Here is a 40,638-nt window from a genome sequence, read left to right as displayed (position 1 = left end):
ACATCACCAAGCCCCCCTACAAACTACCCGCCGGCGCCGCTGTCAGCGGACTCATGTCCAACAGCACCAAAGGCGGTGGTGGTTACAACGAATACATCATGGACGATACCAAAGGCCAGGAGCTCATCCGTGAGCATGGTCAATACGACAAAGACAGCACCATCGAGCACGACCTACGCGAGCATGTGTTGAATGATCGCAGTCGGGATGTTACCAACAACGAGACCATCCACATCGGGAAGGATCGCGCCAAGACCGTCGGCAACGATGAAACAACCAGCATCGGCCACGACCGCAGCGAGACCGTTGCCAATAATGAAACCATCAACATCGGGCATGATCGGGTTGAAACCGTAGCCAACAACGAAACCACGACCATTGGTTCCAACCGTAGCGAAAACGTCGGTAACAACGAAGTTGTCACCGTCGCGCTGACACGCACCCATAACGTCGGCATCAATGATATGCTCAATGTAGGTGGAGCAAACGAGGTAACTGTGGGTGGCGCACAGGCCATTACCGTAGGTGGTGCACAGGCTATTACGGTGGGTGGTGCGCAGGCCATTACCGTCGGCCTGGCGCAAGCCGTGTCCGTGGGCATGAATCAGGCCACTAACATCGGCAAAAACCTAACGATCGATGCCGGAGACTCGATCACCATCAGGACGGGAAAGGCCAGCATTACCATGCAGCAGGACGGGACCATCACCATCCGGGGCAAGGACATCACCGTCAGGGGCTCCGGCGGCATCGACGTAAAAGCGAGCAAGAACGTGGTCATCAAGGGCAAGAAGATCCTGGAGAACTGAACCCATGGCAACCAACCTCAACCAAGATCGAGCGAAGACCACCGGGGCGGAGCCTGCCGAGACCACCGAACGCTACGACGGCGTTATCATCGGCCTCCTGCTCGGATTCCACGAGGAGGGAGCGCCACTCATCGCCTTCCCCGGCAATCCGCAGGAGACGGCCCTCAGGGCCCGCGCTACGACCAGACTTGAGGGCACGGACGTGGGCCGCGAAGTCGCCCTCTTATTCGAAGGCGGCGACCCGCGCCTGCCCTTGGTCATCGGCGTGGTGCAGCACCCGGAGCGAACGACCGAAACTCCGGTGCCCCTCACCGCCGATCTCGACGGAGAACGCATAGAACTCTCCGCGCAGAAAGAGATCGTCCTCAAATGCGGTAAATCCAGCATCACCCTCACCCGTGCGGGCAAAATCCTGATCCGAGGCGCCTACCTATCCAGCCGATCCTCCGGCGTCAATCGGATCAAGGGTGGGTCGGTGCAGACTGGTTGAGTTTCTGATGTATGAGGCAAGCTGATGGCCAATAATGTTTTTGCCAATGGGCGGGAGATCGCCTGCAAAGCGGCGGAGGGGAAATCCGTCTGCGCCTTTCCCGATGTCTGCATGACGCCGCCGGAGACCCCGGCGACGCCGGCCGGGATGCCGGTGCCTTATCCGAATACCGGCTATGCCAAGGACACCACCAAGGGGAGCAAGACCGTCAAGATCTCCGGCAAACCAGTGATGCTCAGAGATCAATCGTACTTCAAGACATCGACCGGGAACGAGGCGGGATCCGCGGCGAAGAAGGGCGTCGTCTCTGGGATAAACCGAGGCAAGGTCTATTTTGTCTCCTGGTCGATGAATGTGAAGATCGAGGGCAAGAATGTGGTTCGGCATCTGGATCTGACCACCCATAACCATGGATCGGTGCCGGGCAATACCGCCACTTGGCCCTACATCGATACCGCGGCCGAGAAGCGTGCGTGCAAACGCGATAAAGAAAGGATCGATAAAAAATGTAAGCCGACCAAGGAAGAAAAAGGAAATAAAAAGAAGAAGGTCCCGAACAAGGCACCTGGGGCCTGGAAGGACAGCTACTGTAAAGGCCTGGAATTGTCGCCGTCAGCACAGCAGGATCCAGCCGAGATCGAACGAAAGCTGAAGGAGCTTTTTGATGTTGAGAAGCAGGTGATGCAGTTGAAAGAGACCCTACAAGGCGCCAAGGACATACTCGTCGAGGAAGTCAAGGCGTGGGGCCTGAAAAAGGGCGGCAAGGTGATCGCAAAGTCAGCGGTAAAGGGTTGGTTAGGACCGATCGGCTGGGTCTGGACGGCATACGATGTCGTAGCGGCCGGACTCGAGGTCAAGGACATGTGGGAAATCGTCGATGAGATGCAGGAGGACATCGAAAACCTGAAACGGCTGCCTAAGGAAATCGAAGCCATAAAGAGACGAGCAAAGGAAGAAGGGTTTACGCCGGAATTGCTTGCCGATGCCCAGGCGGCGCTTGCCAGATTCAACCCCTGCCTGCAAGCCCGCAAATGTATGCTGGTACCTTCTCCGAAGAAACTGCCAAACCAGGATGGCGGCTGTTGTCCGGGCCAAACGCCGCACCACCTTATTCCAAAATCCCAGTTCAAGGACGCCGCGGATTGCCCCGGCTACGACCCGGACAAGGCGCCCTGCGTCTGTGTCGAGGGTACCAGCCATAGCCTGGGTGGGACGCATCAAGAGCTGCATGACTTTATCGAGAAAAAAATAGAGGATGCAGCCGATGCAGATGGAGAGATGAGCTATAGGGAGGCAAAGGAAATTGCCCTCATGTCCCATAAGGAAATCTTTGGACAGTGCAGCAGGAAGTGTATCGCCGCTCAACTGGATCACTACCATAAGAAGGCATGCGGTCGGCAAGACGAGGATTTCAAAGTACGGGCCGCAAGTGCCAAGTCCAATAAAGTCTATCGAAACGTCCCTCAAGAGGGGGCAGAAATATAACCAATTTATAGGAGAAACCATATGAAAATTGGTATCTATGAAGAAATGCGTGAGCGCCTCCGGGGGTTCTCGATTATCGACTGCACGATCCGCAGCCGGGACTGTATCTATATCCTGTTCCAGAACCACCCGGATGAGGACGACGAAGATGCCGAGCTGATCTTTCGGGCCGGGTTTTATTACCCCAAGACGGAACGGGTGTGGGGATACAAGGAATATTTTAGTTTTTACCGGGCCAAGTCGTGTGTCTTGCCGCTACCCAATGGCCCGGTCGTCGTCGTGGACTTCAAAGGCCGCGTGTTATCCCAGATAGGCGATACAGATAGAGGGAGCGGTTTTGCGCTTGAAGAGCCGATTCCTCTCATCCGCCAAGTCTCCGTGCTGCGGGTGCGGGAGATCGCGGGCCAGGCCTACATGGCAGGCACTCTGCGGACCGTCTTTCGCCGCGAAGGCCCCGGCAACTGGACCTGTCTCTCCGGCAACGACCTGGCGGTCCGGGATGAAGAAGGTTGGCTAAAGTGGGATTTCGGTTTTGACGACATCGACGGGTTTGCCGACGACGACATTTATGCCTGCGGCGGGGAAGGTGAACTGTATCACTATGACGGTCGGCGTTGGGCGGTGATCGACTGTCCCACCAACCAGTTTCTTTACTCACTCTGCTGTGCCGGGAACGGCAAGGTGTATGTGGGCGGGAAAGATGGGATGCTGATCGAGGGTCGGGGTGATCTGTGGCAAGTGGTCGGCGAGGATACCGAAGGCTTCAGTTGGGACGGGGATCCTGAGCACGCTGGAATGGGGGCCCGGATCAGATGCATGGCCTGGTACCGGGACCGACTCTATATGGCTACCAACCAAGGGGTGTATGAGTACTACGACAGCCAGGTACGGCGCACCCCCGGCTTGTCGGGACTGGTCCCGATTCCCGGCGAAGAAGGCCCGGAGCCGAAGATCAACGAACGGGTTCAAGAATTACTACGCGCAGGCGGTGCCGGCGAGGAGGCAATTGGTTTGGTCTCGATGCCGGTGGAACCTGTGGGAGAAGGCATCCTGGCTCCGGCGGCACTGCATTCCCTGAGTACCGACGGGGAATTGCTGTTGCTTGGCGGTGGTGACAAGGTCGCGGTGTTCGATGGCGTGAAGTGGAAGATCCTTTATTCACCCTATGGGATCGATTCAGGCGGATCGCTATAAGCGGCCCGTGTCCAACACCCTTACCGGGCATGCCTGCCGTCCAAAGATGCGGTTCGCTCCGCTCACCACCTCCTAGGGGCTAAATGGGATAGCGGCCATGAGCATTGGTGTCTATGAGGGAATGCGTGAGCGCCTGCGGGGGTTCTCGATTGTCGATTGCTCAATCCGCAGCAAAGACTGTATCTACATCCTGTTCCAGAACCATCCAGATGAGGACGACGAGGATGCCGAGCTACTCTTTCGGGCCGGGTTCTATTATCCCCAGACCGAACGGGTCTGGGGGTACGACGCATTTATCGGTCCTTACCGGGTCAAATCCTGTGTCCTGCCGCCACCCAACGGCCCGGCCATTGTGGTGGACTTCAAGGGTCAGGTGCTCTCCCAGACGGGTGATACCAACCGAGGGAGTGGCTTTGATTTCGAAGCGCCGATCCCCCTCATCCGCCAAGTCTCCGTGCTGCGGATGCGGGAGATCGCGGGCCAGGCCTACATGGCAGGCACCCTGCGGACCGTCTTTCGCCGTGAAGGTCCCGACAACTGGACCTGTTTATCCGGAAACGACCTGGCGGTCCGGGACGAAGAGGATCAGCAGAACTGGGATTTCGGTTTCGAGGATATCGACGGGTTTGCCGCCGACGATCTCTATGCCTGTGGCGGGGAAGGGGATCTGTGTCACTATGACGGCCGGCGTTGGGAGGTGATCGACTGTCCCACCAACCAGTATCTTTATGCGATCTGCTGTGCCGGGAACGGCAAGGTGTATGTGGGCGGGGACGATGGGATGCTGATCGAGGGACGGGGCGACCTGTGGCAAGTGGTCGGCGAGGATACCGAAGGCTTCAGTTGGGACGGGGATCCCGAGACCGCCGGCATGGGTGCCAATATCGTATGCATGGCCTGGTACCAGAACCGGCTCTACATGGGCACCAACAAAGGGGTATACGAGTATTCCGGGGGCGAAGTACAGCGAACCCCCGGCTTGTCAGGATTCGTCCCGAATTTCGGCGCAGAAGACCCGGAGCCAAAGATCAACGAACGGGTGCAAGAACTCCTGCGCACAGGTGGTGCTGACGAAGAAGCAGTCGATTTGGTCTCGATGCCGGTGGAGCCTGTGGGAGAAGGCATCCTGGCTCCGGGAGGACTGCATTCCTTGAGTACCGATGGCGAATTGTTGGTAGTCGGCGGGGCCGATGAGGTCGTGGTATTCGATGGCGTGAGCTGGAAAATCCTGTATTCACCTTATGGATTCGATGAGGGCGGATCGCTATAGAAGCCGATTTCAATTAGGATCCTTGAGGACCGGAGCTTTACAAATGAGTCAAGTTTGTGCGCGGCATAAAAAATCGAGTAGTAACCCTTTAGTCCCCTTCGCATTTAACGCCAGGGCACCATGACGTAAAGCGTATTTTGGTTTGCTTTGCGTCGTGGCGATCTTGCGCCTTCGCGTTAAACGACAAGCACATGGATTCACACCAAGGTTAGGTTTGTGCCTCCCTGGTTTCCAAACCAAAATTCACGCCTTGTTGGTCTGAGGCGGAGCCTCGCTGGATAGTGCCCTAACACCCCATGGATCTAATCAACGCCACCGGTATGCAGGCGGGCTATACCCTCGGCGTAGAGCCGAGCGGTGGTGAACATCTGGTAGTAGCCGTCAAGGGCACCTTCAGCATCCCCGCTGCCGGCCGGGAGCCGCAGCCGGCGGAAGCACAGCTCCCGCTGGTGGAAGCGGATACCTTCACCGGCGAGCCGGGACTATCGGCCCCTGTCTATGAGTCCGACTATCCCCTGCGCAAGCCCCGCTGCGATGTCCTGCTGCTCGGCAGTGCCTATGCCCCGGAGGGCAGGCCCACCGAGCGGGTTCAGGTGGGGTTCAAGCTCGGTCCCATCAGCAAGACCTTCCGGGTCGTCGGCGACCGACTCTGGCAGGTGGGCATCGGCATCCGGCCAGGCAGTTATATTCGACCCTTCGAGCGAATGCCCATCAGCTACGACCGGGCCTTCGGCGGCATCGACAACTTTCACCCGGACTCCAGCAGACACGCCGCCTACCTGCCCAATCCCATCGGGCGCGGCTATCACGCCGAGCTCAAGCGAGGACTGGTGGACGGCACTCCGATGCCGAACACCGAAGCGATTAAAACACCGGTCAAAAAGCCGGACGGCAATTACCGACCCATGGCGTTCGGACCCCTCGGCCGCGGCTGGCCGCCGCGCCTGCAACTCGCCGGCACCTATGACCAGGATTGGCTCGACAAGGTCTTTCCTTTCCTGCCGGCGGATTTCCGGGACGACTACTATCAAGCCGCGCCTGCCGATCAACAGCTACCCTACCCTACCGGCGGTGAGGAGGTGTTTCTGCTGAATCTGACGCCTGAAGGTCGCGCCAGCTTCCGACTGCCGCGGATTGACATGCCCATCGTCTTCTTCCCCAAGCAAGGAGAACGGACGGAGACCAAGGGTGTAATCGACACCATTGTGCTGGAGCCCAACCAGGGGCGCTTCACCCTCACCTGGCGTGCCAGTATCCCGCTGCGGAAGAACCTCTTCGAAATCGTTCAGGTGTTGGCCGGACACATGCCCCGCGGCTGGTGGCGGGCACGGGCGCTGGGCAAGGACTACTATCGCACCCTGGGTGAATTGGTCCGCGAACGGCGGCGCCAGGCCCAGGCAGAAGAGGTGGAGGCATGACCGGACAACCCCTTGCCGTCGTCGGCACCGGCCTGGTCACCGGCGTGGGCCTGTACGCACCGGCCGCCTGTGCCGCCATTCGTTGCGCCATCGACGGCTTTCAGGAGACGCGCTTCAGGGACGCCGGCGGTGACTGGATCATCGGCTGCGAGGTGCCGCTGGAGCAGCCGTGGCGGGGTACGACCAAGCTAGTCAAGATGCTTGCCATGGCAGTGCAGGAATGCGCGGCGACAGTTCCCCAGCTCGAGCTGGAAGCGGTACCCATCCTGCTGTGCTTCGCGGAGGCGGACCGGCCGGGCCGATTGGACCAACTGACGGACCAGGTAGCGCACCAGGTCAGCACGGAGCTCGGCATCCGGTTTCATGAAAAATCCCTGGTCATCGAGTACGGCCGGGTCGGCACGGTGGTCGCCCTGCGCCAGGCGCGGCGGCTGATCTACGAAGCGCGCATCCCACGAGTCTTAGTCGCGGGCGTCGACAGCCTTCTTATAGGATCGACGCTCCAGGCCTGCGAGAAACGGGATTTGCTGCTGACCAGCCAGAATTCGGACGGCTTTATCCCCGGCGAGGCGGCGTCTGCCCTCTTGCTTCAAGCCCCCCGACCCGCAGGCGCCCCCCAGTTAATCTGCCGGGGACTCGGGTTCGGGGTCGAACCGGCCACCGAGGACTCGGAGAAACCACTGCGGGCGGATGGCCTGGTCAAGGCGATCCAAGACGCCCTCACAGACGCAGGGTGTGAGCTGGGCGACCTGGATTTTCGCATCACCGATATTTCCGGCAGCCAATACCGCTTCAAAGAGGCTTCACTTGCCCTCTCGCGTACCTTGCGCAAGCGTAAGGAGGAGTTCGATCTCTGGCACCCGGCGGATTGTATCGGTGAGGTGGGGGCCGCCATCGGGGGCGTCATGATCGCGGTGATCGACGCGGCCTGCCGCAAGGGATACAGCAAAGGGCACCGGATCCTGTTCCATCTGGGCAATGATGACGGGAAACGGACCGCGATGGTGTTCGGCTTTTCTGGTACGGGAACCTGATGTCGCGGAATGCACTTCGAACTCCTCAGCAATATCCAAAGGACCGAGACTTTTGCTACAGGGTCCGGTATACGAGAATTGCAACGGCTGCGTAGGACATATGGCCCTGGCCGGTGGAGAAAACGCAAAGGCATTGCTGAAATCCGACTACCCGATGGAACCATCCGTGTTGCTGAATTGCACTGGTATGAGGCGTCGGGAATCGGCAAGAAAGATTTCAAAATCAAACGCTATCTGGACTAAACACTATGGCCGACCATCTATTCGCGATCTGCATCCGAAACGATAACTACCAAGTCTCCCTGGAAAAGCGGAAGCTCTACGAAGTGCTACAGGATTCGGATGCAGAGATACATGACCAAATCCGCATAATCGACGAATCCGGGGAAGATTACATCTATCCGCGGGATTACTTTGTGGTTGTCGACCTGCCGGATGCAGTCGAGCTGAAGGTGCTTGATGCCGCGTGATGATTCATCTCTGCGGGTATGCCTTCAGCTGCTGACCTGTTGGTGAATCAGGCTATCGGGTATGTGTCGAGCCTTTCAGCTTTAACAGCGGCAGATTCGGAGATTCCGGTCGCGGACCGAGCGTATTGCGGGCACAGTCCACAATCAGGTCCAGCTCATCGAGCACGAGTTGACCGATCAGTGGCTCGCACAAGGGCGGTCCGATCACACAGTCCGTCACCATGGAGCGGCCCAGCAGAGAAATCTCCAGACCTCGAGCTGTCGGTAACTCCTCACGGTGGTCGTTCGCATAGGTCACAATGACGCGTCCGCCCCGGCTGAGACCGAACTTCCCAACCTCGTCCTCCGGCAGTAGTACCATCAACGCGCCGGTGTCGACCAGACAGTCGAGGTGGCTGGTGGGAACATCCTCGATACGACCTGAACCACGTTCTGCCAGCGCCACATCGACAAAATTCCTCATCGTTACCCTTACTCTGACCTCACCCATCGCCTGGCACCTTTGTGCGTATTTAACGGAAACATCAAATAACCAAAGGCCTTGCCTTGGTCGCGTTGAAGTATACCCGTCACTCTGATTATTTCTCCAAACCGCTTGTAGCGTGCCGGGCTCACGCCTACACTGACAGCATCATCAATCGGTGCGACGAGAGCTTTCTACTCATGGCAACCATTACCTTCGATACCCTGAAGTTCGCGCGCCGGCTCAAAGCGGCCGGGGTAGCGGAGAAGCACGCCGAAGCGGAGGCGGAGGCCTTGGCCGAGGTATTTTCGGAGGCCCTGGATACCCGGTTGGCCACCAAAGCGGATATGGCCCGGCTGGAAGGCGAGCTGAAGCTGATGGAAGGCGAGCTGAGGCTGATAAAATGGATGCTGGGTTTGGTCATCGGTGGCATTTCGGTGCTGATTCTAAAGACCTTTTTCTGACAGCTCAGTATGCCCATCATCGCATCGATTGTCTCCCAGCACGCCGAAGAAGCGGCCTTTCTCTGGCTGTTGCGGGATGCCGCCGTCTCCGCGCCCCATTATTCCCTGGCCGATCTGGCGGAGCTCGACAGCCGCGTCGAGGCCCACATCGAGGGTCTGCGGGTTGCCGGAGACGCGGGCTGGTCCTGTTGTGTCGAGGGGCTGCAACAGGAAGAAAGCGGTGAGGTATTCGCCGCGGCGGTGATCGCCCTGGAAGGGGAGGACCCGTGGCGTATCGAGCAGGTCTGTGCCGCCGTGGAGGCCACTCCAGAGACCGCGCGCGGTTTCATTTCCGCCCTCGGCTGGACCGCACCGGACAAGCTGGGCGGTAAGGTCGCGGGGCTGTTGGAATCGGATTCTCCGTTGTGGCGACGCATCGGTATCGCCGCCTGCGCGGTCCATCGGGTCGATTGCGGGAAACACCTGTCCCAGGCGCTCGATGACCCGGACCCGACACTGCGGGCACGTGCCCTGCGCGCCGCGGGGGAGACGGCCAGACGGGATCTGCTGCCCGACCTGCGCGGGCAGATGCGTTCGGAGGACCCGACCTGCGGATTTTGGGCTGCCTGGTCGGCGATGCTGCTCGGCGACCGTGGAGAGAGAGTGTCGGCGTTGCAATCCATCGCCGTGTCGGACCCGCCGCTCGGCCCACGCGCGATCCAGGTGGTACTGCGCGTCCTTCCCCCGGCCGATGCCGGCGATTGGCTGAAGGTATTGGCGCAATACCCCGAGTGCCGGAGAGAACTCGTCGTCGGCTGTGGGGTCAGCGGCAATCCCGCCTATATCCCCTGGCTCATTACTCGGATGGAGAAGACACCGGATCTGGCGCGTGTTGCCGGCGAGTCTTTAAGTCTGATCACGGGGGTGGACATCGCCGACGAGGATTTGGAACAGGATGTGCCTGACGACTTCGAGGCCGGTCCGACCGAGCACCCGGAGGACGAGGATGTAGCCCTGGACCCGGATGAGGACCTGCCGTGGCCGAATCCGGGGCCGATCAAGGCCTGGTGGGACGCGAACAGCGCGCGCTTCCATGCCGGGACGCGCTATCTTTCGGGCGAACCCATTAGCGAGGCCCATTGTCGCCGTGTACTGGAGACCGGGAACCAACGGCAACGCAAGGCCGCGGCGCTGGAGCTTGCCCTGTTACGACCCGATGCCCCCCTCTTCGAGATCCGTGCCCCCGGTTTCCGCCAGCAACAGGGGCCGGTACAGGAAGCGATGAAGCACCCTGGAGCGCCAGAGGCGTGATCGGCGCCCGCGCAGAGACGTGACCGCACAGCCCCTCGCCGTCGTCGGAACCGGCCTGGGTCACCGGCGTGGGCTCGAGCACACCGACCGCCTGTGCCGCCATTCGCTGCGCCATTGATGGCTTTTAGGCGACGGCTTCCAGGCGACGCGCTTCACGGACGCCGGCGGTGAATGGATCATCGGCTGCGAGATACCGCTGAGCAGCCGTGGCAGGGGTCCGGCCAAGCTCGCCAATGCCGGAAGCAACCGGTTATATGACCGGCCACTGGCGGACGTGTTACCTTACTCGCCCATGTTCGGCAAGATCCTCCTAACCGCCGCGGTGATCCTGGGTGCCTACTATGTCATCCGCGCCCGGATGCAGTACGACCGCAAACCGACCACCGCTCCGCCTCTGCGTCCGCTCACCCAGGTGGTATCGCCGGGAATCCTGAAGGTCATTGCCTACGGGCTGGTGGCCGTCATGGTAGCGGGTAGTCTGCTCTGGCTGTACCTGGACTATCAATCGGGACGGGAGGTCGTGACGGTACGGGTTATCAACGCGAATACCGGCAATGTGACAACCTACCAGGCGCGGCGGGCCCATGTGCAGGACCGTCGCTTCACCACCCTGGACGGCCGTCCCGTGACCCTGGCCGACGTGGATCGCATGGAGCTGAGCGCGGGGCGCTAGGGCCTGTTGACATTTAACTTTAGAAGCTGTTTGGTTAAAACGGATCCTAGCGTCGGGCTGCGTCACGCCGCGTTTGACGCCGTGCCTGTCCAGGCGCGGTCCTGGATTATTTGGCGTTGGCTGTGGGATCCGGCGTGTTGGGTTACGGCGCGTTCGGCTCCGTCGCCGTGCTTCGGGATCGAACCGCGCGCCTAACCCAACCTACACCCGATGCAAGGTCCGCGCGGACAGGCCGCGCGGGGAGTCATGTGGGTGTAGGTTGCGTTAAGACGCCGGCATGACCCAAGCAGACGATCAGCGAGCCTTTGGGCGTCGAACGCAACACGTCAAACCCTGTCCCGACGCAGGAGGGATCTTTTCCCTCCGGATAACGCCGAATCATTCAGGATCGCACCCGCAACACGTCCAGTCCTTCGGACAGCGCCAAATCATTCAGGATTGCTTTTAACCAGACAGCTTCTTAAATCGGTAGGCTGGGTCAAGGAACGAGACCTAAGCAAACCAGGCTGGCCTGCAAATGCTGGGTTTCGTTCCTCAACCCAGCCTACTCCGGACTCTGGCCTACGGCTCTTTTTCAGACAGCCTCTTAATGGCATCGCGCACGCATTTTGATTCGCGGGATTCGTGGTTTTCAGCGGTTCCCTGCTGAATGTTTTAGCCATTTCCGAATGGGGGCAAATGCCATTAACCTCAAGGATTATGAGGCCGGTTCGTTCGGCTCCTACCTCGTTATTCCGTTAGGGGTTGTCGGAATCCAGCGCCGGGGATGGCAAAAACAATGGGGGTTGAACAATGGTAGCCCGTAGATGCGGTTCACTGCCTGCTCCCTGTCTACCGTGCCTATCCCATCCCTGGGGAACAGGTAGCCGGCATAGGTAGGCATTTCCGGGGTGGGAGGCAGGCGCTCACCGCATCCTACGCGCCTTTGCGATTCAAAGGTTCAAACTGCGGGCCGATTGCCGGAACCGCTTAAAGGGGTCCGAAGTTGAAGGCCAGGGACAAGCGCAGGGCGTCGCTGCGGTTGGTTTCCACCCGATGGCTCAGGCTCGGAGGAAAGAAGAGGAATAGCCCGGCCTCGGGTGTTACGTGGATCGAGAGGCGCCCGTCCCGGAGGATGAGGTCTCCCGAGTGCTCGGGGGCGCTGAGGTAGTAGACCCCTGACAGCAGCTCATCGAGCTCTTCATGGGTGTGCTCGGAGGTGGATTGACCGGGTCCTTGGGCGTTGAACCAGAATCCATAGCGTAAGGGTTGGTCGTCCCAATCCAGGATCTTTCGCGCCCAACGTTCTGCCTGCTCGAGGATGATCCGCAGCTCAGGGATGCGGTCGCGATCCAGATACAGGTTCTCGAAGCGGCCACCGAAGAAATGGGTACGGCGGGAGAAGTCAGCCTCAGTCAGATCGGTAAAGGCAGCCAGGATCCGCCGGTTGATCCGCTCGGCATCGGCCAGGGAGCCGCCGTGAACCATGGCGGCGGTCCAGAGCCCAGGCCCCTTCTTGGCGGTGGTCATCTTCAACGCGACTATGGCAAAGCCTTTGACGGCGTAGGCACAAACTACGAATCATGCGAATCAATTTATGGGGATACCCAAGGGTTCGTCCATGTTTTCCCGCTGCCGCGCCGCCCCAGTCCTCCAGGAATCTCAGACCGCCTCTTTATTTCATTTCATCTCGGAGAGCAGTTTGTCGGTGCTGACGATTCTTGCTCCGTATATCGTCTTGAGGTAGTCGAGCGCCGCTTGGTTTCTCTCTTGATGGGGTTGTTCGGACAGCGGCGCAAATACGCAGGTCGCGTCTGAAACCACCACGACTTTAAGGCCCCGCACATAGGCGTCGTATGATGTGTGCCTGACACAGCAATCGGTGTGTTGCCCCACAATGACTAATCGATCAATCCCGTAAACCTTGCAAATTGAGTCGAGATCGGTCTCCGTAAACGTCGAATAGTATCGCTTGTTGACGATTTCATCGCCCTCCTGCGGTGCGATCGCATCGATCACTGCTGCACCGTGGGTACCGGCAACCGCATGCTCGCCAAAAACTTCGAATTCGAGATCGCCGGGCTTGTGTGCATCGTTGCCATATATGACCACCCAATCGTCATTTGCACGCGCGGCGTCGATGAGTCTCTTCAGCGGCTCTACGATTTCGTCCGCTGCCGGATTTGCAAGCACGCCATCCTGGAAATCGTTCAGCATGTCAATGATCACTAGTCCCGTTTTCATAGTTTCTCTCCATCTGCGAACCATATCATTGAATGCGATCAACACCAGCACGCCAAAACGCTAACATAAATTTTTGCCGCAAATGAACGCGAATAAACGCAAATCGGTCGAAGTTGGTTCGCCATCATCAATGGTTCTTGATCCATTTGCGTGCATTTGCGTTTATTTGCGGCTAAATCTTCCGTTAATGGCTTGAGCCGAATACTGCTGGTTCAATGTTACCGGTAACCGGAGAGCTTCTGTACTTAGGAATCCGGTGCCTGGGCAGATATCTCCATGCCGATGGCTCCCGAATCGGGCCAGGGTTGGACAGGCACCACTGAGATGCTGTTCTTGGGCGAGCCCTCGATGACGCGGTCGCTGTAGGTGAGGTAGATAAGCACATTGCGTCGCGAGTCGAAGAAGCGCACCACCTGCATGGATTTGAAGATGAGGGAGGTCCGTTTCTTGAATACTTCCTCGCCGTCGGCCTTGCCGGTGCGGACCTCGTCGGTCAGCCTTATGGGGCCGATCTGGCGGCAGGCGATGGAGGCGTCGGAGGTGTCCTCCGCGACCCCGATGGCACCCTTGATACCGCCGGTCTTGGCCCGGCTCAGATAGCAGGCGACGCCGGGGACGCCTTGGTCCTCGAAGACCTCCACCGCGATCTTGTCATTGGGTCCAAGCCATTTGAACTTGGTGCTGACGGTTCCGATCTCCTCCGCTGTCGCGGTGGCGAAAAGGCCGCACAGGACTATGACGAACAGGGTGTTACGCATGGCTATTTGCTCCGATTGGGATTGGATTTTGGATCAACCTGGAAACAGGCGCTCACACTCCTGGTGACTCCGGGTCAAGCAGTCCTCGATAGACACACCGAAAAACCAGTTGCCGGTCACGGCCAAACGGCCGTTGTCCAGTAGGGCATCCACCTTCCGCACCAGATCCGGGTGGCCGGCACGCAGTGCCGGCAGCCGGTTCGAGACCCGGCACAGCCCGGCAATCCGTTCCGGGGCGACCCCGAGCACCCGGCAGATGCAATCCATCTGGGCGTCCGCATCCAGCACCCGGGGCCGAAAGTGGAAAGCGAAGCCACGGTAACGCTGGTCGGGCAGATAGTCACGGGAGACCATGGAGTAGAAGGCATCGTCGACAGCGATCAGGCCCGCCAAGGCCGGCAGGTGCTTAAGCGCTGCGGCGGGTACGGATACCACCAGCGTCTCGATCGCCGCGATACCGATACCCCCGACCAGGCCCCGCAGCTCCTCCAGCTCCTCCGGTAGCAAGACCGCGGCGGCATCCGGCGGTACCGCCAAGCTCAAGTAGCGGCTCTTGAACAGGTCCCCCGCCGCCGTCAGGACCTGGTAGCCGTCGCCTTCGCGCACTACCCTGGATGCCCGCTGCCCGGTGCGGACCTCCAGTGCCTCCTGGCAGGCGATGGCCTGCGGAATGTCTGACAGCCCGCCGGGGAAGGTGAAGCTGCGCATGATCTCCTTCCGTCTGGGCTTACGGCGGAACAGCAGGTCGGCGGGAAAGTCATCCACCTCTTGGCAGACGACGGCCCGGAAGGCAGGCCCGAACAGATCCCGATAGTTGTGGCGGCCGAGCCCTGCGCCGAAAAACTCGGCAACACCCTTGCCTGCCTTGGTACCTGTGAACAGCCGGGGAAGCGAGCGGATCAGGTCCCAGGGGTGCAGCGAGGAGACGATGGACCTACGCTCATTGTCGTGCCAGAGCTGGTAGCTCAGCTTCCTTTTGGCCGTCAGGCGCTCTAAGAGTTCCAGATCCCTCAGGGTGTCGAGCAAATGGCCATAACTGTTGAAGCAGGTGTGACTGCCGGCCTCAATCCAAAAGTCACCACAGCCGGGGAAGGTCCGGCTGTTCATACAGCCGCCCACCCGGTCCTCCCCTTCCAGAACCAGGGTCGAGACCCCGCGCCTCACCGCTCGGTGGGCCATGCCAAGCCCACTGATACCGGCACCGATGACGATATGTTCGAAATCCTGATGCATGACTTGGGATGCCCCCCGCTCAGTCCTTGTGCGCCTCGCCGCGGACGGAGACGGGTATTGTGCTCAGTGTTCCTATTAATTAAGGTGGGTATCGAGACGCGCGTCTGCCCTGGTGTGCTGGAAATCTCGAAAAGGTTGATTATTGTGCGGCCCGTTTCCTTCCAAGTCTACCTGAGGGTTGTCGCAATCGGCTCGACGAACCGGTCTCCATGATTTCGCATCATGGCCTTGGGGTCGGTAGTAAGCTTATAGGCTCGGAAGGCCTGTTGCTCACTCATCGTTCGATAGACACCCCTGGAATGATCCCCATCACCCCAAGCATTTGTCTCGACGATTCGGAGCTTGAGGAACGCTTCATCCGTTCCCCTGGTCCCGGTGGTCAGAAGGTCAACAAGGTCGCAACCGCGGTCCAGTTGCGGTTCGACGTCGGGTGTTCTCCGTCCGTGCCGGTACCCGTCAAGCGGCGACTGATTCGCCTCGCCGGCCGACGGGTGAGCAACGCGGGTATTCTCACGCTCGAGGCCCACCGTTTTCGCAACCGTGAACGCAACCGGGAGGACGCCTTGGAGCGTCTGATCGAGCTGATACGCAAGGCCAGTCACCAATCAAAACCGCGTAAGAGAACCAAACCGACGCGGATGTCGAATGAACGTAGGCTGGAGCTCAAACGCCGACGTGCCCAAACCAAACACCGGCGGGGAGCCCCACGATGGGACGATTGATATACCTGTCACCCATGGATTTCCGGCTACGGATGAAAAGAAAACGACGAATCACTCGAATCCTGTTCAGGAAGCTTTATACCCGCTTGCCTTGGTCTGCAGCAGGTCTCATCTGATCGGGCCGGACCCGCGGTGCAAAATACAGGTCCGCGTCGTCGAGATCGACAGGCCGGCCCTGTGCATCCTCCAGGGGCTGCTCATAGTCCTTCCAGCCCCGCAGCCCGGTCCGGAGCGAGACCACGTCCTTGTATCCCAGCAGCTGCATGGAATGGGCAGCGAGAACGCTCCGGTACCCGGAGCGGCAAACCACTACGATTTCAAGCTCCCGCGCCTGTACCAACTCCGGTACCGTCTCCTCGTACTCCCACTCGCAGGCGGATTCCAGTATGCCGCGGGGGACATTGAGGGAACCGGAGATATGCATGGCGTCGAACTCATAGGGCTCGCGCACATCCAGGATCAGCAGATCCGGGTTTTCCTGCAGGCGCTCCTCCAGGTCCCAGGGCATAATCTCCCGGACATCGGTAAGGCACCCCTGGATCAGCTCGATGAAGTTTTTCATAGCGGTCGTCTATTTTACCTCCGTTGAACCGATTGAAACATGAAGCTAAGCGTCAGGCACGCCGCCGTCCACAGATGACAGCTCCCGCGGTCGAAATGACAGGGACCGGTTTACCATAAAATTTCGATGAAACGAGGTGCTAGGGTCCTGGTATGGGTAGCTCAGGTGATGAATCGACCGATCGCAATCCCGGTCCGATACGGCTGGTGGTAGCCATCTCGTCCCGAGCGCTGTTCGATCTCGGGGCATCCCACCGGGTGTTCGAGACCGAGGGCGTGGAGGCCTACTGCCGGTACCAGATCGAGCACGAGGAGGACGTGCTGGAGCCAGGGGTTGCCTTTCCTATGGCGAAGAAGCTCCTGGCGCTCAACGAGCGCCTCGGCGAGCGCGGTCAGGTGGAGCTGATCCTGCTTTCCCGCAACAGCTCGGATACCGGCCTGCGGGTCTTCAACTCCATCCGCCATTACGGGCTTGACATCACCCGCGCCGCCTTCACCGGGGGGTGTAGCCCCTACAGCTATGTCTCCGCCTTCGGGACCCATCTGTTTCTCTCCGCCGACCCGAACGACGTGCGCATGGCCCTGGATGCCGGTTGTGCTGCAGCCACCATCCTGCCGCTCGGACGCTTCTCGGGGGATGCGGAAGCGCAGCAGCTACGCATTGCCTTCGACGGGGATGCGGTGCTCTTTTCGGACGAGGCGGAGCAGGTCTACCGTCGGCACGGGTTGGAGGTCTTCAACGCCAGCGAGCGCGCCGCCGCCCACAAGCCGCTCCGGGAGGGGCCCTTCAAGGATTTTCTGGCTGCCCTGCATGAGATCCAGAGTCTGTTCCCGGCGGACGATTCCCCCCTGCGCACGGCACTGATTACCGCTCGCGGGGCGCCCTCCCACGAGCGGATCATCCGGACGCTGCGGGCCTGGGGGATCCGGATCGATGAGTCTCTGTTTCTCGGCGGCCTCGACAAGGGGCTCTTTCTCAAGGCGTTCAACGCCGATTTCTTCTTCGACGATCAACGCGCCCATTGCGATGCCGCCGGCGCCCTGGTGGCGACGGGCCATGTGCCCCACGGCGTCGCCAATGAGTCTCAAGGCGGTGGTGACGACACACCTGCTTGCATAGATGAAAAACAAAATAATCTGTGAAAACCTGCGTAACTTTCGATTTTTGGTAGTGCTTAATATGTAGTGATCGTGTAATTATCCCAGCGCAGCAGGAAAAGGCTCAGCGGGAAGTTCATCACCACCTGTTAGGCACTACCCGATTTTTTTAGTAACCAACTTGGTGCCCGGGGCGGGACTCGAACCCGCATGACCGAAGTCGAGGGATTTTAAGTCCCTTGCGTCTACCAATTTCGCCACCCGGGCGAGTGTGTCAGCGCCGAAAGCTCTGGGCGACTAGCCAGGCCACATCCCGCAACGGAAGCCATCGATAACGATGGCCCCTACTTTGGTCACATTGCAGGGTAACTTATTGATTTATAAGGATCTGCAAAAATAACGAAACTCGGAAAAATCAATAAGTTAGGCTGAAATGTGAAAAGCAGAGCGACTCTGGCACCGCCGTGGGACGGTCATGGGGAAGGGTGTGGAGGCTGAGGTCGGAATCGAACCGGCGTCCACGGCTTTGCAGGCCGCTGCATAACCACTCTGCCACTCAGCCTAAGGTAGAAAAGTATATCGGTGCTCAATCGCTTTGTCATCTTCGGCTAACCCGTGCCGGCCTAGACAGGAGTCAACGGGACCTACTCAGGATCCGTCCACACCGCCCCCCGCCCACCGTCCAGCCACAGGCGCCGGTACAGATAAAGCTGTCCGGCCGGATCACGCATGATGAGGCGACCTTGGTGCTCGGTGAACTCGAATGGCCGGGCATGCCCATCCAGGGGGTTGTACAGGGCCAGGCGATTGCCCCGGATCCGCATCAGGCCATCCACCCGCTGCAACTCCGGGGAGTAGATCCGAAACCGCTCCCCCTGGACGATCACCAGCTCCCCATCGCGGCCTTCCCAAACACCTTCCAACCGCGACGGCTTCCAGGCCGTCGGCCAATCACCGCTGTTTCCGCCCGGTAGGGGCATCTGCCGGGTAAAGCGCCGCATCAGCTCGCGCATCACCGCGGCGCGCGACCGGTCCGGAACAGGACCGCCCCAAGGCGCACCGAAGGTTGGGCCCCACCCCAGGGCACCGAACGGGCCCTGCAAAGACCAGGGGTCCGCGAAAATGCCGCCCAGATCCCGCTGCGCGGGGGCGGAATCGAACAGACCCATGGCCTCCATCATCTTAGCCATAGCGTCGGCCATGACCTCACGCGCACCCGGCCGCGCCGCTCCCGAGCCGGGCACTATCAGCAGCAGCAGAAGTAGGCACCACAGCCTGCGCACGGGGGACCCGGAAATCATAGTCCGTGCAAATCCGCCTTCATGGACATTTCTCTAGTGTAGTGCACCATTCTGTTTGGAACTTAAGCAGCGATTGCGCGCGTCGGGCGTCAAATCGATCGCGGCGCCATTCGCATTCTCTGCCTCTTGTCTGCATCGGCTCTCTACAACCGACCAGGGGCGGCTTTGTTAGTTCTACTATTTACAGCGCACTACACTAGCTCCTTAATCGAACCTCCTTAGGTTCAACTTTTGACCACTGCGGCGCGATAGCGGTTGGCATCATGCTGTTCCCACAAGATAATCCGGTTTCATTGTAGCCGACAACGACAACAAAATCCGGTTTTACTCCAAGACGACAAGGGTAGCTTCAGGTGGATAAAACACCCTCGAAGACGTTCCGGTTGGTTGATTCTCTTATACGATTGGATTTCCTACTCCTAGCTGCATCAGCCATCGCTGTGCCATCACGATGAACCATAATCTCTTTGCCCTGTTTCAAACACGCTTTCCGCACGATCTCGACCGGCATTTCCTGGAGACACCGGAGGGCCGAACGCTCAGCTATCGAGGGCTTGAACACCAGTCTGCCTGCCTGCAGCGGGTGCTGAAGGAACAGGGCGTCGCACCGGGGGATCGGGTGGTCGTGCAGATCGAGAAATCTCCCCTTGCGCTCGCACTCTATCTCGCCTGTCTGCGCTGCGGTGCGGTTTATGTCCCACTCAATACTGCCTATACCCCGCGCGAGCTGGCGTATTTTCTCGCCGACGCGGCGCCGCAGGTGTTGGTTGTCCGCCCCGAGGCGGTGGACGAGCTCGCGTCCGCCGTCGCCGCGGCTGGGGTAGCCCAGGTCCTCACGCTGGATGCCGACGGCAATGGTTCCTTAGCCACGCTGGCGGATACCGGTTCGCCCGATCACTCGGTCGCCGTATGCAATCGGCACCATCTCGCCGCGATTCTCTACACCTCCGGAACCACGGGGCGCTCGAAGGGCGCGATGTTGACCCATGACAATCTGGCATCCAATGCATTGGCCCTGCACCGGACATGGGGTTTCGTGCCTCAAGACGTGCTTATCCATGCCCTGCCGATTTTCCACGTACACGGTCTGTTCGTAGCCACTCACTGCGTGCTGTTGAACGGTTCAGGGATGTTTTTCCTACCGAGTTTCGACGCGGACACCATCATCGATATGTTTCCACGGGCCACCGTATTGATGGGCGTTCCGACCTTCTACACGAGGTTGCTGCAGCATCCGCAGCTGACCGCTGCCCGGTGTGCCCACATGCGGTTATTCATTGCCGGATCGGCGCCCCTGTTACCCGATACCTTCAAGGCATTCGAACAGCGCACGGGGCAACGGATCCTCGAACGCTACGGGATGACCGAGGCCGGCATGATTACCTCCAATCCGCTCGAGGGCGAGCGCGTCCCCGGTACCGTCGGTTTTCCTTTGCCCGGGGTGGAGGTACGGGTGTGTGACCGGGACGGCAACCGGGTAATCGATGCGGTGGGCATACTCGAGGTGCGCGGACCGAACCTATTCAAAGGATATTGGCGGATGCCCGACAAGATGGCTACTGAGTTTCGCGCTGATGGCTTTTTCATTACCGGTGATTTGGCCACGATCGATACTCACGGACGTGTCGCGATCATCGGGCGGGCCAAGGATCTCATTATCTCAGGGGGCTACAATGTCTACCCCAAAGAAGTGGAAAACGCGATCGATGGTATTGCCGGCGTCGATGAATCTGCGGTTATCGGCCTGCAACACGCGGATCTCGGTGAAGCCGTCGCCGCGGTCGTCACCCTGCAGCCGGGTGCCGACTTAGATGAAGCCGGACTCATCAGTCGGTTGCAAGGCAAGCTCGCCCGCTTCAAGCAACCAAAAAAAGTGATTTTTGTGGACACCTTGCCACGCAATGCCATGGGCAAGGTGCAAAAGAATGAGCTGCGTGCGCGTTTCGCGCACATCCGTTTCGAGACCTAGCCGCACCACCCCTTTTGATCCCCTCTCCCCAGCCCTCTCCCGGAGGGAAGGCATCGCAAAATCCCTCTCCCGCCGGGAGAGGGGATCAAATAAAGAAATGGGGCGTGGTTAATGAACCGCTCTACGCTAACCATTTAAAAATTTACCACTACTCACTCAGGGGCATCCTCACGCCCTGCCCTGCTCGCTCAAGGCTTTGCTCAAACGCCTTTGGACTGCTACATTCTATCTAGGTTTTGCCCCGGCTCCTGCCGGCCACAGGCGGTTGGATTGCCTATCCTTGGAGGGAAGCCCCCATGCGTTACAAACTTCTGGGCAGGTCGGGCCTGCGCGTTTCCGAGCTCTGTCTCGGCACCATGACCTTTGGTGAAGACTGGAGTTTTGGTGTGTCGAAGGAGGAGAGCAAACGGGTCTTCGATGCCTTTGTCGATGCTGGCGGCAATTTCGTCGACACGGCCAACCTTTACACCAACGGCACGAGCGAGCGGTTCCTCGGCGAGTTCATGGGGGAGCACAGGCAGACGTTCGTCCTGGCCACCAAATACGCCTTCAACGGTCGCCCGGACGACCCCAACGGCGGGGGCAATCACCGCAAGAGCATGCACCAGGCACTCGAGGCGAGTCTGAAACGACTCGGTACCGACTACATCGACCTCTACTGGGTACATGCGTGGGATTTCATGACCCCGGTCGACGAGGTCATGCGGGCACTCGACGATCTGGTGCGTGCAGGCAAGGTGCTGTACGTCGGTATCTCGAATGCACCGGCCTGGATCGTCTCACAGGCGAACACACTGGCCGACCTGCATGGCTGGAATCCCTTCGTCGGCCTCCAGATCGAGTACAGCCTGATCGAGCGCACACCAGAGCGGGAGCTGCTGCCGATGGCCAAGGCGCTCGATATCGCAGTGACCGCATGGTCGCCACTCGGTGGCGGCATGCTGACCGGCAAGTACAAGCGAAACACCGAGAAACCCAGGGATGCACGCTATGCCCAAGGGGCATGGAGCGAGGACCTCTTCGTTACCGACCGGAACTTCACTATTGTCGAAGCAGTGGAAAAAGTGGCGGACGAGATCGATCGCACACCCGCTCAGGTCGCCATCAACTGGATCCGCCAACAGAAAGGCAAGGGTGTCATCATTCCCATCATCGGGGCCCGGAAGCTCTCTCAGCTCCATGACAACCTGGCCGCACTCGATTTTGCGTTGAGCGACAAGCAGCTTGCCCGCCTCGATGCGGCCAGCGCCGTCCAACTTGGCTTTCCGTATGACTTCCTAAATCACGACGACGTTCGGTCGGCCCTCTACGGAAACAGACACGCCTCGATCGACAACCATCGGGGATAGTCATTGTTCAGCCCCTACCTACCGCGTCACTTCGGTAAGTGTTGCCGGAATCCCAAGTGCCATGGATAGGTCCTGGTTCCGTGAACTAAATGAACCGTTTATAGAATAATCCCTTTATAAAACAACAGGATAATGGAAAAATTCATTCATTTTTGGACTCACCCAGCAGGTGAAATAGCCAATCTTTGAAAATCCATTTAAAATCATAGAGTTAACCGAAATCCTGGATTTTATCTCACGGATTCACGTAGGTGCCATGGATGGCAAAACAGCGGAGGTTTGAACAATCATCAGGAATAGCCCCGGCGATCTCGAAATATCCCCTGCCCTGGGATCTTTCAACATAGCCAGCTTGGATTTTTCGGTAGTGGTTAAGGTTTAAATGGAAACATCGCCAATAGCAGTGTGTTGGGCACGCCACGAGCTGTACCCCCTCTCCCTCCGGAAGGGTGTCGCAAAAGCCCCTCTCCCGCCGGGAGAGGGGTTGGGGAGAGGGGATCAAAGGGCGAAGATCGGTGCCTTTTGCGACACCCTGTCCGGGAGAGGGCCGGGGAGAGGGGATCAAAAAAGAAACGGGGAGTGGTTAATGAACCGCTCTACGCTAATAACTTAAAAATCTACCACCACCGATTTTTCAAGGTGGCCAAGGGGAAACACCGTGAAAGAGTATCACAAAATCCAGACAGTCTATAAAAGAGACCCTGCAACCAAACACAAAACCCTGATTGAAGGCGATTTTTCATTGCCCGAATTCGAGTTTCTCCAGCACAACAAATGGATCTTCACAGAAAAAGTGGATGGGACAAACGTGCGGGTAATATTCGATGGAGAAACCATTACATTCGGCGGTAAAACAGATCGAGCGCAAATTCCTGCGGTTCTCATGAATCGCTTGAATGAAAAATTCTTACCGCAAACAGATAATTTCAAAGAAATCTTCAATGGTAATAGCGTTTGCCTGTATGGTGAAGGCTATGGGGCAAAAGTCCAACCAGGTGGTGGTAAGTATCGTCAAGACCCGGATTTTGTCCTGTTTGATGTCAAAATAGACGAATGGTGGCTGCAACGGCGCGATGTCGAGGACATTGCGGAAAAATTAGGGACTGATACGGTTCCCATAATCGGAAAGGGAACCCTACATGAAATGGTCGAGATGGCAAAAGCCGGATTCAAATCTCAGTGGGGTGATTTTATGGCTGAAGGAGTTGTCGCCAGACCTGCAATCGAGATTAAAAGCAGGAATGGGGAAAGGATCATGACAAAAATAAAATACAAGGATTTCAATTAGGCGCACGCAGAATAACAAATCATTTTATGGATTCCGGGCTGCCTTGGAGTGCACCGGCAAAGCGGCGCGACCGAATCGAACCTCAACGACGGGGGATACCAGCGGCGCTTGCCAAGAACCTGGGCACCGGACTCCACACACGCCGCGGCGACGGGTGTCCTTACTCTAGTTTACAGGTACCAGTGGGCGAAAGCCCGTGGAGGTTCAAGTCCTCTCCTCGGCACCAAATCGACTCCCTTCTCAGAATGGCTGTTCTGTAACGAATCATGAGTTGAATAAAAAATCCATGTAAACAAAGGGAGAAAACTATGACTATGCCATCCTATGATTTTGTGATGACCGGCCTGCAGCTTTTATCAACACTGTTTGTGTTTGCTGTCGGATTGGGGGTCTTGGTCGTCGTTGTTCTGTTTATCATCGACAGCATCCAGACCAAGGATGCTGTTCGTAAAAACTACCCGGTTCTTGGCCGTTTCCGTTACCTGTTCTCCATGCTGGGGGAGTTTTTCCGCCAGTATTTCTTTGCCATGGACAGGGAGGAAATGCCCTTTAACCGTGCGGAGCGCGAATGGGTGCACAGGGCCGCCCAAGATAAGGACAACACGGTTGCCTTTGGCTCCACTAAAAATCTGAATTCTCCCGGCACGGCTATTTTTGTGAACTGCCCGTTTCCAACGCTGGATGAGGATGCGGTTGAAATGCAACCCATGCAAATTGGCCCATATTGCAAGATACCCTATAACGCCCCTTCGTTTTTCAACATTTCAGGGATGAGTTACGGGGCCCTGTCCACTCCAGCCGTTCGGGCCTTGTCCAAAGGTGCGCATATGGCTGGATGCTGGATGAATACCGGCGAAGGCGGGCTGTCGCCTTACCATCTGGAAGGTGGGGCCGATATTGTCTTCCAGATCGGCACGGCTAAATATGGCGTGCGGGATGAAGCCGGAAATTTATCGGACGAAAAGCTGAAGGAAGTTGCGGCCCATGAACAGGTACGTATGTTCGAACTTAAAATGAGTCAGGGCGCCAAACCCGGCAAAGGCGGTATCCTGCCCGGCATAAAAGTTACGCCGCAAATTGCAAAAATCCGCGGTATTCCGGAAGGCCAGGATTCGACTTCTCCCAACCGTCATCCTGAGATTAACAATCCCGGTGAGATACTCGACGTTATTAATCACGTTCGCGAAGTCACTGGCAAACCGGTTGGCTTTAAAACCGTGATTGGTAGCTTTGGCTGGATCGAGGAGATGTGTAAGGAAATTCATGCGCGCGGCATTGAAGCTGCACCAGACTTCATAACGATTGATAGTGGTGACGGTGGAACGGGGGCCGCACCGATGCCGCTGATGGATAATGTCGGGCTGGTTGTGAAAGAATCACTGCCGCTGGTATCCGATATCTTACATAAATACGGTTTGCGGGACCGAATCAGGCTTGTTTCTTCGGGAAAACTCATTACGCCCTCGGAAGTCGCATGGGCTATTGCGACAGGCGCGGATTTTGTGACATCGGCGCGCGGTTTTATGTTCTCTCTGGGTTGTATCCAGGCACTGAAATGCAACAAAAACACCTGCCCAACGGGTATTACGACACATAACAAAAGGCTTCAAAAGGGCCTGAACCCTGAAGACAAGGCTATAAAAGTCGCAGCTTATTGCAAGAACATAGTGCATGAAGTGCAGATCATTTCTCATTCCTGCGGCGTAACAAGACCGAGGCTGATGGGCCGTAAACATGTGCGTATTGTGCAGGATAACGGCAAATCCGTTCCCATGGACGAACTGTATCCGCGACCGGACATTTTTCCCGAATATTCAAGACATCGCGGCCTCTTTGGCAGCGGATCAAAGAAACCAACATGCCGCTGGTGCTGATGGGGCCGGTACAAACCAATGCTTGAGTTAAGCGTTACCGGTCAGCGAAAAAGAGGACCGTAGTGTCGGTCTACGCGATTGAGCCTGGCCCTTTTTCCTATTAGGCCCGATGCTGTCAGATTGCGGGATATCTACTGCCATGAAAGACAGACAAGACAACGATACGATGTGTTTCCACTCGAAAGTAGACGCTGAATGGGAATCGATAGGTGGAGTGGAGTCCAGACTCTCCACAAGAAAATCAGCAAGTTCAGCCCGCTGCGCTGGAGCAAGCTGCAGCGCCTCCTGAGCGATCCGTTCCAGTGTCGCGTTCATGACTACTACTCGATATCTTCGAGTTTAGTGACCTTGCCCTGTCGGGCGTCCTGTTGGGAGCATTGAACGATCTTTCGGAATCGCGGATCGTTCAACAGACGATACTCAAGGTACTCGTCCTCAGTGGCAAAGCCCCTTATTACACCGACGGGTTTGCCGTGGTTTGTGATAATGATCTCTTCCTTTGCTGCTTTCCTCACGTACGAAGACAGATGGTCTTTCAGTTCGCTAAGTGCGGTAGTGATCATCGCGATTTCGCCCCATACTGATCGAGCCAGCTTTCTATGTTCTCTTTCGGAACAATCGCCAACACGACAACGGTCTCTGCTTCCACGTCGTAGAACACCTTATCTTATTCCAAATCAACGAGCAATTTTTAAGCCAGTTAAAGCAGGATATTTAAAAACTATATTTTGTATGAATTCACTAGCCTTTAATATTTCAATTCCCATCACCTCTCCTCTTTCATTCAACTCTGCTGTGATATTAGGGGCTAATTCTCGGCATTCTGCTTCGCGCCCTTCCTCAATAAGGACATGTAGCACATCCTCATCAGAAAAGTAATTCATTTTATATTTTGACATAAAATCTCTCTTCTGCAAGGTAGTAGTTTATTTGTTTTCTGGAAGTTCGGTAAATTGTTACAGGATTTATTGATCCATCCCGTTCAATATCATAGGCTACAATAATCAATTCATCATCATGATAATCAATTCATCATCATGCTTGCCGATTTTAATGTCACGCCCTATATGAGTGTCAAGATACACCTCCGGAGAGCTTCTTAAAATTGATTCAACTTTTTCTAAATTATACTCTCTTGTTTTTAATCGATATAGAAAATAGTTGCTTGTGAAATTGATTTTCATAAAAACAAAGTGGGTGTCCTTTTATTAGGTAGGTGGTTACTTTGGTGGGCTCGTGGCGCAGATGCATTTCGAGCCCATCACGGACTACTTGAGCGCCATCGAGCGGAGAGGCCCCGGTAGCGGTAGTGTCCCTTCGCCGTGTCCGTCAGGACAATTTCGTAACGCATTTATTCAGGATAGCAGGTATCTGGCCAGAATCAAGGCCAGATCACAGACCAGAGGGGAACCACTGATGTCTTCTGGGGAACGACCAGCCATCCGCGGGAATGAAACAAGATAGGGGATCTTTTTTTCTACCGGCTTGGTGTAGGGGTTGCCCTAGTCCAGAGATAGGCGACGACGATCAAACAAAGTGGGGATCAAACAAAGTGGGTGTCCTTTTGTTTCTCTGGTGTCCTTTTGTTTCTCTCCCAACTTTTCAGCCTCTTGGTTGGCGGTCACAATAAGCTTCGTGTTCCTCCACGCCGCCTTAAATTATTGGCTATTAGCTTAATTTCGCACTCGCAAGGCGATTTAAACTTATACCATTTTCTGCTGCTTGAATTGCCAATTTTCTATAGACTTCTGGTGGTACTCTTATCATGAATTTAGCACTAACATGTTCGTTTGCTACTGGTTCTGGTATTTCTTCCCCATTAGCGATCATATCCGCGATTACTTCTGCGACTACTTTCCTTATTCCTTTCAATCCCGCCTCAGGGGTCGACGCTAACCAACTCAAACTAGGGAATTCCGCGCATAACCCAACATATTCTTGGTCTTCTTCGGACCAAGTTACATGGTATGTATAATGATCATCTTTAAGTGGCATTATTCACCTCTATTTTCTCTAAAGCCATTAAAACCTGTTTAACTTGATATAGTTTCGCTTTGCCTTTTTTATTCTGAATATTTACTCTAGGATCACCTTGCCAAGGAGTTTTGTATACTTTATGACTTGTACCACTCTGTCTAGGTTTACCAAAATAGTGCTCACATACCTTACACAATTCATTGAACCGAATATTATTCGGTTCATTCCTCATTTTAAGAACGATATTTTCAATCCTTGACATTATTTGTCAGGTTCCATGTGATTATACAGCAAGAAGGAGCTATCACCTGCTCCAAACCAGAGAAGTTTATGCCTGCTCGCCGGGGAGTCGGAAAGCATCATGCTGCCAGTTTGGCTACAAACACCGCTCGCGCGGCCTGGATGCCACGCAGGTACTTAGCCTGACGCCGCGCGCAGAGATTCGCGAGCGAGGCCGGTGCACCGACCGCTGTTCCAAATTCCTTGAGAAAACGCTCGGCAAAGTCGATAAATCGCTCCCCGTCGATGCCTAGTCGCGCGAGGATCTTGGGTTCTCGTTCCTTGATGTAGCCACGTTTATCCGCGCGTAATGCCCGGCCCGTCCAATCGACCAGCTCCAGATAGTCGTCGAAGGCAAAGGGCACCGCCCAGGGGGTCTGTGCAGTGGCATCAAAGGGCATCAGCGGGGCTTGGGGCAAGACCTGCGTCTCGGCCTCCGGTTGTAACCGTTCCCCATCGAGTGTCGTGTCAGGATCTTTGGCAGTCGTGGTCTCCTGCGAGCCGGCTTCGGACCCGACCTCCTCCGGCAACCCGACGACGCGCTCCTGAATCGAGGTGTAGTCCGAGGTCTCCGGCGTCTCGGCCAGCCCCGCCCGGACCGGATTCAGATCCACATAGGCCATCGCCGCCAGCAGCGCCTTCTCATCGAGCAGTGCTTGGCTTTTGAAGCGGCCCTCCCAAAAACGCCCCTTCACCCCATCCTCCGCATTGGCCCGGCGGGCGATATGCTCGTTAAGGGTGCGCATGAACCAGGACAAATCGTGCAACCGCTCCCGATAGACCTCGGCAAGTTCTTCAACCTTGGCAATCTCCGCCTGGCTCATCTCCGCTCGTGACGCCGAGAGATAACGCGTCACCAACAGCGGCCCGGTGAAGAGTGCCGTCCAGCGCCTCAACACTTCTTCCATCGACCACTCCAAGACCCGCTCTCGGTCGATACGCACCACAATGTGATAGTGGTTGCTCATTACCGCATAGGCGGCCACATCAATGGCAAACAGGGTGGCAAGCTGCTGCATGCGCGCGACAATCCAGCCGCGGCGGTGGTCGAAATTCATCCCTGAGAGCTGGTCTTCCCCACACAGGAAAGCACGGCGCACGCAACGGCAGACGCAATGATACCAAGGGGTATCCTCAAGCGAGACGAGAGCTGAACGGGGAGCAGTCATGGTCGGTTCTCTGTGATTTCGGTGCCGAGAAGAAGTTTGGGGTGGGGAAAATGTCAAACAAAGTGGGTGTCCTTTTATTTCTCGGTTCTTGCCCCGCTCCGGGTGGAAGAGGATACCGAGCGGAAATAGGCATCCGGTTATTATTTGCATGAACTTACTTTTGAATGAGTGCCCCCTTTTTACAAGAGAGCCCTGTTTATGCCAAGCTATTCCATTCAGCAGGTGAGATAGTCTGATTTATAATCGCTTCTATCTCGCTTATCATCATCCGTAACTGTGGAATTGAATATTCAGAATTTGAAGGGATACTTAAACGATGAGCTTCAAAAATCATAAATTGATGCCGTGTTCCGGAATATGGCCCCTTAAACCCTAATTTCCGAAGTCGTTTAATAAAAAACCGACGTTTACACGGCCGCCATTGGTTCATGAGCTGGTTCTTTAATCACATCATACCCTTTATTCAAATCATATCCTTCGATAATTGGAATATGATGCCCTAACTTTAATCCAACTAGAATCCAGTCTTCAAGCGTGGATTGTAATTCCTCTTCACATTCTTTCAAAGTTTTACCAAAAGCAATAACACCCTTGCATAATGCTATGCGTCCAGAAAATGTACCATCTTCAAATTTATCATATTCAGCATAAGACAATGCGCTTTCAATATATCCTGTAAAAATATACTTCAGCATTTTTTTATCCTTCATGATTCTGAAATGGGGTGCCCCTATAAAAACCTTTACGCCTTTACGATTCAAACCCACATCAGGCCTTCGCGGCATGGGGATCCACATCCCCATCCGCCAAAGATTCCGGCAAAAACTGAAGCATCCGGATGCCGACGGCGGTAATCAACAAGGCCACGGCAACCCCACCGATACCAAGGAATAGCTCAGGCAGGCTGGGGGCATAAGCGGCAACAGCACCGCCCACACCGTCGTAGAAGCCGGATTCGAGGATGGTCTTGCCGGGGAAGAGCTGCATGGGGTAGGCCTGGCCGCCGATGATGATGACATACATGCTGGTCAGTCCCCCCAGCACCACCAGCCCGCAAGCCGAGGCGATCCAGGCCCGGCTTTTGCCCAGCTCCGGATGGAAGAGGATACCGATGGGAAACAGGCCGCCGGCAAGGACCCAGACGAACCAGAACAGGATGGTGTAGATGCCGCCGTCGAGCAGGTAGAAGGCGACCAGGTCGTAGTGCTTGGCGCCATAGAGCTTGGTCAGAAAGTAGACGAGTACCAGGAGCAGGACGGCGATGATATAGGTCCCGAGTAGGTTGCGGAGCCGGAACAGCACCGTCTCGCCGATGGGGCGGTCGTCCTGATCGAAGGCGAACAGGAGCACCAGCATGAAGATGGCCAGGCCGTAGGCGAAGGACATGGCGATGAAGAGGGGGGCCATGACCGCGGTGTCATAGGCCTGGCGCGCGACCAGGAAGCCGAAGATGGAGCCGGTACCTGTGGTGAGCGCCAGCCGCCAACCCAAGGCGATGAAACCCAGCGGCTTGGCGTAGGGCTTGCCCTTGGGTTCTGCCATGGCCCAGAGATAGGCGATGACGACGATCATGAAGCCGGTGTACAGAAAGATGTTCCAGGCAAAGATAGAGCGGAAGTTGTAGGTGGTCATGGCGACCACCAGGCGCTCGGGACGGCCCAGGTCGAGTACCAGCACCATGAGTCCACCCGCCAGCAAGGCCACCGCCAACAGGCCCGAGAGGCGCCCCATGGGTTTATACAGGGTCTTGCCGAAGACGCCGCCGATGGAGGCCACACTGAGCGCGCCGGAGGCGGCGACGATGAGGAACACGGCGAACACGTGGGGGGTGCCCCAGACGATCTGGTTGGTCATGCCGGTGACCCAGTGGCCTTCGTGTTCCATGTAGGCGAAGGCGAGTCCTCCGAGGCTGGCAACGACGGCGAGGATGGCGAGCAGTCCCCAGTAGCGTTGGGGTGCGAGCTTCCACTCCCGATAGACGATTCTTTTCATGACAGCAGTTCCGTCTCCACCGAGACCTTATCGACGCTGGAGCGTCGGGACTTGCTCCCACGCTGGAGCGTGGGAGCCAGCAGAAAAAATCATTTTTTGATCCGCAAATGAATGCGAATAAACGCAAATCGGTTGCAAAAGATTACATTATCTTTTTTGTCCGCAGATTACGCAGATTCTCACAGATTGTTTCGTTCTTAATCTGCGGGAATCTGCGTAATCTGCGGATGGATCGAAGCGACCGGACCATTTTTCCCATACTCAATCCGAACCTCGGCGGCCGCTCCGGTTAAGACAGACGGGCTAAACACCCGCATAGCGCACACCTGTGTTGAGGGCGAGGTCCTCGCGGATCTGGCGGCTCGGAAGGGTTGCGAGGGCTTTCCGCAGGGGTCCTTCGGGATCTTTCAGATCGCCGAACAGGATCGCCCTGCCCCCTTGGGTCGCGCAGGCATCGGCGCAGGCGGTGGAAGCCGTCCCCTTGTCCCGGCGGTGTACGCACAGGTTGCAGCTCTCGACGCAGCCTTTGCCGCGGGGCACCCGGGTGAGCCTGGTGTCCACGACCTCATGGATGAAGGAGCGTGCCTTGTAGGGACAGGCCATCATGCAGTAGCGGCAACCGATACAGGTATGCCGGTCCACCATGACGATGCCGTCGGCCCGCTTGAAGGAGGCGCCGGTGGGGCACACGTCCACACAGGGCGGGTGTTCGCAATGCTGGCACATCATGGGCAGTCTGCTCACATGACCGGTCAGATTGTCCTTGACCTTTACTATGCGAATCCATTTGGCGACCTGGCGATCCCATTTGCCGGTGTCTTCACCCTCCGGCTGCTCTTGGAGGTCGAGGCCGTTCTCCCGGTTGCAGGCAGTGACACAGGCATCGCAGCCTTCCGCGCACTTAGCACTGTCGATCAACATGCCCCACCGCACCTCATCGGTGACCGCTTCAGAGCCTGGTTTGGATTGGGGCTCGGCCACGGCCAGGCGGTGCAGTATGACGCCGGGCGCCAGGGTAACTGTGGTCACGGCGGCCGCGGCGCCGAGGAATCCGCGCCGCGAGGTATCGACCCCTGCTTGGTGTTTGTTCATGGTCACTCGCCTACCCCCTGCTTGACATCGCGCGTGACATCTCTCGTTTCAGGCCCCTCGGTTGACAGGCCGACCTTCTGCCCTCCCCCCAGCCAGGTCGGGTCTCCCGTCTCGGTACTCGGGTGTACCGGCACGCCTGAGTGGCAGTCGAAGCAATTCAGATGCACCGCCGCAAACTCATGGCAATCGCTGCAGAACTGCCCCTCCGCGTATACGGGCATCGGCCGGCGCCGTTGGTCATAGCTGACATGGCAATCGATACAGCCCGCCAGGCTATCGGTGGTGCTGCGGATACCCTGGTGCACGGTCGCGTCACGCTGATGTTCGATCAGCTCCATGTGATTGCGCCGCATGAAGCCGGTTTCCCGCACGCAGTTTTCGAGTCCGGCGGCCTTGGAACCGGGGGTGACATAATCGGCTTTCGCAAAATCGGTCGCCATGGCGGGGGTGAGGCCAGCCGTTGCGATGCCGATTGCGAGCAGGCAGTCTCTGATGAAGACCAAGGGGCGCAACTTTTTTGATCCCCTCTCCCCGGCCCCCTCGCTGCGCTCGGGGCAGGCCCTCTCCCGCCGGGAGAGGGGCTTCTTGTCGGCTTGCTCCCAGGCTCCGGCGTGGGAATGCCGTTGGGGCTGCTCCTGCGGCCAAGGTTTCATGACGCTGGAGCGTCGAGATCCCTCCTGTGTCGGGACAAGCTTGTTCCCACGCTGGAGCGTGGGAGCCAGAGAGGGATTTCCTGTTTTTAATCCCCTCACCCAAGATCCCTCGCTCCGTTCGGGACAAGCCCCTCTCCCGGGGGGAGAAGAGGGGTCTAGGGGCTTCTTGTACCCATGGGAACATCCGTGTCCATTCGTGTCCATCCGTGGTTCTCGGTTTCGGTCGATGAAGGCTCTGACCATGATTCCGCTCGCGTTATTCACCGAGGCCCATCTTGATATAGCCCGTGGGGCACACGTCGGAGCAGATGTGGCAGCCGATGCACTTGGCATAGTCGGTGGCCACGTAGCGTCCGGTGGTGTTTTCTCCTTTCTTGACCCGATAGACCGCATCCTGGGGGCAGAAGATGACGCAGTTGTCGCACTCGAAGCACATGCCGCAGCTCATGCACCGCTTGGCCTCGTCGATGGTGTCCTCTTCGGATAGCCCGATGAGCCGCTCGTGGAAGTGACCGAGCACCTCTTCGGCGGTGGGCACGTCTTCCTTGCGTTTGTTGCGGGTATGAAAGGCGAAATGCCCCAGGAAGAGCTCGTCGTGGGGGATGACTTCCGCCCCGGAGCGATCCTCGTAGTTGTGGATGGCCCAGTTGCCGTCAGAAGTACCCCGCATATCGCCGCGCTCCTTCACATCGAATTGTTCGGGGGCCAGGTGGGCCTCTTCCATCTTCTTGAGCAGGTCGAAGTGGTGCACATCGACCTTGGGGCGACGGGCATGGGGCTGCTGCATCACATATTCGTCAATGGACTGGGCGGCGACCCAGGCCTGGCCGATGGCGGTGGTCAGCAGATGCGGACGGATGATGTCGCCGGCCACGAAGTGGCCCGCCCGATCCGGGACCTGGTAGAACTTGTCGGCATTGATCAGACCGCGCCCGTTGTCGAATTCTTCCAGACCCGTGAGGTCGCCGCCCTGGCCGATGGCGGAGACGATGAGATCCGCCTCCAGGATGCGCTCGGTGCCTTCGGTGGGGATGGGCGTCATGCCGTCCATGGTGCAGTCACAGATCTTGAGTGCCGTGGCGCGACCAGCCGCGTCCTTGATGACTTCCAGGGGCATGACGCCGTCCAGGATGGTGACACCTTCGGTCAGGGCATCGTGGACCTCGTGCTCGGCGGCCATCATCTCGGTGCGCTTGAAAAGTGAAGTCAGGGTGACTTCGGCGCCCTGGGCGGCGGCGGTCAGTGCGGTGTCGTGGGCGACATAGCCGTCATGGATGACGGACTCGGGACGCTCGGGGGGTTTGGTGTGCTCGATATGCCCCAGCCGGCGGGCGACCGAGACGACATCGATGGAGGTATCGCCGCCGCCGATGCAGACGACCTTGTCGGCGGTCACCTTCATGCGGCCTTCGTTAAATGCCTTGAGGAAGGCAACGCCGGAGACGCAGTTGGGCACCCCCTCCCAGCCGGGCACCGGCAACCCGCGGCCGCTCTGGCACCCCAGGGCCCAGAGGACGGCATCATAGTCCTTATCCAGATCCGCCACCGAAATATCCGTTCCCACCCTGGCACCGAGTCGGGTCTCGACGCCCATATCGATGATGCGGTCGATCTCCGCATCCAACTCCTCGCGCGGCACCCGATAACCGGGGATGCCGTACCGGAACATGCCGCCGAGCTCGGGGTTGGCCTCGAAGATGGTGCAGGCATGGCCCATACGGCGCAGCTGGTAGGCAGCCGCCAGCCCGGCCGGACCGCCGCCGATGATAGCGATCTTCTTGCCGGTGTCGGGGCCCACCTCGAATGTATAGCCCTGCTCGATGGCATTGTCGCCGATGTACTGCTCGACGGAGTTGATGCCGACGAAATCCTCGAGCTCGTTGCGGTTGCAGCCGTCCTGACAAGGCGCGGGGCAGACCCGGCCCATCATGGAGGGAAAGGGATTGGCGTCGGTGGAGCGGCGGAAGGCGTATTCCTTCCAGTCCATCCCCTCCGGCGGCAGCTCCTGTTGGCGGACGATGGCCAGCCAGCCGCGGATATCCTCGCCGGACGGGCAACTACCCTGGCAGGGGGGCGTCTTGTGCACATAGGTCGGACACTTGTGGGAGGTGTCCTGGACGAAGATCTTTTCGGTCAGGTCATCCCAGGCGTGGTCGCCGTCCTGGAACCTGCGCCAGGATAGCTTGGTGCTCATTTCGTCGCTGGTAGTCGCCATCGATTGTTCTCCTAACCAGTAGAACTCATTGGAGTATTCTTTCTGAAACCAGGGGCTGTTGACATAATCGTAGTGCCAACCGCTAATAGGACAAGATTAACAAGATTTCCAGGATTAACAGGATTATATTTCCGAATTTTTGCCGCAAATGAACGCGAATCAACGCAAATCGGTCGCAAAAGATTATATTGTTTTTTCTGTCCGCAGATTATGTCAGGCGATCTTCTTCAAGACATTCCGATCCAAATCGAGCGTATAAGAAAGAATGGTATCCAGGTTCATCTTGTCCGATGCTTTCAATATTTCGATGCCTGTGAGCCTTCCATCATCAGTTGTATCGATATTCACACCCTCCGCTATTTCAATCACTCCATCCGGCTCCTCATTGCTGAGATTTAAGTATAGCGCGTCGACTTCTTCATCGTAATGTACTTTCATGGGTTCTTCTCCTTTTCAACATTTTTTCCGCAAATGAACGCGAATCAACGCAAATCGATTGCAATCGATTTCCCGTCATTGATGGTTCATTAAGTCCCGTTGCGTTTATTGGCGTTCATTTGCGGATTCATCTTCCACGAAAATCCTGCTCATTTAATGCCAGCCTACTTGCGATTTTACGTATCTGATCAAATCTTCGTCCATCGGAAAAAGACTGTTATTCTTGGTTGTTTTCGGCTTGAACTCCAGGTATTTTTCAACATCAAAAGTTTGCGGCATATTCTTCCATATTGAAGATAATGATTCCGGATTAATTTCAATACCTTTGCCTTGCAGGCAATCCTCAATGAAATTGAACGTTTTTGACGATTCCATATATATCAGCCTGGCAAATATATACATTGAAAGGATATCCGCAAAAACGTATCCAAGCGCCACATCATTTTCCTCGTCAAAATAATCAGCCTCCACATGGTCAAAGCAAAGAAAGCCGAAAATCGTTCTATCAACGTTTTCGAGGTTTACCAGCTTTTTAAACTCTTCGGACAGATCGTTATTCCATAATGTCATTGGAATAATCAAGGTAGACTTGTAAAATGAAGATTTATCTTCCTTATCTCCTGTCCAGCAGTCTTCCCACTTCTTGGCGTGTGCTCCGGAAGCACCACTTAAAAACTGCTTTACAAGATCATTATCTAATCGGGGATTAAAATAACGATCTTCTGCGGCAGCTTCGGGAATGTTGTTTTCCAGGAAATATGTTCCATTTTTATATATAGTTAGAAAACCATAATTTTTTTCTACGTCTGCATCTGAATCATAAGAAACATGAGCGTCTCTGAAAACAGAAATCACTTTTGAATGGTTATCTACATTAAAGTTACCTTTAATGCACACTCTCAGTTTACGGCAACTTCTATTTTCAAAATATGCATGAATGAACTTGAAATTCTCATATGCATCCTCGTAAAATTTACTATTTATATAATTAACCAACTCGCTAGCTAATGCGCCAATGCGCGCACCATCTTCGGGTGTTTCCCGAAATGAATCCTTGAGCTTCTTGTGTTTTTCCGCGGTTAAAAATGCATACTGCAAATATTCACCCTGATTAAAGCAAACAGCCTTCTGAACAACCCTGGACCATATGCGCATATTGACCTGCTGAATTTTTAATTCCTTATACCTTTCCTCAAGAGATATAGTTTTATCAAAGAATCCTATGAAATAGGAGACTGGGCGAAAATACTCTGATAAAGCTTCCTTTATCATAGCAAGAATATCCGACCTACGAAGAGTGATCATTTCCATAAATCTTTCACCAACATATACATAGACCTGATGATGAATATACCGGCTAGGAGAAGGTCAAGACCCAACAACAAGTACTCAAAACCGGTAATAGCTTTCACAATAATAGGATTTACACCTATAGATTCAAGATAGGATACCCACCAGCTTAACAATACTGCGATTATGGAAATTGCAAAAAATGCGATTACGCCAACAACGACATGGGTTATAAATTTTACCAATGATATCCATATAGCCTTGTTATGGCCTATCTGTTTTTGAATCATTCATTACTCCCATACACTTCCTGTCATTTTTTCCGCAAATGAACGCGAATGAACACAAATTGGTCGCAATCGGTTCGCCATCATTGCGGTTTTCGGCTCGTAATTGTTCAACCCTCCAGTTGGCACCTTGAAAAATAGGTGTTTTCATCGACCGAGAGGCTCTAAGCCATTGATTATTCAGACATGCCATTCACGAAAACTGTATTTTTCAAAGTGCCCCAGTATTTTTGCCATCCCTGGCACTTGGATTCCGACAGTCCCTGCCGGAATGACGAGGTGGAGACTGAACGATTACCTCCGTCTCGTCATGTTCATTTGCGTCTATTCGCGTTCATTTGCGGACTGATCTTCCGCGAGTATCTTGTCGGGCACGCCGCCGTCCATCAATGTGGTTCGGCCAAGCTCCCTCCGTGTCCCTGCGTCGGGACGGCGCCTGGCCTCACCACATCCTACGCCCCATTGATATTCTTCTTTCATCTGCGAGAATCTGCGTAATCTGCGGATTCAACCGGTGGGCACAGCCCATCCTATGCCGCCTCGGCGACCTCTTCGTCTTCATCCTCTTCGGTCCTCTGGCCAGCCAGGATGATGGCATTGGACACCAGTTGGTGCACGCTGACGACCTGGTCCATCTCCATACCATAGAAGGGCAGGACCTTGGAGAACTGGCTCTTGCAGATGGCGCAGATAGCGGCCATGTGGGTGACGCCCTTCTCCTGGATCAGATTGTTGAGGGCCTCCACCCGGGGCTTGGCGCCCTTGACCCGCAGCTCCAGGAGGTCGTCGGTGAGCAGGCCGCCGCCGCCGCCGCAACAGAAGGTGCGCTCGCGGATGGTCTCCTCGTCCATATCGTAAAACCGGTTGCAGGTCGCCTTGATGATGGCCCGCGGGATGTCGAACTGACCGCCCGGCTTGTCACCCATGCGCGAGGCCCGCGCTACGTTGCAGGAGTCATGATAGGTCAGGACCATATCGTCGTTCTGTGACCTGTCGAACCTGAGCTTGCCCGTCTTCATCAAGTCGTAGGTGAACTCGCAGATGTGCTGAGGTACGGGATAGTTGGGATCGAGGAAGTCCCAGGGACCGGCCAGGGTGTTGAGGAAGCTGTAGGCGACGCGCCAGGCATGGCCGCACTCGCCGAAGACGATACGCTTGACGCCCAGATCCAGGGCGGCCTTGCGGACGCGCTGGGAGACCCGCCGCATGTTCTCGTAGGAACCGATGAACATGCCGAAGTTGGCGGCCTCGGAGGCATAGGAGCTCAGGGTCCAGGACACGCCGGCCTCATGGAACACCTTGCCGTAGCCGATCAGACCGTCTACGTGGGGCTCGGCGAAGAAGTCCGCCGAGGGTGTGACCAGCAGGATCTCCGCCCCTTCCTGGTCCAGGGGATATTTGACCGCTACACCGGTGTCGTCCTCGACGTCCTCTTCCAGTCCCTCCAGGGTGTTCTCCAACGCCGGACCGGGCAATCCTAAGTTGTTGCCGACCTTGTAGACCTTGCCGATGATCTCGTTACAGTACTTCTGGCCCATCCCGATGCTGTCCATGATCTCGCGCGCGGCCATGGAGATTTCCGCGGTGTCGATGCCATAGGGACAGAATACGGAGCAGCGGCGGCATTGGGAGCACTGATGGAAGTAGCTGTACCAGTCGTCCAATAGCTCGCGGGTCAGGTCCTCGGCGCCCACCAGCTTGGGGAAGAGCTTCCCGGCCAGGGTAAAGTGACGCCGGTAGACCTTGCGCAGCAGGTCCTGACGACCGACCGGCATATTCTTGGGATCCTGGGTGCCGAGGTAGTAGTGGCATTTGTCGGTGCAGGAGCCGCACTTGACACAGGCATCCAGATAGACGCGCAGGGAGCGATATTTGCCGAGCAGCTCCCCCATCTTGGCGATGGCCTTGTCTTCCCAACCCTCCACCAGCTCCCCGGGGAAGCCGAGGGGCTCTTGGAACTCGGGTTTGGAGAGGAAGGGGCTGCTGTGCCCCATTACGCCCGGCTCGATGGCCGGTATCTCCGGGTATTGTCTAAGCTCGGGTACGTTGAAATCTGCCTTTGCCATGTTCTTAGCCTCTCAGCGGATGCTGCGCGCTACCTACCCGGGACGGTGGACATAACCCACCCATTGTTCAGCCCCCACTTATGATAGCCTTTTAATTATTTTTTTAGCCAGACCATCTTCTATTTCGGTATGCCTTGGGATAGGTTGGCTTTTTCCCGATCGAGGATTTTTATACCAATCATGATTAGCACCATGGCGTACAAAAACACAACCATTTGACTTGATCGTCTTAATCAATTGTTTTCTTTTCAAACTGCCACTTCCAATAGCTGAAACGGTTCCGCATCAGGTACCAAACCTTTCTGAATATCACTGTAAATCTCGATTAAATTTCCTTTTAACTCATCTATCGTTTTACCTTGACTTTCATAATCAGGGTATTCTTGTATATGTCCGACAAACCATTCTTTTTCTCTTTTATAGACAATATTCAATTTCATGGGTAATCTCCTTAAAGCTGGGTTTCGTTCCTCAACCCAGCCTACCACTGGTCGAGGATTACTGCCCTTGAGGATCGCTCTCAAAGCTCTTGGCCCAGGCCGCGAGGTGCCGCCGCTCGCGGGGGTCGTCGACCTGATTGCGACCGGGGCTGAAGAACAACCCCGGCGCGTGCAACAGCTTGCTGAACGGAAAGACGATCATGAGGGTCGCCACCAGCAGCAGGTGCAAGAGCAACAGGGGATCCGCAGGCAGCGGAGAGAAGTCGAAGGTGATGAGGCCGCGGAAGAACAGCTTGATGGCAACCACATCCACATGGAAGACATAGGTCATCCCCAGGCCGCTGAGACCGATGAGGATCAGCAAGGCGAGGAGCAGGTGATCCGCTGGCCCGGTGATATAGTGCACTCGGTCGACCAGCACCCGCCGCGCCCACAGGCCCGCAAGCCCCACCACCATGGCGATCCCCCCATAGATGCCGAAGGGCTGGACCAGCTGAATCGGCAGCCAGACCGGCTCGATGAAATAGCGCAGATGGCGCAGGGTGACCAGAAGGAGTCCGAAATGGAAGATCCAGCCGAAGATCCAGATCCACTTGTTGCCTTTGAACAGGCTCTCGAAGAAGACGACCTCCCGCACCAGACGCAAGCCGACCCCGGTCTTGGTGGTCGGCGCCGGCGTGGTCGGGATTTTCAAGGGTGCAGGGGTGCGCGCGTACTGCACGATCTTTCGGACCAGGCCCACCACCAGCACGGCGGCGGCGATATAGAACAAGATGGCGTATAGGACCGTCAGCGTTGACATTCACCCTCTCCCAAGATCCCTCGCTTCGCTCGGGATAAGCCCCTCTCCCTCCAGGGAGGGTGTCGCAAAAGTCATTTCGAACCACAGAGAAAGGAATCGGCTAATTCTCTGCGTTCTCTGTGTCCTCTGTGGTTTAAACTTCACAGACTGGCAGCTGACGCCACCGCTTTTGCGACATCCTCTCCAGGGAGAGGGGCCTTGCGAACGTGCATAATTAACGGAAACATTGCCCACAACCCCCCTCCCTCGGCGGAAGCGGGGCTGTTGCGACACCCCCTCAGAGAGGGTGTCGCAAAAGATGACGCCCTTCGTAGGATGCGGTAAGCGCGGGAGATCTTTCAGGATGGCTCTGCCGGGTGGCGCGAACCGCATCGATGATGCGGTGAGCACGGTGGTTCCGAGCTTGCTGCCGACCGGTGCGCACTCTCCCTGCGCGAACCGCATCAATAGATGGCGGCGTGTCCCACACCACGTTGGGCACGGCACTCTCCAACGATGCGGT

Annotated in this window: 42 protein-coding genes and 3 tRNA genes; 18 read left to right on the top strand and 27 right to left on the bottom strand. The window is 56.6% G+C overall.

What is annotated here, in order from left to right:
* From E1958_RS13940 to E1958_RS13900, 8 genes are all read left to right on the top strand, one after another.
* Nucleotides 1-809: bacteriophage T4 gp5 trimerisation domain-containing protein (locus E1958_RS13940; RefSeq protein WP_424945086.1), on the top strand; the 809-nt coding region annotated here is incomplete at its 5' end.
* 4 nt (nucleotides 810-813) lie between these two features.
* Nucleotides 814-1,299, top strand: coding sequence for a DUF6484 domain-containing protein (locus tag E1958_RS13935; protein ID WP_207787565.1), 486 nt, complete (start codon nucleotides 814-816; stop codon nucleotides 1,297-1,299).
* 24 nt (nucleotides 1,300-1,323) lie between these two features.
* Nucleotides 1,324-2,784 carry a PAAR-like domain-containing protein gene (locus E1958_RS21670; protein ID WP_133512393.1) on the top strand — a complete coding sequence of 487 codons (1,461 nt, stop codon included), beginning with the start codon at nucleotides 1,324-1,326 and terminating at the stop codon, nucleotides 2,782-2,784.
* A 21-nt stretch (nucleotides 2,785-2,805) separates the two neighbouring features.
* Nucleotides 2,806-3,978, top strand: coding sequence for a hypothetical protein (locus E1958_RS13925; RefSeq protein ID WP_133512392.1), 1,173 nt, complete (start codon nucleotides 2,806-2,808; stop codon nucleotides 3,976-3,978).
* 97 nt (nucleotides 3,979-4,075) lie between these two features.
* Nucleotides 4,076-5,248, top strand: coding sequence for a hypothetical protein (locus tag E1958_RS13920; protein ID WP_133512391.1), 1,173 nt, complete (start codon nucleotides 4,076-4,078; stop codon nucleotides 5,246-5,248).
* Nucleotides 5,249-5,544: 296 nt separating this feature from the next.
* Nucleotides 5,545-6,666: a DUF2169 family type VI secretion system accessory protein gene (locus tag E1958_RS13915; RefSeq protein ID WP_133512390.1), complete on the top strand. Its 1,122-nt coding sequence runs from the start codon at nucleotides 5,545-5,547 to the stop codon at nucleotides 6,664-6,666.
* Complete coding sequence (locus E1958_RS13910) at nucleotides 6,663-7,700, top strand: hypothetical protein (protein ID WP_133512389.1); 1,038 nt, start codon at nucleotides 6,663-6,665, stop codon at nucleotides 7,698-7,700. Before E1958_RS13915 ends, E1958_RS13910 begins: the two co-directional genes overlap by 4 nt.
* 248 nt (nucleotides 7,701-7,948) lie before the next feature.
* On the top strand, nucleotides 7,949-8,170 hold the full coding sequence (locus E1958_RS13900; protein ID WP_089724484.1) for a hypothetical protein: 222 nt from the start codon (nucleotides 7,949-7,951) through the stop codon (nucleotides 8,168-8,170).
* A 52-nt stretch (nucleotides 8,171-8,222) separates the two neighbouring features.
* On the opposite strand, the gene E1958_RS13895 is transcribed toward E1958_RS13900, so the two are convergent.
* Entirely contained in the window at nucleotides 8,223-8,633 is a 411-nt protein-coding gene (locus E1958_RS13895) for a hypothetical protein (RefSeq protein WP_133512388.1), read from the bottom strand.
* 200 nt (nucleotides 8,634-8,833) lie between these two features.
* On the opposite strand from E1958_RS13895, the gene E1958_RS13890 reads away from it, so the two are divergent.
* The 3 genes from E1958_RS13890 to E1958_RS13875 all read left to right on the top strand — a co-directional run bounded on the left by E1958_RS13890 (nucleotide 8,834) and on the right by E1958_RS13875 (nucleotide 11,060).
* Nucleotides 8,834-9,097: a DUF1640 domain-containing protein gene (locus E1958_RS13890; RefSeq protein WP_133512387.1), complete on the top strand. Its 264-nt coding sequence runs from the start codon at nucleotides 8,834-8,836 to the stop codon at nucleotides 9,095-9,097.
* A gap of 9 nt (nucleotides 9,098-9,106) precedes the next feature.
* On the top strand, nucleotides 9,107-10,387 hold the full coding sequence (locus tag E1958_RS13885) for a TIGR02270 family protein (RefSeq protein WP_133512386.1): 1,281 nt from the start codon (nucleotides 9,107-9,109) through the stop codon (nucleotides 10,385-10,387).
* A gap of 292 nt (nucleotides 10,388-10,679) precedes the next feature.
* On the top strand, nucleotides 10,680-11,060 hold the full coding sequence (locus tag E1958_RS13875) for a hypothetical protein (protein ID WP_133512399.1): 381 nt from the start codon (nucleotides 10,680-10,682) through the stop codon (nucleotides 11,058-11,060).
* A gap of 969 nt (nucleotides 11,061-12,029) precedes the next feature.
* Here E1958_RS13875 and E1958_RS13870 read toward each other — a convergent pair.
* The 4 genes from E1958_RS13870 to E1958_RS13855 all read right to left on the bottom strand — a co-directional run bounded on the left by E1958_RS13870 (nucleotide 12,030) and on the right by E1958_RS13855 (nucleotide 15,274).
* Entirely contained in the window at nucleotides 12,030-12,569 is a 540-nt protein-coding gene (locus E1958_RS13870) for a putative 2OG-Fe(II) oxygenase (RefSeq protein ID WP_133512385.1), read from the bottom strand.
* Between the two features lie 150 nt (nucleotides 12,570-12,719).
* Nucleotides 12,720-13,283 (bottom strand): cysteine hydrolase family protein, encoded by a 564-nt coding sequence (locus E1958_RS13865; protein ID WP_089724472.1) that lies wholly within the window; start codon nucleotides 13,281-13,283, stop codon nucleotides 12,720-12,722.
* A 245-nt stretch (nucleotides 13,284-13,528) separates the two neighbouring features.
* Complete coding sequence (locus E1958_RS13860) at nucleotides 13,529-14,041, bottom strand: CreA family protein (protein ID WP_089724470.1); 513 nt, start codon at nucleotides 14,039-14,041, stop codon at nucleotides 13,529-13,531.
* Nucleotides 14,042-14,074: 33 nt separating this feature from the next.
* Nucleotides 14,075-15,274 carry an FAD-dependent oxidoreductase gene (locus tag E1958_RS13855; protein WP_133512384.1) on the bottom strand — a complete coding sequence of 400 codons (1,200 nt, stop codon included), beginning with the start codon at nucleotides 15,272-15,274 and terminating at the stop codon, nucleotides 14,075-14,077.
* 266 nt (nucleotides 15,275-15,540) lie between these two features.
* Between E1958_RS13855 and arfB the strand changes: the two genes are divergently transcribed.
* Nucleotides 15,541-15,996: an alternative ribosome rescue aminoacyl-tRNA hydrolase ArfB gene (arfB, locus tag E1958_RS13850; protein WP_424945085.1), complete on the top strand. Its 456-nt coding sequence runs from the start codon at nucleotides 15,541-15,543 to the stop codon at nucleotides 15,994-15,996.
* A gap of 76 nt (nucleotides 15,997-16,072) precedes the next feature.
* Here arfB and E1958_RS13845 read toward each other — a convergent pair whose 3' ends face one another.
* Nucleotides 16,073-16,558, bottom strand: coding sequence for a rhodanese-like domain-containing protein (locus E1958_RS13845; protein ID WP_133512383.1), 486 nt, complete (start codon nucleotides 16,556-16,558; stop codon nucleotides 16,073-16,075).
* A 152-nt stretch (nucleotides 16,559-16,710) separates the two neighbouring features.
* On the opposite strand from E1958_RS13845, the gene E1958_RS13840 reads away from it, so the two are divergent.
* Complete coding sequence (locus tag E1958_RS13840; protein WP_133512382.1) at nucleotides 16,711-17,700, top strand: 5'-nucleotidase; 990 nt, start codon at nucleotides 16,711-16,713, stop codon at nucleotides 17,698-17,700.
* 137 nt (nucleotides 17,701-17,837) lie between these two features.
* On the opposite strand, the gene E1958_RS13835 is transcribed toward E1958_RS13840, so the two are convergent.
* The 3 genes from E1958_RS13835 to E1958_RS13825 all read right to left on the bottom strand — a co-directional run bounded on the left by E1958_RS13835 (nucleotide 17,838) and on the right by E1958_RS13825 (nucleotide 18,956).
* Nucleotides 17,838-17,922, bottom strand: a tRNA-Leu gene (locus E1958_RS13835).
* A gap of 221 nt (nucleotides 17,923-18,143) precedes the next feature.
* A tRNA-Cys gene (locus tag E1958_RS13830) sits at nucleotides 18,144-18,217 on the bottom strand.
* Nucleotides 18,218-18,299: 82 nt separating this feature from the next.
* Complete coding sequence (locus E1958_RS13825; RefSeq protein ID WP_133512381.1) at nucleotides 18,300-18,956, bottom strand: hypothetical protein; 657 nt, start codon at nucleotides 18,954-18,956, stop codon at nucleotides 18,300-18,302.
* A gap of 451 nt (nucleotides 18,957-19,407) precedes the next feature.
* Between E1958_RS13825 and E1958_RS13820 the strand changes: the two genes are divergently transcribed.
* The 5 genes from E1958_RS13820 to E1958_RS13805 all read left to right on the top strand — a co-directional run bounded on the left by E1958_RS13820 (nucleotide 19,408) and on the right by E1958_RS13805 (nucleotide 25,436).
* Nucleotides 19,408-20,925 (top strand): malonate--CoA ligase, encoded by a 1,518-nt coding sequence (locus E1958_RS13820; RefSeq protein WP_133512380.1) that lies wholly within the window; start codon nucleotides 19,408-19,410, stop codon nucleotides 20,923-20,925.
* Between the two features lie 296 nt (nucleotides 20,926-21,221).
* The gene (locus E1958_RS13815; protein ID WP_133512379.1) at nucleotides 21,222-22,274 is read left to right on the top strand and encodes an aldo/keto reductase; all 1,053 of its coding nucleotides are present in this window, start codon (nucleotides 21,222-21,224) and stop codon (nucleotides 22,272-22,274) included.
* Between the two features lie 658 nt (nucleotides 22,275-22,932).
* Nucleotides 22,933-23,562: an RNA ligase family protein gene (locus tag E1958_RS13810; protein WP_133512378.1), complete on the top strand. Its 630-nt coding sequence runs from the start codon at nucleotides 22,933-22,935 to the stop codon at nucleotides 23,560-23,562.
* A gap of 125 nt (nucleotides 23,563-23,687) precedes the next feature.
* Nucleotides 23,688-23,788, top strand: a tRNA-OTHER gene (locus E1958_RS20385).
* 82 nt (nucleotides 23,789-23,870) lie between these two features.
* Nucleotides 23,871-25,436 (top strand): FMN-binding glutamate synthase family protein, encoded by a 1,566-nt coding sequence (locus E1958_RS13805; protein ID WP_243448294.1) that lies wholly within the window; start codon nucleotides 23,871-23,873, stop codon nucleotides 25,434-25,436.
* 320 nt (nucleotides 25,437-25,756) lie between these two features.
* On the opposite strand, the gene E1958_RS13800 is transcribed toward E1958_RS13805, so the two are convergent.
* From E1958_RS13800 to E1958_RS13715, 18 genes are all read right to left on the bottom strand, one after another.
* The gene (locus E1958_RS13800; RefSeq protein WP_089724387.1) at nucleotides 25,757-25,999 is read right to left on the bottom strand and encodes a type II toxin-antitoxin system Phd/YefM family antitoxin; all 243 of its coding nucleotides are present in this window, start codon (nucleotides 25,997-25,999) and stop codon (nucleotides 25,757-25,759) included.
* A 114-nt stretch (nucleotides 26,000-26,113) separates the two neighbouring features.
* Entirely contained in the window at nucleotides 26,114-26,335 is a 222-nt protein-coding gene (locus E1958_RS13795) for a DUF2283 domain-containing protein (RefSeq protein WP_133512377.1), read from the bottom strand.
* Nucleotides 26,336-27,104: 769 nt separating this feature from the next.
* Nucleotides 27,105-27,431, bottom strand: coding sequence for a type II toxin-antitoxin system HicB family antitoxin (locus E1958_RS13790; RefSeq protein ID WP_089724383.1), 327 nt, complete (start codon nucleotides 27,429-27,431; stop codon nucleotides 27,105-27,107).
* Entirely contained in the window at nucleotides 27,421-27,675 is a 255-nt protein-coding gene (locus E1958_RS13785; protein WP_133512376.1) for a toxin HicA, read from the bottom strand. Before E1958_RS13785 ends, E1958_RS13790 begins: the two co-directional genes overlap by 11 nt.
* A gap of 97 nt (nucleotides 27,676-27,772) precedes the next feature.
* Nucleotides 27,773-28,861 (bottom strand): transposase, encoded by a 1,089-nt coding sequence (locus tag E1958_RS13780; protein ID WP_133512375.1) that lies wholly within the window; start codon nucleotides 28,859-28,861, stop codon nucleotides 27,773-27,775.
* 407 nt (nucleotides 28,862-29,268) lie between these two features.
* Nucleotides 29,269-29,556: a type II toxin-antitoxin system HicB family antitoxin gene (locus tag E1958_RS13770; protein ID WP_208108601.1), complete on the bottom strand. Its 288-nt coding sequence runs from the start codon at nucleotides 29,554-29,556 to the stop codon at nucleotides 29,269-29,271.
* A gap of 73 nt (nucleotides 29,557-29,629) precedes the next feature.
* Nucleotides 29,630-30,853 carry an NrfD/PsrC family molybdoenzyme membrane anchor subunit gene (gene nrfD / locus E1958_RS13765; RefSeq protein WP_133512373.1) on the bottom strand — a complete coding sequence of 408 codons (1,224 nt, stop codon included), beginning with the start codon at nucleotides 30,851-30,853 and terminating at the stop codon, nucleotides 29,630-29,632.
* 303 nt (nucleotides 30,854-31,156) lie between these two features.
* Nucleotides 31,157-31,945 (bottom strand): sulfate reduction electron transfer complex DsrMKJOP subunit DsrO, encoded by a 789-nt coding sequence (gene dsrO / locus E1958_RS13760; protein ID WP_133512372.1) that lies wholly within the window; start codon nucleotides 31,943-31,945, stop codon nucleotides 31,157-31,159.
* 2 nt (nucleotides 31,946-31,947) lie between these two features.
* Nucleotides 31,948-32,598 carry a hypothetical protein gene (locus E1958_RS13755; RefSeq protein WP_133512371.1) on the bottom strand — a complete coding sequence of 217 codons (651 nt, stop codon included), beginning with the start codon at nucleotides 32,596-32,598 and terminating at the stop codon, nucleotides 31,948-31,950.
* A 256-nt stretch (nucleotides 32,599-32,854) separates the two neighbouring features.
* Nucleotides 32,855-34,813 (bottom strand): NAD(P)-binding protein, encoded by a 1,959-nt coding sequence (locus tag E1958_RS13750; protein ID WP_133512370.1) that lies wholly within the window; start codon nucleotides 34,811-34,813, stop codon nucleotides 32,855-32,857.
* Nucleotides 34,814-35,026: 213 nt separating this feature from the next.
* Nucleotides 35,027-35,251 carry a DUF2283 domain-containing protein gene (locus E1958_RS13745; RefSeq protein ID WP_089724941.1) on the bottom strand — a complete coding sequence of 75 codons (225 nt, stop codon included), beginning with the start codon at nucleotides 35,249-35,251 and terminating at the stop codon, nucleotides 35,027-35,029.
* A 153-nt stretch (nucleotides 35,252-35,404) separates the two neighbouring features.
* Nucleotides 35,405-36,562 carry a hypothetical protein gene (locus tag E1958_RS13740; RefSeq protein ID WP_133512369.1) on the bottom strand — a complete coding sequence of 386 codons (1,158 nt, stop codon included), beginning with the start codon at nucleotides 36,560-36,562 and terminating at the stop codon, nucleotides 35,405-35,407.
* A complete protein-coding gene (locus E1958_RS13735) occupies nucleotides 36,553-36,831 on the bottom strand; it encodes a hypothetical protein (protein WP_133512368.1) in 279 nt (92 codons plus the stop codon). Before E1958_RS13735 ends, E1958_RS13740 begins: the two co-directional genes overlap by 10 nt.
* A 321-nt stretch (nucleotides 36,832-37,152) precedes the next feature.
* Entirely contained in the window at nucleotides 37,153-37,308 is a 156-nt protein-coding gene (locus tag E1958_RS20380) for a hypothetical protein (RefSeq protein ID WP_165741540.1), read from the bottom strand.
* Nucleotides 37,309-37,358: 50 nt separating this feature from the next.
* Nucleotides 37,359-38,894, bottom strand: a complete 1,536-nt coding sequence (dsrK, locus tag E1958_RS13730) for a sulfate reduction electron transfer complex DsrMKJOP subunit DsrK (protein WP_133512367.1) — start codon at nucleotides 38,892-38,894, stop codon at nucleotides 37,359-37,361.
* Nucleotides 38,895-38,972: 78 nt separating this feature from the next.
* Nucleotides 38,973-39,131 carry a type II toxin-antitoxin system HicA family toxin gene (locus E1958_RS22060; protein ID WP_369334471.1) on the bottom strand — a complete coding sequence of 53 codons (159 nt, stop codon included), beginning with the start codon at nucleotides 39,129-39,131 and terminating at the stop codon, nucleotides 38,973-38,975.
* Nucleotides 39,132-39,142: 11 nt separating this feature from the next.
* The gene (locus E1958_RS13720; RefSeq protein ID WP_133512365.1) at nucleotides 39,143-39,334 is read right to left on the bottom strand and encodes a type II toxin-antitoxin system HicB family antitoxin; all 192 of its coding nucleotides are present in this window, start codon (nucleotides 39,332-39,334) and stop codon (nucleotides 39,143-39,145) included.
* A 58-nt stretch (nucleotides 39,335-39,392) separates the two neighbouring features.
* Nucleotides 39,393-40,136, bottom strand: coding sequence for a respiratory nitrate reductase subunit gamma (locus E1958_RS13715; RefSeq protein ID WP_133512364.1), 744 nt, complete (start codon nucleotides 40,134-40,136; stop codon nucleotides 39,393-39,395).
* Between the last annotated feature and the right edge of the window lie 502 nt (nucleotides 40,137-40,638).

The organism is Candidatus Thiosymbion oneisti, assembly GCF_004359955.1.
In the GTDB taxonomy this organism is placed as follows: Bacteria; Pseudomonadota; Gammaproteobacteria; order Chromatiales; family Chromatiaceae; genus Thiosymbion; species Thiosymbion oneisti.
The sequence above is the reverse complement of the archived record's forward strand: the minus strand, read 5'-3'. Positions and strand labels throughout refer to the sequence as shown.

Bases quoted from the DNA above. Each gene is read 5' to 3' on its own strand.
- E1958_RS13805 (WP_243448294.1), top strand. From the start codon at position 23,871: ATGACTATGCCATCCTATGATTTTGTGATGACCGGCCTGCAGCTTTTA.
- E1958_RS13780 (WP_133512375.1), bottom strand. From the start codon at position 28,861: ATGACTGCTCCCCGTTCAGCTCTCGTCTCGCTTGAGGATACCCCTTGG.
- E1958_RS13745 (WP_089724941.1), bottom strand. From the start codon at position 35,251: ATGAAAGTACATTACGATGAAGAAGTCGACGCGCTATACTTAAATCTC.
- E1958_RS13920 (WP_133512391.1), top strand. From the start codon at position 4,076: ATGAGCATTGGTGTCTATGAGGGAATGCGTGAGCGCCTGCGGGGGTTC.
- dsrK (WP_133512367.1), bottom strand. From the start codon at position 38,894: ATGGCAAAGGCAGATTTCAACGTACCCGAGCTTAGACAATACCCGGAG.
- dsrO (WP_133512372.1), bottom strand. From the start codon at position 31,945: ATGAACAAACACCAAGCAGGGGTCGATACCTCGCGGCGCGGATTCCTC.
- E1958_RS13740 (WP_133512369.1), bottom strand. From the start codon at position 36,562: ATGGAAATGATCACTCTTCGTAGGTCGGATATTCTTGCTATGATAAAG.
- E1958_RS13840 (WP_133512382.1), top strand. From the start codon at position 16,711: ATGGGTAGCTCAGGTGATGAATCGACCGATCGCAATCCCGGTCCGATA.
- E1958_RS13890 (WP_133512387.1), top strand. From the start codon at position 8,834: ATGGCAACCATTACCTTCGATACCCTGAAGTTCGCGCGCCGGCTCAAA.
- E1958_RS13845 (WP_133512383.1), bottom strand. From the start codon at position 16,558: ATGAAAAACTTCATCGAGCTGATCCAGGGGTGCCTTACCGATGTCCGG.
- nrfD (WP_133512373.1), bottom strand. From the start codon at position 30,853: ATGAAAAGAATCGTCTATCGGGAGTGGAAGCTCGCACCCCAACGCTAC.
- E1958_RS21670 (WP_133512393.1), top strand. From the start codon at position 1,324: ATGGCCAATAATGTTTTTGCCAATGGGCGGGAGATCGCCTGCAAAGCG.
- E1958_RS13815 (WP_133512379.1), top strand. From the start codon at position 21,222: ATGCGTTACAAACTTCTGGGCAGGTCGGGCCTGCGCGTTTCCGAGCTC.
- E1958_RS13900 (WP_089724484.1), top strand. From the start codon at position 7,949: ATGGCCGACCATCTATTCGCGATCTGCATCCGAAACGATAACTACCAA.
- E1958_RS13735 (WP_133512368.1), bottom strand. From the start codon at position 36,831: ATGATTCAAAAACAGATAGGCCATAACAAGGCTATATGGATATCATTG.
- E1958_RS13910 (WP_133512389.1), top strand. From the start codon at position 6,663: ATGACCGGACAACCCCTTGCCGTCGTCGGCACCGGCCTGGTCACCGGC.
- E1958_RS13870 (WP_133512385.1), bottom strand. From the start codon at position 12,569: ATGACCACCGCCAAGAAGGGGCCTGGGCTCTGGACCGCCGCCATGGTT.
- E1958_RS13825 (WP_133512381.1), bottom strand. From the start codon at position 18,956: ATGATTTCCGGGTCCCCCGTGCGCAGGCTGTGGTGCCTACTTCTGCTG.
- E1958_RS13935 (WP_207787565.1), top strand. From the start codon at position 814: ATGGCAACCAACCTCAACCAAGATCGAGCGAAGACCACCGGGGCGGAG.
- E1958_RS13885 (WP_133512386.1), top strand. From the start codon at position 9,107: ATGCCCATCATCGCATCGATTGTCTCCCAGCACGCCGAAGAAGCGGCC.
- E1958_RS13785 (WP_133512376.1), bottom strand. From the start codon at position 27,675: ATGTCAAGGATTGAAAATATCGTTCTTAAAATGAGGAATGAACCGAAT.
- E1958_RS13750 (WP_133512370.1), bottom strand. From the start codon at position 34,813: ATGGCGACTACCAGCGACGAAATGAGCACCAAGCTATCCTGGCGCAGG.
- E1958_RS13720 (WP_133512365.1), bottom strand. From the start codon at position 39,334: ATGAAATTGAATATTGTCTATAAAAGAGAAAAAGAATGGTTTGTCGGA.
- E1958_RS13800 (WP_089724387.1), bottom strand. From the start codon at position 25,999: ATGATCACTACCGCACTTAGCGAACTGAAAGACCATCTGTCTTCGTAC.
- E1958_RS13895 (WP_133512388.1), bottom strand. From the start codon at position 8,633: ATGAGGAATTTTGTCGATGTGGCGCTGGCAGAACGTGGTTCAGGTCGT.
- E1958_RS13770 (WP_208108601.1), bottom strand. From the start codon at position 29,556: ATGCTGAAGTATATTTTTACAGGATATATTGAAAGCGCATTGTCTTAT.
- E1958_RS13820 (WP_133512380.1), top strand. From the start codon at position 19,408: ATGAACCATAATCTCTTTGCCCTGTTTCAAACACGCTTTCCGCACGAT.
- E1958_RS20380 (WP_165741540.1), bottom strand. From the start codon at position 37,308: ATGAAAGAAGAATATCAATGGGGCGTAGGATGTGGTGAGGCCAGGCGC.
- E1958_RS13925 (WP_133512392.1), top strand. From the start codon at position 2,806: ATGAAAATTGGTATCTATGAAGAAATGCGTGAGCGCCTCCGGGGGTTC.
- E1958_RS13875 (WP_133512399.1), top strand. From the start codon at position 10,680: ATGTTCGGCAAGATCCTCCTAACCGCCGCGGTGATCCTGGGTGCCTAC.
- E1958_RS13865 (WP_089724472.1), bottom strand. From the start codon at position 13,283: ATGAAAACGGGACTAGTGATCATTGACATGCTGAACGATTTCCAGGAT.
- E1958_RS13755 (WP_133512371.1), bottom strand. From the start codon at position 32,598: ATGAAACCTTGGCCGCAGGAGCAGCCCCAACGGCATTCCCACGCCGGA.
- E1958_RS13855 (WP_133512384.1), bottom strand. From the start codon at position 15,274: ATGCATCAGGATTTCGAACATATCGTCATCGGTGCCGGTATCAGTGGG.
- E1958_RS13790 (WP_089724383.1), bottom strand. From the start codon at position 27,431: ATGCCACTTAAAGATGATCATTATACATACCATGTAACTTGGTCCGAA.
- E1958_RS13715 (WP_133512364.1), bottom strand. From the start codon at position 40,136: ATGTCAACGCTGACGGTCCTATACGCCATCTTGTTCTATATCGCCGCC.
- E1958_RS13860 (WP_089724470.1), bottom strand. From the start codon at position 14,041: ATGCGTAACACCCTGTTCGTCATAGTCCTGTGCGGCCTTTTCGCCACC.
- E1958_RS13915 (WP_133512390.1), top strand. From the start codon at position 5,545: ATGGATCTAATCAACGCCACCGGTATGCAGGCGGGCTATACCCTCGGC.
- E1958_RS13795 (WP_133512377.1), bottom strand. From the start codon at position 26,335: ATGTCAAAATATAAAATGAATTACTTTTCTGATGAGGATGTGCTACAT.